47 protein-coding genes, 5 tRNA genes, 1 pseudogene and 1 riboswitch (1 of these 54 running past the window's edge) are annotated in these 56,583 nt (G+C 59.1%); of the genes and pseudogenes, 33 read left to right on the forward strand and 20 right to left on the reverse strand.

The window, feature by feature from the left end; genetic code table 11:
- A protein-coding gene (locus ACM6JM_RS14450) for a diguanylate cyclase (RefSeq protein WP_134334343.1) crosses the window boundary here: on the reverse strand, positions 1-186 show its 5' portion. The gene continues 867 nt to the left of window position 1, outside the view; only the first 186 of its 1,053 coding nucleotides appear in the window; it begins with the start codon at positions 184-186; the stop codon falls past the left edge of the window.
- A 146-nt stretch (positions 187-332) separates the two neighbouring features.
- On the reverse strand, positions 333-941 hold the full coding sequence (locus ACM6JM_RS14455) for a TetR/AcrR family transcriptional regulator (RefSeq protein WP_074688239.1): 609 nt from the start codon (positions 939-941) through the stop codon (positions 333-335).
- Between the two features lie 215 nt (positions 942-1,156).
- Between ACM6JM_RS14455 and ACM6JM_RS14460 the strand changes: the two genes are divergently transcribed.
- On the forward strand, positions 1,157-2,230 hold the full coding sequence (locus tag ACM6JM_RS14460) for an MBL fold metallo-hydrolase (protein ID WP_414882109.1): 1,074 nt from the start codon (positions 1,157-1,159) through the stop codon (positions 2,228-2,230).
- A 113-nt stretch (positions 2,231-2,343) separates the two neighbouring features.
- Positions 2,344-3,861, forward strand: coding sequence for an amidase family protein (locus ACM6JM_RS14465; protein WP_414882110.1), 1,518 nt, complete (start codon positions 2,344-2,346; stop codon positions 3,859-3,861).
- Positions 3,862-3,910: 49 nt separating this feature from the next.
- Here the strand turns inward: ACM6JM_RS14465 and ACM6JM_RS14470 are convergent, their stop codons facing one another.
- The 4 genes from ACM6JM_RS14470 to ACM6JM_RS14485 all read right to left on the reverse strand — a co-directional run bounded on the left by ACM6JM_RS14470 (position 3,911) and on the right by ACM6JM_RS14485 (position 5,808).
- Positions 3,911-4,231 (reverse strand): helix-turn-helix domain-containing protein, encoded by a 321-nt coding sequence (locus ACM6JM_RS14470; protein WP_039773303.1) that lies wholly within the window; start codon positions 4,229-4,231, stop codon positions 3,911-3,913.
- Positions 4,232-4,233: 2 nt separating this feature from the next.
- Positions 4,234-4,587, reverse strand: a complete 354-nt coding sequence (locus ACM6JM_RS14475) for a type II toxin-antitoxin system RelE/ParE family toxin (protein ID WP_103386049.1) — start codon at positions 4,585-4,587, stop codon at positions 4,234-4,236.
- A 42-nt stretch (positions 4,588-4,629) separates the two neighbouring features.
- Positions 4,630-4,947: a hypothetical protein gene (locus ACM6JM_RS14480; protein ID WP_103386050.1), complete on the reverse strand. Its 318-nt coding sequence runs from the start codon at positions 4,945-4,947 to the stop codon at positions 4,630-4,632.
- A 93-nt stretch (positions 4,948-5,040) separates the two neighbouring features.
- Positions 5,041-5,808, reverse strand: a complete 768-nt coding sequence (locus ACM6JM_RS14485; protein WP_103386051.1) for an AraC family transcriptional regulator — start codon at positions 5,806-5,808, stop codon at positions 5,041-5,043.
- Between the two features lie 112 nt (positions 5,809-5,920).
- Here ACM6JM_RS14485 and ACM6JM_RS14490 point away from each other — a divergent pair, with 112 nt between their 5' ends.
- The 3 genes from ACM6JM_RS14490 (at position 5,921) to ACM6JM_RS14500 (ending at position 8,794) form a co-directional block, all read left to right on the forward strand.
- Positions 5,921-6,736, forward strand: coding sequence for a sulfite exporter TauE/SafE family protein (locus ACM6JM_RS14490; protein WP_414882111.1), 816 nt, complete (start codon positions 5,921-5,923; stop codon positions 6,734-6,736).
- A gap of 55 nt (positions 6,737-6,791) precedes the next feature.
- Positions 6,792-7,511 carry a DUF6933 domain-containing protein gene (locus ACM6JM_RS14495; RefSeq protein ID WP_414882112.1) on the forward strand — a complete coding sequence of 240 codons (720 nt, stop codon included), beginning with the start codon at positions 6,792-6,794 and terminating at the stop codon, positions 7,509-7,511.
- A gap of 86 nt (positions 7,512-7,597) precedes the next feature.
- Positions 7,598-8,794 (forward strand): hypothetical protein, encoded by a 1,197-nt coding sequence (locus ACM6JM_RS14500; RefSeq protein ID WP_414882113.1) that lies wholly within the window; start codon positions 7,598-7,600, stop codon positions 8,792-8,794.
- Positions 8,795-8,797: 3 nt separating this feature from the next.
- Here ACM6JM_RS14500 and ACM6JM_RS14505 read toward each other — a convergent pair whose 3' ends face one another.
- The 5 genes from ACM6JM_RS14505 to ACM6JM_RS14525 form a co-directional block, all read right to left on the reverse strand.
- Positions 8,798-9,784, reverse strand: a complete 987-nt coding sequence (locus ACM6JM_RS14505) for a hypothetical protein (RefSeq protein WP_414882114.1) — start codon at positions 9,782-9,784, stop codon at positions 8,798-8,800.
- A gap of 183 nt (positions 9,785-9,967) precedes the next feature.
- Entirely contained in the window at positions 9,968-10,702 is a 735-nt protein-coding gene (locus ACM6JM_RS14510) for an HNH endonuclease (protein WP_039772057.1), read from the reverse strand.
- A 114-nt stretch (positions 10,703-10,816) separates the two neighbouring features.
- Positions 10,817-11,347 carry a Bro-N domain-containing protein gene (locus tag ACM6JM_RS14515; RefSeq protein ID WP_039772115.1) on the reverse strand — a complete coding sequence of 177 codons (531 nt, stop codon included), beginning with the start codon at positions 11,345-11,347 and terminating at the stop codon, positions 10,817-10,819.
- Between the two features lie 346 nt (positions 11,348-11,693).
- Positions 11,694-12,944 (reverse strand): ribonucleotide-diphosphate reductase subunit beta, encoded by a 1,251-nt coding sequence (locus ACM6JM_RS14520; RefSeq protein WP_039772059.1) that lies wholly within the window; start codon positions 12,942-12,944, stop codon positions 11,694-11,696.
- 555 nt (positions 12,945-13,499) lie between these two features.
- Positions 13,500-13,760, reverse strand: a complete 261-nt coding sequence (locus ACM6JM_RS14525; RefSeq protein ID WP_011335542.1) for a DUF2790 domain-containing protein — start codon at positions 13,758-13,760, stop codon at positions 13,500-13,502.
- Positions 13,761-14,212: 452 nt separating this feature from the next.
- Between ACM6JM_RS14525 and acs the strand changes: the two genes are divergently transcribed.
- The 7 genes from acs to argR all read left to right on the forward strand — a co-directional run bounded on the left by acs (position 14,213) and on the right by argR (position 21,970).
- Positions 14,213-16,168 (forward strand): acetate--CoA ligase, encoded by a 1,956-nt coding sequence (acs, locus tag ACM6JM_RS14530; RefSeq protein ID WP_007951065.1) that lies wholly within the window; start codon positions 14,213-14,215, stop codon positions 16,166-16,168.
- Between the two features lie 558 nt (positions 16,169-16,726).
- Positions 16,727-17,500 carry an ABC transporter substrate-binding protein gene (locus ACM6JM_RS14535; RefSeq protein WP_414882115.1) on the forward strand — a complete coding sequence of 258 codons (774 nt, stop codon included), beginning with the start codon at positions 16,727-16,729 and terminating at the stop codon, positions 17,498-17,500.
- 91 nt (positions 17,501-17,591) lie between these two features.
- On the forward strand, positions 17,592-18,281 hold the full coding sequence (locus ACM6JM_RS14540) for an ABC transporter permease (RefSeq protein ID WP_007951063.1): 690 nt from the start codon (positions 17,592-17,594) through the stop codon (positions 18,279-18,281).
- Positions 18,278-18,976: an ABC transporter permease gene (locus ACM6JM_RS14545; protein WP_039772064.1), complete on the forward strand. Its 699-nt coding sequence runs from the start codon at positions 18,278-18,280 to the stop codon at positions 18,974-18,976. The genes ACM6JM_RS14540 and ACM6JM_RS14545 overlap by 4 nt, the downstream gene beginning before the upstream one ends.
- 1 nt (position 18,977) lies before the next feature.
- Entirely contained in the window at positions 18,978-20,090 is a 1,113-nt protein-coding gene (locus ACM6JM_RS14550) for a succinylglutamate desuccinylase/aspartoacylase family protein (RefSeq protein ID WP_414882116.1), read from the forward strand.
- Positions 20,091-20,113: 23 nt separating this feature from the next.
- Entirely contained in the window at positions 20,114-20,878 is a 765-nt protein-coding gene (locus ACM6JM_RS14555) for an ABC transporter ATP-binding protein (protein WP_003227281.1), read from the forward strand.
- Between the two features lie 111 nt (positions 20,879-20,989).
- On the forward strand, positions 20,990-21,970 hold the full coding sequence (gene argR / locus ACM6JM_RS14560) for a transcriptional regulator ArgR (RefSeq protein ID WP_011335538.1): 981 nt from the start codon (positions 20,990-20,992) through the stop codon (positions 21,968-21,970).
- Positions 21,971-22,026: 56 nt separating this feature from the next.
- Here argR and ACM6JM_RS14565 read toward each other — a convergent pair whose 3' ends face one another.
- Positions 22,027-29,748 (reverse strand): dermonecrotic toxin domain-containing protein, encoded by a 7,722-nt coding sequence (locus ACM6JM_RS14565; protein WP_414882117.1) that lies wholly within the window; start codon positions 29,746-29,748, stop codon positions 22,027-22,029.
- A 305-nt stretch (positions 29,749-30,053) separates the two neighbouring features.
- On the opposite strand from ACM6JM_RS14565, the gene ACM6JM_RS14570 reads away from it, so the two are divergent.
- The 7 genes from ACM6JM_RS14570 to astE all read left to right on the forward strand — a co-directional run bounded on the left by ACM6JM_RS14570 (position 30,054) and on the right by astE (position 37,760).
- Entirely contained in the window at positions 30,054-31,274 is a 1,221-nt protein-coding gene (locus ACM6JM_RS14570) for an aspartate aminotransferase family protein (RefSeq protein WP_064598809.1), read from the forward strand.
- Between the two features lie 131 nt (positions 31,275-31,405).
- Positions 31,406-32,425 carry an arginine/ornithine succinyltransferase subunit alpha gene (gene aruF, locus ACM6JM_RS14575; protein ID WP_064598807.1) on the forward strand — a complete coding sequence of 340 codons (1,020 nt, stop codon included), beginning with the start codon at positions 31,406-31,408 and terminating at the stop codon, positions 32,423-32,425.
- 51 nt (positions 32,426-32,476) lie between these two features.
- The gene (gene astA, locus ACM6JM_RS14580) at positions 32,477-33,502 is read left to right on the forward strand and encodes an arginine N-succinyltransferase (RefSeq protein ID WP_064598805.1); all 1,026 of its coding nucleotides are present in this window, start codon (positions 32,477-32,479) and stop codon (positions 33,500-33,502) included.
- Positions 33,499-34,968, forward strand: a complete 1,470-nt coding sequence (gene astD, locus ACM6JM_RS14585) for a succinylglutamate-semialdehyde dehydrogenase (RefSeq protein ID WP_414882200.1) — start codon at positions 33,499-33,501, stop codon at positions 34,966-34,968. The genes astA and astD overlap by 4 nt, the downstream gene beginning before the upstream one ends.
- 73 nt (positions 34,969-35,041) lie before the next feature.
- Complete coding sequence (astB, locus tag ACM6JM_RS14590; RefSeq protein ID WP_103386065.1) at positions 35,042-36,388, forward strand: N-succinylarginine dihydrolase; 1,347 nt, start codon at positions 35,042-35,044, stop codon at positions 36,386-36,388.
- 59 nt (positions 36,389-36,447) lie between these two features.
- Entirely contained in the window at positions 36,448-36,738 is a 291-nt protein-coding gene (locus ACM6JM_RS14595; protein WP_011335531.1) for a hypothetical protein, read from the forward strand.
- An 11-nt stretch (positions 36,739-36,749) separates the two neighbouring features.
- Positions 36,750-37,760, forward strand: coding sequence for a succinylglutamate desuccinylase (gene astE, locus ACM6JM_RS14600; RefSeq protein ID WP_007951052.1), 1,011 nt, complete (start codon positions 36,750-36,752; stop codon positions 37,758-37,760).
- A 110-nt stretch (positions 37,761-37,870) separates the two neighbouring features.
- Here astE and ACM6JM_RS14605 read toward each other — a convergent pair whose 3' ends face one another.
- Positions 37,871-38,380, reverse strand: coding sequence for a 6,7-dimethyl-8-ribityllumazine synthase (locus tag ACM6JM_RS14605; protein ID WP_039772077.1), 510 nt, complete (start codon positions 38,378-38,380; stop codon positions 37,871-37,873).
- 102 nt (positions 38,381-38,482) lie between these two features.
- Positions 38,483-38,654: riboswitch (FMN riboswitch) on the reverse strand.
- A gap of 197 nt (positions 38,655-38,851) precedes the next feature.
- Here ACM6JM_RS14605 and ltaE point away from each other — a divergent pair.
- The 8 genes from ltaE (at position 38,852) to ACM6JM_RS14645 (ending at position 44,970) form a co-directional block, all read left to right on the forward strand.
- Entirely contained in the window at positions 38,852-39,856 is a 1,005-nt protein-coding gene (gene ltaE / locus ACM6JM_RS14610; RefSeq protein WP_039772078.1) for a low-specificity L-threonine aldolase, read from the forward strand.
- 146 nt (positions 39,857-40,002) lie between these two features.
- Positions 40,003-42,627 (forward strand): alanine--tRNA ligase, encoded by a 2,625-nt coding sequence (gene alaS, locus ACM6JM_RS14615; RefSeq protein WP_039772080.1) that lies wholly within the window; start codon positions 40,003-40,005, stop codon positions 42,625-42,627.
- 90 nt (positions 42,628-42,717) lie between these two features.
- Positions 42,718-43,959, forward strand: a complete 1,242-nt coding sequence (locus ACM6JM_RS14620; RefSeq protein WP_007951048.1) for an aspartate kinase — start codon at positions 42,718-42,720, stop codon at positions 43,957-43,959.
- Between the two features lie 187 nt (positions 43,960-44,146).
- The gene (gene csrA, locus ACM6JM_RS14625) at positions 44,147-44,335 is read left to right on the forward strand and encodes a carbon storage regulator CsrA (RefSeq protein ID WP_002554426.1); all 189 of its coding nucleotides are present in this window, start codon (positions 44,147-44,149) and stop codon (positions 44,333-44,335) included.
- Between the two features lie 62 nt (positions 44,336-44,397).
- A tRNA-Ser gene (locus tag ACM6JM_RS14630) sits at positions 44,398-44,488 on the forward strand.
- 107 nt (positions 44,489-44,595) lie between these two features.
- Positions 44,596-44,672: transfer RNA gene (locus ACM6JM_RS14635), tRNA-Arg, on the forward strand.
- Between the two features lie 72 nt (positions 44,673-44,744).
- A tRNA-Arg gene (locus ACM6JM_RS14640) sits at positions 44,745-44,821 on the forward strand.
- Between the two features lie 72 nt (positions 44,822-44,893).
- Positions 44,894-44,970 (forward strand) — tRNA-Arg (locus ACM6JM_RS14645).
- Between the two features lie 19 nt (positions 44,971-44,989).
- Here the strand turns inward: ACM6JM_RS14645 and ACM6JM_RS14650 are convergent.
- Positions 44,990-45,508, reverse strand: a complete 519-nt coding sequence (locus ACM6JM_RS14650; protein WP_039772082.1) for a SmpA/OmlA family hypothetical protein — start codon at positions 45,506-45,508, stop codon at positions 44,990-44,992.
- A 320-nt stretch (positions 45,509-45,828) separates the two neighbouring features.
- On the opposite strand from ACM6JM_RS14650, the gene mgtE reads away from it, so the two are divergent.
- Entirely contained in the window at positions 45,829-47,271 is a 1,443-nt protein-coding gene (mgtE, locus tag ACM6JM_RS14655) for a magnesium transporter (RefSeq protein WP_007960287.1), read from the forward strand.
- Positions 47,272-47,384: 113 nt separating this feature from the next.
- Here mgtE and ACM6JM_RS14660 read toward each other — a convergent pair whose 3' ends face one another.
- Positions 47,385-47,711, reverse strand: a complete 327-nt coding sequence (locus ACM6JM_RS14660) for an Arc family DNA-binding protein (RefSeq protein WP_003178899.1) — start codon at positions 47,709-47,711, stop codon at positions 47,385-47,387.
- A 389-nt stretch (positions 47,712-48,100) separates the two neighbouring features.
- Between ACM6JM_RS14660 and phnN the strand changes: the two genes are divergently transcribed.
- The gene (gene phnN, locus ACM6JM_RS14665) at positions 48,101-48,670 is read left to right on the forward strand and encodes a phosphonate metabolism protein/1,5-bisphosphokinase (PRPP-forming) PhnN (protein WP_039772084.1); all 570 of its coding nucleotides are present in this window, start codon (positions 48,101-48,103) and stop codon (positions 48,668-48,670) included.
- Here the strand turns inward: phnN and ACM6JM_RS14670 are convergent.
- Positions 48,645-48,824: a PA3371 family protein gene (locus ACM6JM_RS14670; protein ID WP_039772086.1), complete on the reverse strand. Its 180-nt coding sequence runs from the start codon at positions 48,822-48,824 to the stop codon at positions 48,645-48,647. The two genes, phnN and ACM6JM_RS14670, sit on opposite strands and share 26 nt — an antisense overlap.
- A gap of 20 nt (positions 48,825-48,844) precedes the next feature.
- Positions 48,845-49,072: a hypothetical protein gene (locus ACM6JM_RS14675; protein WP_039772088.1), complete on the reverse strand. Its 228-nt coding sequence runs from the start codon at positions 49,070-49,072 to the stop codon at positions 48,845-48,847.
- Positions 49,073-49,356: 284 nt separating this feature from the next.
- Between ACM6JM_RS14675 and ACM6JM_RS14680 the strand changes: the two genes are divergently transcribed.
- Positions 49,357-49,433, forward strand: a tRNA-Arg gene (locus ACM6JM_RS14680).
- A 55-nt stretch (positions 49,434-49,488) separates the two neighbouring features.
- Here the strand turns inward: ACM6JM_RS14680 and ACM6JM_RS14685 are convergent.
- Both ACM6JM_RS14685 and ACM6JM_RS14690 read right to left on the reverse strand, forming a co-directional pair.
- Positions 49,489-50,352 (reverse strand): methyl-accepting chemotaxis protein, encoded by an 864-nt coding sequence (locus ACM6JM_RS14685; RefSeq protein WP_404943279.1) that lies wholly within the window; start codon positions 50,350-50,352, stop codon positions 49,489-49,491.
- A pseudogene (locus ACM6JM_RS14690) lies at positions 50,347-51,138 on the reverse strand (MCP four helix bundle domain-containing protein); the annotation flags it as partial. The gene ACM6JM_RS14685 and the pseudogene ACM6JM_RS14690, both read right to left, overlap by 6 nt.
- Positions 51,139-51,495: 357 nt before the next feature.
- On the opposite strand from ACM6JM_RS14690, the gene ACM6JM_RS14695 reads away from it, so the two are divergent.
- The 3 genes from ACM6JM_RS14695 to ACM6JM_RS14705 are packed head-to-tail and all read left to right on the forward strand — an operon-like array spanning position 51,496 to position 55,085.
- Positions 51,496-52,896, forward strand: a complete 1,401-nt coding sequence (locus ACM6JM_RS14695; protein ID WP_414882118.1) for a cytochrome c — start codon at positions 51,496-51,498, stop codon at positions 52,894-52,896.
- Between the two features lie 3 nt (positions 52,897-52,899).
- On the forward strand, positions 52,900-53,454 hold the full coding sequence (locus tag ACM6JM_RS14700) for a sugar dehydrogenase complex small subunit (protein ID WP_414882119.1): 555 nt from the start codon (positions 52,900-52,902) through the stop codon (positions 53,452-53,454).
- Positions 53,451-55,085: a GMC family oxidoreductase gene (locus ACM6JM_RS14705; RefSeq protein ID WP_102688149.1), complete on the forward strand. Its 1,635-nt coding sequence runs from the start codon at positions 53,451-53,453 to the stop codon at positions 55,083-55,085. The genes ACM6JM_RS14700 and ACM6JM_RS14705 overlap by 4 nt, the downstream gene beginning before the upstream one ends.
- A gap of 75 nt (positions 55,086-55,160) precedes the next feature.
- Here ACM6JM_RS14705 and ACM6JM_RS14710 read toward each other — a convergent pair whose 3' ends face one another.
- Entirely contained in the window at positions 55,161-56,531 is a 1,371-nt protein-coding gene (locus tag ACM6JM_RS14710) for a lysozyme inhibitor LprI family protein (protein WP_103386068.1), read from the reverse strand.
- Positions 56,532-56,583 lie beyond the last annotated feature (52 nt).

Genomic DNA, 56,583 nt, shown 5'->3' on the forward strand with positions numbered 1-56,583 from the left:
CGACCATTGATAGGCCACATGCGGCCAGAGAAAGCCGTTAAACAGCAACAAGGTCCAGAGCCAGGACGGCATGTTCAATGGATACACCGCGGCGCCCACGCTGAAGAAGCCGATGCCCAGCCCGATGGCTCGCGGCAGGTAAATGCGTCTGGCGAATGACAAGCCTTTGCCGCGTTGGTTTTCCATGGTGTTCTGCGCCAGATTCATTCTGAAACACTTTGCAGTGTAATTCTTCAGCGTGACCGTTCATCGGCCAATGGCAGGCATTGTCATTTATTCCAGCGGGAAAATTCAGTGTCCTTGTGAGCCATTTACTGTGGCGCAGGCCTGATCTAGAGCTGATAGCAGGCCAGGAACATGTCGATTGCAGAATCGACCACGGCATTTTGCATCGTGCTCTCGAGCGAGGGCTGGCCCAGGGAGATCTGCGGCCAGAAGGCAAAGGTTTTCAGCAGCCCCTGCACTTGATGGGCGGCGAACTCTGGATCGACCGGTTTCAATCGACCATCCGCCTGGGCAGCACGAATCCACACGGTCACGCTTTCCTCACGTTCGCCCATGCGCGCCACCATGTTCTGCGCGCGTTCCGGCGAGTGGATCGCAGCCGCGATGGCGACACGGGCCAGATTCATGAAGTTGTCGTCCGCCATCATTTGCAACTTGGCCAACAGCATCGTTCGCAACTGATCCCGCAAGGGCTGATCGGCCTGATACGACACGGCCTGCTCGGTGCTGATCCGTGCCCACAACTGGTTGAGAATTTCGGCGAAAAGCTCTTCCTTGCTGGGGAAATGGTTGTACACCGTACGCTTTGATACCCCGGCCGTGGCCGCGATCTTGTCCATGCTGGTGACCTCAAACCCGTTGGTACGGAATTCGGCGATCGCGGCCTGGATGATGGCTTCTCGTTTACGGTCGGTGAGGCGCGTTGGAGCTGTCATAAATTGGATTCGGCAGGAAAAAGGAGAGAATTACACTCGGCAGTTTACTTGGCATCCGGTTTGATGCAACCTAGAAACTACACCGATCAGTGTAATGTTGCCTTAATCGGTGCACCCTAAAACCAGATGTCCGGCTGATGCGTGCGTGCCTTGGCCATTTATCGTCCCACCGTGGAAAGCCGTGAATTGCGCGGTGTTTCCGGAGTCATTCAGTCATGGCCAAATCCATTGCTTCTGCGGGCAGTCAATCACCTGAACCTTCGCGTCAGGCCGATGGTGTGTTCCGCAACCACGCGCCGGTGCAGCGTGAAGGCTTGCGCAAAATGCTGCGGATCATGTGGAACATGATCTTCCACAAACCACGTAACACTCGGCCGGCGGCAGCCATCCCGGTGCAGCCACTAACCCGCGCCGACCTGATCGCCGCTCCCAACCAGAGTGTCTACCGCCTCGGCCACTCGACCTTGCTGTTGAAGCTGCAAGACAAGTTCTGGATCACCGACCCGGTGTTTGCCGAGCGCGCTTCGCCTGTGCAATGGGCCGGGCCGAAACGTTTTCACCAGCCACCAATCAGCATCGATGAATTGCCGCCGATCGAAGCGGTGATCCTGTCGCACAACCACTACGACCACCTGGACTACGAAGCGGTGTTGAAACTGGCCGACAAGGTCAACGTGTTCCTGACCCCGCTAGGCGTCGGCGACACGCTGGTCAAATGGGGCATCGATGCCAGCAAGATCCGCCAGTTCGACTGGTGGCAGGGCACCGAAGTCGCCGGCATCCGCTTCATCGCCACCCCGTCGCAGCACTTCTCCGGTCGTGGCCTGTTCGATGGCAACCAGACCCTGTGGGCTTCGTGGGTGATCATCGATGGCGACACGCGGATTTTCTTCAGTGGTGACAGCGGTTATTTCGACGGCTTTAAACGCATTGGGGAACAGTACGGCCCGTTCGACCTGACCCTGATGGAAACCGGCGCCTACAACGTCGAATGGCCCCACGTGCACATGCAGCCGGAAGAGACCCTGCAGGCCCACATCGACCTCAAGGGCCGCTGGCTGTTCCCGATCCACAACGGCACGTTCGACCTGGCGATGCATGCCTGGCATGAGCCGTTCGACCGCATTCTTGCGCTGGCCTGGGAACGCAGTGTTTCCATTACCACGCCGCAAATGGGCGAGGCGTTTAACCTGATGCAACCGCAACGTGGGGACGCGTGGTGGTTGGAAATGGAACAAGAGGTGTCAGAAAAGGGGCGCGTTGCTTGTAGCGGCTACAAGGCTGGGTGAGTTTTCCTACCAGCACTGGTTCTTGTTGCTGACAGCCGTTTCCTGCGGCTTCGGTAGGCTTGGTCGCGAGTGAAATGACTCACTCGTGATTGGCTTAAACAAGGATTAGAAAAATGAAATTCCGCTTTAAACGCAGCATGAATACGCTGGCGCGAACCATCCTGCTTTCGCTGACCAGCAGCGTCGCCCTCGCAGCGCCTTCCAGTGCAGCACTTGAATACGCAAGCGCCAGCGAGCTGAGTGCAATGATGGTCAACAACGAATTGACCTCGGTCGCATTGGTTCAACACCTCATCACACGCATTGCGGATCTGGACAAGCAAGGCCCGTCCCTCAATGCCGTTATCGAAATGAATTCCCAGGCTCTCGACATCGCAGCCGCGATGGACGATGAGCGTGCGCAAGGCAAGAGTCGTGGCCCGTTGCACGGTATCCCGGTGCTGTTGAAGGACAACTTCGATACCGCTGACGGCATGCAAACCAGTGCCGGCTCGTTGGCCATGGTCGGACAACCGGCGGCTCAGGATGCTTTCACGGTTAAACAACTGCGCGATGCCGGCGCCATCCTGCTGGGCAAGGCCAATATGAGCGAGTGGTCGGGCATGCGTGATATGTCTTTGCCCCTGGGGTGGAGCGGGCGTGGCGGTCAGGGGAAAAATCCTCATGTGCTGAGTGAAAGCACCTGTGGTTCCAGTTCCGGACCGGCGGCTGCGGTAGCCGCCGGTTTCACACCACTGGCGTTGGGGACTGAAACCAATGGTTCGATCAGTTGCCCGGCGTCGGCCAACGGTGTGGTTGGCGTCAAACCGACGCTGGGTTTGTTCAGTCGCTCCGGCATCGTGCCGATCACCCGCCTGCAGGACACGCCGGGCACGCTGACCCGTACCGTGCGCGATGCCGCGCTGCTGTTCAACGTCATGCAAGGCATTGACGTTTCGGACAGCGCCACTGCCGACGCGCCCACTGGCGTCGACTACACCGCACTGCTTTCCAGGAACGCCTTGCGAGGTAAACGGATCGGTTATCCGATCGCGTACACAGGGTCCCACGATACGAAGCTGAGCCCGAGTCTGGAGATGCTGGTGGCTATGGCAACTCTGGAGGAGCAGGGCGCCACGCTGGTCCCGCTGACTGTGCGTCTTCCGGATATCGATGACTACATCGATGGCCTGATGGGCGGGATGAAGCATGAACTGCCCGAATATCTCGCCAGCCGCCAGGGGATGCCGATCAATTCATTGCAGGCATTGATCGATTTCAACCAGGCCAACCCCGGTGAGGAGCAACACGGCCAGCAGATGCTGGAGGCCATCAACGCGTCGGCGCTTTCCCACCAGGAGGCGAGCGTACTGATTACCACCATCAGCCAGAACTTCAAAGACGCTATCGATGAGCAGGTGCGTGAGCACAAACTGGATGCCCTGTTCGCCGAATCGGACGGCTTTTCCCAGTTCTCCGCTGCGACCGCAGGCTACCCGGCAATCACCTTGCCCTCGGGCATGAGCGATGACGACACGCCGACCTCCGTGTTCTTTTACGGCCAGCCGTGGAGCGAGCCACAGTTGTTTGCCATGGCATACAGCTACGAACAGGCTTCGATGGAACTGCGGTATCCGCGGTTCAAGGAGTAAACACCTTGTTGGCAGTGCGTTGTCTTCGACTATTTGGAGCACTGCCGTATCAAGCGAACACCACCTCAATTCGGCCCTCTTTGCGAGAGCGGGGGGCCGGTTTGACCACAATCTGCACATCTCGGCCGAGGTGGGAAAGGCATTCCATCATCTTGGCCTCACTGATGCCGCGGAATTTTCCTCTCAGCATTTCGGATAGCTTGGGTTGTGATAACCCCAAGATTTCAGAAGCTTGAGATTGAGTGAGATGACGCGCTTTGATGATTTCACCGATCTTTGCGGCGAGTTGAGACTTGACCTGCATTTCACTGGCGTCGGGCAAGCCGAGGTCTTGATAGACGTTGCCGCTGCCTTCTTCGATTTCAATCATTTCTAAGTTCCTTTCGCGTGGTCCTGAGCGGCTTGAAGTCTCTTTCGGATCAGATCGACATCGCACTGCGCGGTTTTTATACCGGTGGTCGACTTTTTCTGAAAACAATGCAGGACGTAAATTGCATTGCCAAAACGGACCGTGTAAACGGCGCGGTAGGTATTCGTATCAAAGTCCTCAATCAACTCGAGGACACCCGCGCCTCCAAACCCCTTCAGAGGTTTTGCATCTGGATGTCTGAGACCGCTTTGGGCCAAATCCAGTGCGTAACCAAAAACATCCTGTACATCAGTGGGCATCTGCTTGAGATCTTTCTTGCTACTGCTAACCCACAGGAGTGGCTTCCTTGTACTCATGCGAAAAATATACCTATATTGGGATAATCTCAATCAATTGGTTCAGTCAGCCATCGCATAATCTCCATGACTCGCTGATTCCGGCATCGCACTTCTGACATTTCCCCCACGCCCCGGCGCAAACCCCGGAAAGAACACCAACCCCTGCGCCTCAAACCGATAGGTCAACGCCAGCCGCACCTCATCCGCCACGTCCTGCTGCGCTTCGAACCGCTGAATGTCGTCTGTTGAAACCTTGGCCTCCCGCGACAACTGTTCAATGCTCCAGCCCAACATCCCTCGGGCCTGGGCGCAATGGGTCGGGGTGAACTGGAAAAGGGCGATACGTTCGAGGATGAGGTTCATCGCTGAAGAGGCCATGGTGTGCTCCGGGCTCGAGAGTGCTGATGGAAAATGTACTGTGTTTTTGTACAGTTGTTTTCGGCCGGGATCAAATGCATTTTTTGATTTGCCCTAGTTCGCCGTCTCCAACCAGACGGACGGTGCCTGACCGAGGATCCGGCGGAACATCGTCGAGAACGCCGCCGGGCTGTCATAGCCGAAATCCAGGGCAATCCGCGTCACTGCTTCACCCGCCGCCAGGCGTGCCAGCGCCAATACCACGCAGGCGCGCTGGCGCCATTGACTGAAACTCAGGCCGGTCTGCTGACGAAACAGTCTGTTGAAGGTGCGTAAGCTTACGTGCAGCTGATCGGCCCAATGCTGGGGTGATTGGTGAGTATTCGGCTGATGCAGAAAGGTCTGACACAATTCGAGCAGTCTTCCGTCAGACGGCAGCGGGATATGCAACGGAAGCGGTGCACTGCGCACCAATTCATGCAGCAACAAGTCGATCAGCACGCCGTCACGCCCGGTCAGGTCATAGGCCAACGGCAGCTCCACTGCTTCCATCAGCAAGTGCCGCATCAGCGACGACACGCTGATCACCTGACAACGCTCACCCAGATCCACCGCCCCCGGCTCTATATACAAACTGCGCGTGCTGACCCCCAGCATCAACACCTCATGCGCCACACCCGGCGGAATCCACACCGCTCGCTGCGGCGGCACCACCCAGTTGCCATCATGCGTGCTGACCTGCATCACCCCCGTCGCGCCGTACAACAATTGCGCCCGTCGATGCGTATGACGTGGCAACAGATAGCCGTGGGAATAATCCGTACCGATCGCCACCACCGGGCGTGGCGTGTCATCCAGCAGATTGATCGAAACATTGCGCATCGAGCGGCACCCGGCAGTTGGCGTAAACGCGAACATTATTGGCTGACTTGCTGAAGCAGGCCAAGCACCGACGCTCTATCGTCGACCGCTCCCCAACCACGGACGACGCGCCATGTTCTACCTCTTGCTGACACTTTTCGGCTGCCTGACCGGCGTCACCGCCGTGCTCTTCGGCTTCGGCGGCGGCTTCGTCGTCGTGCCGCTGCTGTACCGCATGCTCACCGCGAGCCACGGCGCCGACGACCCGATCAACCAATCCGCCATGCACATCGCCGTCGCCACCTCGACCTGCGTGATGATCGTCAACGCCCTGGTCGCCACCGGCAAACATCGCCGTGCCGGCAACCTCATCCGTGATTACCTGTGGCCCTTGGGCGGGTTCATCGGATTGGGCGCGGTCGTCGGCGCAATCGCAGCGGTGTGGGTCAGCGGCGAAGTCATTCGCTATGCCTTCATCGCCTACCTCGGCGTGACGATTGTCGATTGCCTGCTGCGACGCGGATTTCTTACGCAGTCCGAAGGCGCCATCCCACGGCGATTGGGAACACTGGAAACGTCTGGCGGCGGTGTAGGCATTGGCACCATCGCAACCTTTCTCGGCGTAGGAGGAAGCGTCATGACCGTGCCGTTGTTGCGGCGTTGCGGGTTGAGCATGTCGCAGGCGACGTCGATGGCCAACCCACTGAGTGTGCCGGTGGCATTGGCGGGAACCCTGACGTACATGGCGATGGCGGGACTCAGCGAGACAAAACTTGGACCATGGTTTATCGGGTATGTGGATCTGCTGGCGTTCGCGGTGCTGACGTTGGGCTCGATGCTGGGGATTCGACTGGCCACGCCGTGGATCGGGCGGATACCGGATCGGGTGCATGCTTGGGTTTATATTGGATTGTTGGTTATTGTGATGTTGGGAATGTCGATGAAGTAATCGTCTACCGACAGACCCATAATCCATCGTCCCCAGTATTTATCAGAGATCAAGGATGCTGATCTTCAACTGCACCGAAGCTGCCAGCAAGTTCTTCAGTCGCGTCCATCAGGGTAAAAAAATCACCCCGGTGGATTTCGCCCCGCCATCATCAACCATCGAAGATGATGAGATGGACAGTGGTGTCGAACAGTGGCTGGTGCATGCGATCACCGTGCAACGAAAGCATGTGCTGTTCGCCATGCATATCAAGACTCGCTATTGCATGGTTTTCGCCGACATGAAAAAGGCTGATCTGGATGCATTTGTGGGGCAATTCGCTGATCGCTGGTTCAACGGTGTAATGCTTCATGCAACCCATCACGGGCTCTCCGAGTGGATTGATATCGAACCGTTGATTGAGCGATTCCGATGGATGTGTCGACCGCAGCAGTTCTATCGCCGCAGCCATCGCAGCGCACAAAAACACATCGATGAAATTGCCTGGGTCTTCCAGGACAGGGCCGCAGGGGCCGGTTGTTTACCGCCTCATGAAGTCGCAGCCATGGTGTTCGACGCGCAGATGAACGACACCCCAAGAAACAGCAAGGGCGCCAAGGGTTACTACTACCCGGATGAGGAGATGACCGTTCATTGGCTTCGTCGTTATTGCGCTCTGGATGAGGGCGAAGTTCAAGCGGCCAAGGACCGGCGCAAGCAAGTGTATCGGGAGATCGCAGCAGTCGAGCGCGCAGCCTGGCTGGAAGAATACAACCGACGAAACTCGATTACTTAAGCAACCCTCGCCATAATCCGCCCCGCATTCACTAGCGCCGGCATCAATGTCCCGGCGCGACCTCCGACTCACTCAGGGATCGATCCATGCTCAAGGGACTGTTGCGCCTGGCGCCATACACCGCCGTGCTGTTTTCACTGCTTTCCACCGCTCAGGCTGACGACGGCAGACGTGTGTTCACCGGCACGCTGGGCAAGACGCCGATTGTGGTTGAGCTCAATACCCAGCAGCAAGATGAAGTGACCGGCCGCTACTTCTATGAGAAATACCATCGCGATCTGCCTCTGAGCGGTGCGTTGCAGGACAGTACGCTGACGTTGGTCGAGGGCAACAATCGCTATGGCGATGACAAGCCTTTGCCGACCCTCAAGCTGGAAGAAACTGCCGACGGCTGGCACGGCGAATGGCAAAGTCCTCAGGGCAAAAAGCTTACGGTGCAACTCTCCGAGGCCAAACTTGCGGCGCCGGTCTCCACAACTTTGCCCTTCATCGCCACGCTGCCCGCCAGCGAACCGTACGAATATCTGCGGCTGCAGGGGCTCAAGCTCAAAGCCACGAAGAAAGAAGACTTCATGGGCTACACCTTGCAATGGTGGACGGAGCCCGAGTCGAAGATCGCGTTGTTTACCGTGGAATCCGGCCTGCCGAAAGATGACCTGCAGCGGGTCAACCAGCAGTTGCTCGGGCGCTTGTGGAGCGAAGTCATCAGCTATCACGGCTGCCAGTTGCAGGGCGGGGAAAACGTCGAGTTCATGCAGCAAGCCCAACCGCAACTGATCTCGCCAGCCGTGGTCAGCCTGAACATCTCGACCAGCTATTACTGCGGCGGCGCGCATCCGGACTTTGGCGATTCGCCGCTCAACATCGACGTGAACACCGGCCATCCGTTGTCGCTGGAAGATGTGTTGTGGGTAGGTGAGGGCAAACCTTTGCTGCACGCCGAGCGCGACAGCTTGGGCGATCAGCCGCTGAACGAAAAAGAAAGTGCAGCGCGCTCGACTTACCAGCGCGAAGTGCTGGTGCCGTGGCTGATCAAACAACTCACCGCGCTCTACCCAGATGAAATGAAGAAACCGGCGGAGGGCGATGAGGACAGTTGCGACTACACCGATGAAAGCATCTGGGGTTATCCGTCCTGGCACTTCACTCCGAAAGGCCTGTACCTGGGCGCCTACTTCGCCCGCGTCGCCCGCGCCTGCGATGCGCCGGACTGGTCAGTCCTGCCGTACTCCCTGATCAAACAACACCCCGGCGCCGTCCAACTGCAACTGCCCCAAAACTAACCATCACGCCAGACCCGGCGCTTCACGAATGATGAAGTGATCCAGGTTCTCGATATTGGCATTGAAGACCTCGAAAGGCTTTTCGGGGTTCTTCTTGCCCGGCACCTGCTTCAACTCCGGCGTCACACCATAGAAGAAGCAGAACAACTCCTTGTCACTGTCGATCGCGTGCTTGATCTCTTCCAGAAACGCCTTGCGCTTGCGGTAGTTGTCGATCAGCTTTTTATTGAGATAGACACTGACCGGATAAGGCTTCTTCTTGCTGTCATCCGGTTTCTTGAACCAGACCTTGTCCTCGAAATCGATCCGGAAACTGGCGCTGTGAAAGTCCTCGATCTTCTTGATCCGGCCCCAGTAAATCAGCCCCTTGTTGTCCATCAAATACTCGATCTTCTTGAAGAACGAACTGTACGGCGCCGTATGCTCGCCAATCTTCAACGGCATGCGCTTGAGCAAATCCTTGTCCGCGAAGTTCGACACAAAACACTCCACGGGGTGAGCGAAAACACTGGTCTTGTCCGGCGCCGTCTCACGACTCGGCGATTCTTTTGAGGCGGTAGTCGCCACCCGCACCGGATCATCCCGCAACACATCCGCCGCCCCCGCAGGCGCGGCAGGCTTGCGCACATACTCACGGCGTGTCAGCAACAACTCCGACGGGAAATGCTCCTCCCGCCCGTCATCCGATTCCCCATCCGCCGCCTCAACCCCCGACGCCGACGTCTTCAAACTCACATACGGACAACCCGCCACATGCTGCGTACCGGGCAGATTCTTGAAGTGCGGTGTGCGCACGTAATTCACGTTCTTGGCGTTGAACGTACCCAACTCGTTGGAAGCTTCGAACGCCGAACGACAGGCGTCGTTGGGGCACTGGAAATGCTCCTTCGCGGAGTCGAACGCCACCGTCTCATCGAAATTGAGATCGCGAACGTCATAGATCGACAGTTTGTCGTCGAGGCTGAGGCAGTAGGCGAGGTCGAATTTCATGGTGGGGCTCGGGTCCTTGAGTGGGGGAGGGGGTATTAATAGCGGGTGGTGGGGTGGGTTGCACTGATTGTTTTCGGGATGATGCGGAATCAGTGGGCGCCGGCTTGTTGGCGATCCCAGGCTCAATCCTCGCACCGCCACTGCCGGCCACTCATCACCTTTGCGAGGGAGCAAGCTCACTCATTACATAGTTTTGCGGTTCGGGTACTCACGCTTCAACCGTTTAACCCTGTCATAAAGGGACTCGGTGAACTCTTTGCTGTCATTCGAGTGATGGCAGCGTCGATGGCAGTTCGGACAAAGTGCTACAGCGTTGCTGATTCGATCAGAACCCTTATTCGCCAAATGCCTCACGTGATGAACCTCAAGGTAGGGCGAGTCATTTTTTGTGAACGGAGCCGGTTCACCGCACCCTTCACATATCCCTTTGGCTTTTTGACGGACCCAGGCTCTAACTTTCGGATCACGTATAAATGCAGTGCTTTGGGCGGGAGCGCGCTTCGGTTTCACAATCCCCTCAGGTTCGTCTTCAAGAGGCAGTTTTTCTAGAGCCAGAGCTCTCTGTTCTAGTGCTTCTTCATCCGCAGTCGCAATCGTTGGATCCCCAAGCGTGACCCCTTTTGCAATCAATACTGCTCGTATGGCTGGTTCAACGTTGGACCCAACGTTTCTAGCTGGCTTGTAACCTTTGATGTATTCCCTGTGCATTCTCAATAAAACGGCAGAGATGTTCTGCATGCGGAATTCAACTGAGCCTTCAGTGCGGTTGTGCAACGCAGATGCACGCAGCACGCGATTCTCATGTGCTTTGTTAAATTTTTGGCCGATTCGCTCAAGCTCAAACATCTTCAGATAGGCGTCAACCGCTGCCTCAATCTCAGAAACAGTCCAGTCAGTGTCTTTTTTCTTGTCGCTCATAAAATCGCCGAGGGTTGAAAACCCTCGGACGATACTGAGTGGCCATTACAGATGTCTACGAAAATTCCTACAGAAAATAACGACGGATCTCGCGAAGTCCTATAACCACCATCACTAGCCCATGGAATGCCTCGAAGACTGAAACACCTGCGCAACCTTTCGCCACCAAGGCTTCCCCGTTGTCCGCCGTTGCGTCTGATCATTCAGCAGGTAAGGCATATCCCGCAGCCGAATCCAGCCTTCATCCTGCCAATGCAGCAGACTCAATGACATCTCCGGCCAATCCAACAAACTCAACATCGGCCGTTCTGAATGTCCTGAGTACTCAGCATCGCGCAAGGCCGGCACCACCTGAAGAGTTAACCACTCACGCAACAAACGATTGCCTGGAACGTAGTGATACACCAGCAACGCATAAACCCCGGACTCGCTGAGCATCAGTTGCTTTTCGGGTTTTCGAAAATACTCAATCCACAAAACGCGACGTTGATCCTTATCTAGCTTGTTGACCATGCGTTCGCACAGATGGACACCCATCAAGCGGCCGACATCGCGAGCGCAGAACCACGTTTGGTTTTCGAGCAGAAGGGCGTGTAGTGCGAGGTTGTGACGAGAGAAGACTGTTACAGAAAAAGGATCGGGCATATCCATTACCTCTACGTTAGATTTTTGGAGGGCCTGACCCCAACGTAGAGTGGACTTAAGAAATCCCAACGAGCGGGGCAGCTCCACCGACGACATGTACGTCTGTGTAACTGGCCAAGCTTTCTACGTTGGGTGTTTCTTAGGCACCTGCAATTGAGCTTAGAGGTGCTTGCAGTTGGCTTCAATGCGAAGCGGCTGTAAGTGCTGTAGGAGATTGAACTCTGCAACGTAGGGACGGAAAAGGGCAACCAGTCGCCCATAAAAAAGCCCCGATCAAATCGGGGCTTTTTGCTTTCTCAATTCGACGACTCAAGCAGCAATCGTCAAATCGTGACGCGCGAGACGATTAGTCCCAGCTCAGAGCACCACCAGTTTGGTATTCGATCACACGAGTCTCAAAGAAATTCTTCTCTTTCTTCAAGTCCATAATCTCGCTCATCCAAGGGAACGGGTTAGTCGTCCCTGGATACTCTTCCTTCAAACCGATCTGCGACAGGCGACGGTTGGCGATGAACTTCAGGTAGTCCTCCATCATCGCTGCGTTCATGCCCAGTACGCCGCGAGGCATGGTGTCACGCGCGTATTCGATTTCCAGCTGGGTGCCTTGCAGGATCATCTGCGAAGCTTCTTCCTTCATTTCGGCGTCCCACAGGTGTGGGTTTTCGATTTTGATCTGGTTGATCACGTCGATGCCGAAGTTCAGGTGCATGGATTCGTCGCGCAGGATGTACTGGAACTGCTCGGCGACGCCGGTCATTTTGTTGCGGCGGCCCATGGAGAGGATCTGGGTGAAGCCGCAGTAGAAGAAGATGCCTTCCAGAACGCAGTAGTAGGCGATCAGGTTGCGCAGCAACTCTTTGTCGGTTTCGACGGTGCCGGTGTTGAATTCCGGGTCGGAGATGGCGCGGGTGTATTTCAGGCCCCAGGCGGCTTTTTTCGCGACCGACGGGATCTCGTGGTACATGTTGAAGATCTCGCCTTCATCCATGCCCAGCGATTCGATGCAGTACTGGTAGGCGTGGGTGTGGATCGCCTCTTCGAAGGCCTGGCGCAGGATGTATTGGCGGCATTCCGGGTTGGTGATCAGGCGGTACACGGCCAGGGCCAGGTTGTTGGCCACCAGGGAGTCGGCGGTGGAGAAGAAGCCGAGGTTGCGCATCACGATGCGGCGCTCGTCGTCGGTCAGGCCTTCCGGGTTTTTCCAGAGGGCGATGTCGGCGGTCATGTTGACTTCTTGCGGCATCCAGTGGTTTGCGCAGCCGTCGAGATACTTCTGCCAGGCCCAGTCGTACTTGAATGGCACGAGCTGGTTGAGGTCGGCGCGGCAGTTGATCATGCGCTTTTCGTCAACGGCGACACGGGCGGCGGAGCCTTCGAGTTCGGCGAGGCCTTCGGCAACGTCGAGGGAATCCAGTGCAGCCTTGGCGCGGGCCACGGCGGCCGAGTCTTCGGCGGTCACGGCGCGGGCTTCGAGGGCGGCGGCACCGCCGGCGGTGTCGAGGCGGTCCATGTTGGCTTCGCTAGCGTGGCCGGCGTTGGCGCCTTTCACTGCTGCTACTTCACTGTCTTCTTTGTCGAATTCGTCCCAGCTCAGCATGACGTGTCGTCTCCTGCGTGAGGGCCTGTGCCCGTGTGAAAACTGATTGGTTGGTTTTTCACACGGCCGTACAGGCCGCGTTGGATGTCGTTTTTTGCAGCGGTGCTACGCAGGCAATAAACAGAAAATTTTTACGGGTTTCCGAGAGCCTCTGACGGGCGCAGGTCAGCGTTGTCGCTGCTGCGGGGCTTCAGAATGGCTTTGATCCCTGTAAGGGAATATTGCTGACCCGATTAGGGCGGCATTATAGGGAAAAAAACACGGGCGTGGGGGAGGGCGAAACAGCGCAGGGCGGTCGAGCGCGTGGGTGATTTCGATCGGAGCGAGGGTTTACAGGGCTTTCGCCGGGATTGGCCCCGGAGAAAATTTTTTCATTAATTTTTTGGCGTGTGATTGATTGCTCAAAAAACGAGCAAAAAACCGCGTTTTTCACTATATCTTGTGTTTTGCAACCCTTTTGCGCCGCTTCAAACACAACTGAGCCCGACCGAAGCCGGGCTGGAATCGACCCTCGATGTTGCGCTGAGTGATCCGATTCGGTGCAGTCTCAACGCATCAATTGGTGCAGCCGTTGCCCATGATGCTGTAACGCAGGATGTGACGCTGACCCTTAGAGTCGTCGTACTCCATTTTTGCCGGAACAACTTCGCAGACATTCGGAACTTCGCTCATGGAAACAACTTTGGCGATGTCCAGGTGAGTGGAGTAAGTGTATTCCTCGATGGCTGGTTGTTGCTGTGCGACATCAGTCGGAACCTCGTCTGCCATGGCGGTTGCGCACAGACTGCTGAGGGCCAGAACCAATAAAGCTTTCATTTGAAATTTACCTTCTTGAGGTCGAGTGGGGTCACGCAACCTTTTTGGGGTTGCGTGTGGAACTTCATCGTTTTGCTTTGTTACTTCAGAACTGGATTAACGGCCTTCGTGGGGGCTGTAACCTTGTTAATCGCTTTGCCTTGTCGGCGAGGTGAATTTTAGGGAGGCGGGGCAGGGGTAAACAGACCCGGTTTTGATAAACACCTTTGGCAGATTTGGTAACAATCCTTGGAGATGGTGTTACCAGCGCTGCGGTTTTCTCGGGAAACCGGGTCGTCCGAATCGCTGGCAGGCCAGCTCCCACAAGGGTTGCGTGCGTTGCTTCAGAGGTGGTTCGGGCATTTCTGGATGTTTTGTAGGGGCTTGTTACTACCATCGTCGAATGGTTCTATACGGGCGCCCCGGCTACAACAGGGTCATACAAAAACAACTATTACACCGAGGTAGGAAAGATGAGTGCGGCTTCCCTGTATCCCGTTCGTCCCGAGGTTCTGGCCAATACGCTGACCGACGAGGCGACCTACAAAGCCATGTACCAACAGTCGGTCGTCAACCCTGACGGCTTCTGGCGCGAACAAGCCAAGCGCCTCGACTGGATCAAGCCTTTCACCACGGTGAAACAGACTTCCTTCGACGATCACCATGTCGACATCAAGTGGTTTGCCGACGGCACCCTGAACGTTTCCTACAACTGCCTCGACCGTCATCTGGCCGAGCGCGGCGATCAGGTCGCCATCATCTGGGAAGGCGACGATCCTTCCGAAAGCCGCAACATCACCTACCGCGAACTGCACGAACAAGTGTGCAAACTCGCCAACGCCCTGCGTGGCCAGGACGTGCACCGCGGCGACGTGGTGACCATTTATATGCCAATGATCCCCGAAGCCGTGGTCGCCATGCTGGCCTGCACCCGGATCGGCGCGATTCACTCGGTGGTGTTCGGCGGTTTCTCGCCGGAAGCCCTGGCCGGTCGCATCATCGACTGCCGCTCGAAAGTGGTGATCACCGCTGACGAGGGCATCCGTGCCGGCAAGAAGATTTCCCTCAAGGCCAATGTCGACGACGCCCTGACCAACCCGGAAACCAGCAGCATCCAGAAAGTCATCGTGTGCAAGCGCACCGGCGGCGACATCAAGTGGAACCAGCATCGCGACATCTGGTACGAAGACCTGATGAAAGTGGCGGGCACTGTCTGCGCGCCGAAAGAGATGGGCGCCGAAGAAGCGCTGTTCATTCTTTATACCTCCGGCTCCACCGGCAAGCCGAAGGGCGTGCAGCACACCACCGGCGGTTATCTGCTGTACGCGGCCATGACTCACGAGCGCGTGTTCGACTACCGTCCGGGCGAAATCTACTGGTGCACCGCCGACGTCGGCTGGGTCACCGGTCACAGCTACATCGTTTACGGCCCGCTGGCCAACGGCGCGACCACGCTGCTGTTCGAAGGCGTGCCGAACTACCCGGACATCACCCGGGTGGCGAAGATCGTCGACAAGCACAAGGTCAACATCCTCTACACCGCGCCGACCGCGATCCGCGCGATGATGGCCTCCGGCACCGCCGCCGTTGAAGGCGCGGACGGCAGCAGCCTGCGTCTGCTGGGTTCGGTGGGCGAGCCGATCAACCCGGAAGCCTGGGACTGGTATTACAAGAACGTCGGCAAGTCCCGCTGCCCGATCGTCGATACCTGGTGGCAGACCGAAACCGGCGGCAACATGATGAGCCCGCTGCCGGGCGCTCACGCGCTGAAGCCGGGTTCGGCGGCACGTCCGTTCTTCGGCGTGGTGCCGGCGCTGGTGGACAACCTCGGCAACATCATCGAGGGCGAGGCCGAAGGCAATCTGGTGATTCTCGATTCGTGGCCGGGTCAGGCGCGCACTCTGTACGGCGACCACGACCGTTTCGTTGACACCTACTTCAAGACCTTCCGTGGCATGTACTTCACCGGTGACGGCGCCCGTCGCGATGCCGACGGTTACTACTGGATCACCGGTCGCGTGGACGACGTGCTCAACGTGTCCGGCCACCGCATGGGCACTGCCGAGATCGAAAGCGCGATGGTTGCTCATCCGAAAGTCGCCGAAGCGGCGGTGGTCGGTGTGCCGCACGACATCAAGGGGCAGGGCATTTATGTCTACGTCACTCTGAAGAATGGCGAAGAACCGAGCGAGCAACTGCGCCTGGAGCTGAAGAACTGGGTGCGCAAAGAGATCGGGCCGATTGCTTCGCCGGACGTGATCCAGTGGGCGCCGGGGCTGCCGAAGACCCGTTCGGGCAAGATCATGCGCCGCATCCTGCGCAAGATCGCTACCGCCGAATACGAAGGGTTGGGCGACATCTCCACCCTGGCGGATCCGGGTGTGGTGCAGCATCTGATCGATACGCACAAGACCATGAACGTCGCGTAGCGGCGGGTCTGAAGGCTGAAAAAGCCCCGTCCGGCATCGCGCCGGGCGGGGCTTTTTGTTTTCCAATAATTATCGGTTTCATCCGTCAGACACTTCCCACTGTTACCCGTCCGCCTTCAAGTAACTGAATGTGTAACCGCCCGCTCCGCAACGGGGCATCCGGAAACGCATCGCCCCGTTTTAGAGCCTCAAAACACCCGGTGAAAAATAAGACATAACCCCGCGCTTGCCGGATTAGAAGGGTTTGCGAATAATAGGCCCGCAATTTGCAGCATAGATCGGTTCACTGTCTTTCGCTCTTGCATGAAATTGCAGGGCTGTCAATGTGCTCAAGCGGGTTTCTCGGTGCATCTGTAATTAGTTGTCGCATTGAAGAAATATCGGCTTCGGGCCTGTCGTTAGAATGCCGATCACTCGCTCGTCGTGGCTTGCGTTGAAGCCGTCGCGGTTTTGACTGGAACTGTCCCACGCACGCAGCAACCGATTTCGTTACACCCATTCGCATATTGGGCTGTCGCTCACTCTGCCGTTTTTGCCCTTTACCGATGGAGTCCCAAGATGAAGAAACTTGTGCTGCTTGGCGCCCTGGCACTGTCCGTGCTGTCCCTGCCGACATTCGCCGATGAAAAGCCTCTGAAAATCGGTATCGAAGCGGCTTACCCTCCATTCGCATCCAAAGCGCCGGACGGCAGCATCGTCGGTTTCGACTACGACATCGGCAACGCGCTGTGCGAAGAAATGAAGGTCAAGTGCCAGTGGGTCGAGCAAGAGTTCGACGGTCTGATCCCGGCACTGAAAGTGCGCAAGATCGACGCGATCCTGTCGTCCATGTCGATCACTGACGATCGCAAGAAGTCCGTGGACTTCACCAACAAGTACTACAACACCCCGGCCCGCCTCGTGATGAAGGAAGGCACTCAGGTCAGCGAAGGTCTGGCAGAGTTGAAAGGCAAGAACATTGGCGTGCAGCGTGGTTCGATCCACGAGCGTTTCGCCCGCGAAGTCCTGGCCCCGCTGGGTGCCGAGATCAAGCCGTACGGCTCGCAGAACGAAATCTACCTCGACGTGGCCGCCGGCCGCCTCGACGGCACCGTGGCGGACGCTACGCTGTTGAATGACGGCTTCCTGAAAACCGACGCCGGCAAAGGCTTCGCGTTCGTCGGCCCGGCGTTCACCGACGTCAAATACTTCGGCGACGGCGTTGGTATCGCGGTACGCAAGGGCGACGCCCTGAAAGACAGGATCAACACCGCCATCGCGGCCATCCGCGAGAACGGCAAGTACAAGGCAATCCAGGACAAGTACTTCGACTTCGACATTTACGGCAAGTAAAGACGTCGCTCGACCCGTCCGAAATGGCGCAAGCAACAGGATCTCTGCGGTTTGCGCCATTTTTTCATCCCAACTTTCGAGGACCTGAATCATGTTGAAAGGCTACGGGGCTGTCATCCTCGATGGCGCTTGGCTGACGCTTCAGCTCGCCTTGTCGTCCATGGCCCTGGCCATCGTTCTCGGGCTGATCGGCGTCGCGTTGCGCCTGTCGCCGGTGCGCTGGCTGGCGTGGCTGGGCGATCTGTATTCCACGGTGATTCGCGGGATTCCCGACCTGGTGCTGATCCTGCTGATCTTCTACGGCGGTCAGGACCTGCTCAACCGCGTCGCACCGATGCTCGGCTATGACGACTACATCGACCTGAACCCGCTGGCCGCCGGTATCGGCACCCTTGGTTTCATCTTCGGTGCGTACCTGTCGGAAACTTTCCGCGGCGCATTCATGGCGATCCCCAAAGGTCAGGCCGAAGCCGGCATGGCGTACGGCATGAGCAGCTTCCAGGTGTTCTTCCGGGTGCTGGTGCCGCAGATGATTCGTCTGGCGATTCCGGGCTTCACCAACAACTGGCTGGTATTGACCAAGGCCACCGCGCTGATTTCCGTGGTCGGTCTGCAGGACATGATGTTCAAGGCCAAGCAGGCGGCCGACGCCACCCGCGAGCCTTTCACCTTCTTCCTCGCAGTGGCGGCGATGTACCTGGTGATCACCAGCGTCTCGTTGCTGGCGCTGCGTCACCTTGAGAAGCGCTACTCGGTAGGCGTAAGGGCGGCTGATCTATGATCTTCGACTACAACGTCATTTGGGAGGCTCTGCCGCTGTACTTCGGCGGTCTGGTCACCACCCTCAAGTTGCTCGCGCTGTCGCTGTTCTTCGGTCTGCTCGCGGCCCTGCCGCTGGGCCTGATGCGCGTATCCAAGAACGCTGTGGTCAATGGCGCAGCCTGGCTCTACACCTACGTGATTCGCGGCACGCCGATGCTGGTTCAACTGTTCCTGATCTACTACGGTCTGGCTCAGTTCGAAGCGGTGCGTGAAAGCTTTCTCTGGCCGTGGCTGTCCAGCGCAACGTTCTGTGCGTGCCTGGCGTTCGCGATCAACACCAGCGCCTACACCGCCGAAATCATCGCCGGCAGCCTGAAGGCCACGCCGAATGGCGAGATCGAAGCGGCCAAGGCCATGGGCATGTCGCGCTTCAAGATGTACAAGCGCATCCTGCTGCCATCGGCCCTGCGCCGGGCGCTGCCGCAGTACAGCAACGAAGTGATCATGATGCTGCAGACCACCAGTCTGGCGTCCATCGTGACCCTGATCGACATCACCGGCGCGGCCCGTACCGTCAACGCGCAGTTCTACCTGCCGTTCGAGGCGTACATCACCGCCGGCGTGTTCTACCTGTGCCTGACCTTCATTCTGGTGCGCCTGTTCAAGCTGGCCGAGCGTCGCTGGCTGAGCTACCTGGCCCCGAGGAAGCACTGATATGGAACGCATCGACCACGTTCTGCCGTGGAGCCACCTGGGCAGCGAGCGCCGGATTTCGGTTTTTCGCTTCGGCAGCGGCGAGCGCAAGGCCTACATCCAGGCCAGCCTCCACGCTGACGAACTGCCCGGCATGCGCACCGCCTGGGAACTGAAAAAACGCCTCGGCGAACTCGAAGCCAAGGGCCTGCTCAACGGCATCATCGAACTGGTGCCGGTGGCCAACCCGCTGGGTCTCGGCCAGTTGCTGCAAGGCAATCATCAGGGCCGTTTCGAGGCCGGCAGCGGCAAGAATTTCAACCGTGATTTCGTCGAGCTCAGCGCACCAGTGGCCGCCAGGCTGGAAGGACAGCTCGGTGATGATCCGCACGCCAACATCCGTCTGATCCGTCAGGCAATGGCCGATCATCTGGCCGCATTGCCCGAGGCCAGCAGCCAGTTGCAAGGCATGCAGCGCATCCTGCTGCAACACGCCGCCACCGCCGATGTGGTGCTGGATCTGCATTGCGACTGCGAAGCCGCGCTGCACATGTACGCCTTGCCGCAGCACTGGCCGCAGTGGCGTTCGCTCGCCGCACACCTGGATGTGAAAGTCGGCCTGCTGGCGGAAGACTCCGGCGGCAGCTCGTTCGACGAGGCTTGCTCGCTGCCGTGGCTGCGCCTGTCGCGGCTGTTTCCGGACGCGCAGATTCCACTGGCGTGCCTGGCGACCACCGTTGAACTCGGCGGTCAGGCTGACACCACGCCGACGCAGGCCGAGGCTTGGGCAGAAGGCATTCTGGCGTTCCTCGCCGAGCAGGGCCTGATCCGTGGCGAGTGGCCGAGCGCGGCGCACGAGCCGTGCGAAGGCATGCCGTTCGAGGGCACTGAATTGCTCCTGCCGCCGCATCCCGGCGTGGTGAGTTTTCTGCGCAAGCCCGGCGAGTGGGTTGAAGCCGGTGACAAGATTTTCGAAGTGATCGATCCGCTGTCGGATCGGGTCAGCACGGTGTGTGCTGGTACGTCCGGGGTGCTGTTTGCCATTGAGCGGCTGCGTTACGCCCAACCCGGTTTCTGGCTGGCCAAAGTGGCGGGGCGCGATGCGCTGCGCGACGGCCCTTTGCTCAACGACTGACTGTTTTTGTGAGAACCGACCGCATGTACAAACTTGAAGTCCAAGACCTGCATAAACGCTATGGCAGTCACGAAGTGCTCAAGGGCGTTTCCCTGAAAGCGGCCGCCGGCGATGTGATCAGCATCATCGGCTCCAGTGGCTCCGGCAAAAGTACTTTCCTGCGTTGCATCAACCTGCTCGAGCAGCCGCACGCGGGCAAGATCCTGCTCAACAACGAAGAGCTGAAGCTGGTGGCGAACAAGGACGGCGCGCTGAAAGCCGCTGATCCGAAACAGCTGCAACGCATGCGTTCGCGCCTGTCGATGGTGTTCCAGCACTTCAACCTGTGGTCGCACATGACCGCGCTGGAAAACATCATGGAAGCGCCGGTTCACGTGCTGGGCGTGTCCAAGGCCGAAGCCCGCGAGAAAGCCGAACACTACCTGAACAAGGTCGGCGTGGCTCATCGTAAGGATGCGTTCCCGGGGCACATGTCCGGTGGCGAACAGCAGCGTGTGGCAATCGCCCGTGCGCTGGCGATGGAACCGGAAGTGATGCTGTTCGACGAACCGACTTCGGCCCTCGACCCGGAACTGGTCGGCGACGTGCTGAAAGTCATGCAGGCCCTCGCTCAGGAAGGCCGGACCATGGTGGTGGTGACCCACGAAATGGGCTTCGCCCGTGAAGTGTCGAACCAGCTGGTGTTCCTGCACAAAGGCGTCGTGGAAGAAAGCGGCAACCCGCGTGAAGTGCTGGTCAATCCGCAATCGGAACGTTTGCAACAATTCCTCTCGGGCAGCCTCAAGTAATCGCTCCCGTTATGCACCAGATTAGGTCATGCTGCGCAGCGCGCCAGATGGTCTAATTTGGTTGCAGCCGATTTCGGTTTTTCCCTCTGTTTACGTTTCGGATCGCCCGCCATGACTGCCCATCGAATTGGTTTCCTGATTTGGCCCAGCACTAAAGCTCTGACTTTGGCGCTGGCAGAGGAGGCCTTGCGTGTTGCCCAGCGTGTGCATCCGGACGTGGTTTACGAGTTGTCGTTCCTGCAGGCCGAAGCACCGGCCGAAGGTGAATGGCAACTGCCCGGCGAACCTTGGGCGGGCAAGCTCGAAAACTTCCAGAAACTGTTCCTGCTCGCTGATGAGCCACCGACCACTTTGGCGCCGGCGCTCAGCAGCGCGCTCAAGCAGCTGGTGCGTGCCGGTTGTGTAATCGGCGGTCTGTCGGCCGGTGTGTATCCGCTGGCGCAACTCGGTCTGCTCGACGGTTACCGCGCGGCGGTGCACTGGCGCTGGCAGGACGATTTCGCCGAGCGATTCCCGAAAGTCATCGCCACCAGCCATCTGTTCGACTGGGATCGCGATCGTCTGACGGCGTGCGGCGGCATGTCGGTGCTCGATTTGCTGCTCGCTGTTTTGGCCCGTGATCACGGCGCGGAACTGGCCGGTGCGGTCTCCGAAGAACTGGTGGTCGAGCGCATCCGCGAAGGCGGCGAGCGTCAGCGCATTCCATTGCAGAACCGTCTCGGCTCCAGCCATCCGAAGCTCACCCAGGCGGTGCTGCTGATGGAAGCCAACATCGAAGAGCCACTGACCACCGACGAAATCGCCCAGCATGTGTGCGTGTCCCGTCGCCAGCTGGAGCGGATCTTCAAGCAATACCTCAACCGCGTGCCGAGCCAGTACTACCTGGAACTGCGCCTGAACAAGGCCCGGCAGATGTTGATGCAGACCAGCAAGTCGATCATCCAGATCGGCCTGTCGTGCGGGTTCTCCTCGGGGCCGCATTTCTCCAGCGCCTACCGCAACTTCTTCGGCGCCACCCCGCGGGAGGATCGCAACCAGAGGCGCAGCAGCAGCCCTTTCGAATTGTCCTCGGTGCCACCCGAGCGCGGATGACCCGCAAGACCAACGCCATGGATTCCGATTCCATGGCGTTGTCGTTTTCAGGGCTTTCAATCTTCCATGGCGACACCGGGACGAGTTACAGGAGCCTGCTGTCCGACCACGTTGTCGACATTCAGCGTATGACCCGTTTCCTGGTAATACATACGAATGCGGTTCATGGCCTCGGCGGAGAAGGGGTTGCCGCGCAGGTCGTAACGATCACCGATGTAGGCCGGTACTTCCAGAAGTTCGTCCGGAACTTCGGTGATTTCATTGCCTGACAGGTCGATTTCCATCCAGTTGTGATTTTCGAGCACGCCCCTGGGGATTTCGCGGATGCCGGTGGTGCTCAGGTCGAGATCGCTCAGGCGCTGCAGATTGCTCAGGTCGGGCGTCAGTGTCAGGGGGTTGTCCTGCAGATGCAGGAGCTCAAGCGAATGCAGCCCGGCCAGCCCGTTGACTTCATGCGAGGTCAGGGTGATACGGCAGGCGGGCAGACTCAGGGTGGTGAGCCGGTTCATCCTGAAGATGGCCTCGGGCACCGTGCCGAGGTCGTAGCCACGGATATCGACATGTTCAAGGTTGGGAAACGCGTCCAGGAACCGGCCGAGGCGTGGCCAGTGGTCGGCGGTATTGACCAGGTAAAAGTCCGACACATGGCTGAGCTCGACCTGCAATGTCGGCAGTTCACCCCGAACCGAAACGGTCGAGGTGAATCGATGCTCGGCAACGCTCCCACCCTCCACCGGAATCTTGCGCCAGCACATCAACAACCCTTCCGCGAGGAGCGCCCTGTTGTATTCCTCTTGCAGGCGCTCCTGCGTGCTCAGCGGCAGTCCGGTCAGCGGATGGTCGGGAATGTCGGCTTCCCATGCAGCGAGATTTCCCCGCAGCGTTTCGAGCTCTGCTTCCAGGCGCGTCAACTCGTTTCGGCCGTCCGCCAGCGTGCCGTCCAGACGATAGACGAAAGTGCTGGCGTGCTCATCGTCCAGCGCCGGATACAGTGTGCGGGCGCGGGCGATATCCGCCGGCTCGGCCAGCACGCCCAGATCCTCGCCGTTGCGACGAAAGTAATCCTTGATGCGCTCACGAGTGCCGGCGCTCAGCGGGTTGTCCCCAAAGTCGTAGCCGGCGCCTGCAGTGGCTGGCAGTTCGAAGACGCCCACGGGAATGTCAGTGATTTGATTGTTGTTGAGTACCACGGTCTCGATGTTCGGCAGATCCAGCAGCCCCTCGGGCAGTTCGCGGATGCCGGTGCTGGCCAGATCCAGATACTCGAGGGCTGTCATGCGTCGCAAATCGGGCGCCCGGCCCAGCGGATTGCGGTAGAGATCCAGGCTGGTGAGTCGGGTCAGCGCCGAAAGAGCCGTCTGGCCCTCGTTGTCCAGTACCAGGTCGCAATTGCTTAACACCAGCTCTTCAAGTGCAGGCATCCCGGTGATCGCTCGCGGAAACTGTCCCAGTCCCAGGTCGCGTAACTCCAAAGCCTTGAGCCCGCTGAAACACTGAAGAAAACGGTCGTTGACCCGCAGTTGCGTGTTGCCGATGAGCGACAGGCTCAACACATGGCTGAAGTCTGTGCGCAATGGAGGCAGGTCGCCGACAAACGCAATATTGAGGTTCAGCGTCTGTGACCTGATCTCGGGCTGTTCTTGCGACCGTTCACGCCAGAACGCTTCGAGTTCCCGGCGGAATGTTTCGCGATCCGTCTGTTCTGCCAGTCGCAGATCGTTACTCAGCAACTCACCGGTGGCCGGGAAGCGCTCGGGTACATCGACAACCCAGGCGGTGAGATCTTCGTCAAGTTGTTGCCACTGCGTTTCCAAGTTCGCAATCTGCATCCGGCCGTCCTCAAGCGTTCCCGGCAACAGATACAGCACGCGATTGGCATCCTCGCGATCCAGGTCTGGAAAGAGCGACAGGGTCCGGTCCAGATCCTCTTGAGGCATGAAGACTCCAAAATTCTGCCGTTTCTCCTGGAAGTAGACCTTGATGCGTTCGAGGCTGGCCGCACTCAGCGGATTACCGGTCAAGCTCAGTTGCGCGGGGTGTGGTGACGGGATATTGAACACGCCATCGGGCAGCTCGCTGATCAGGTTGTTGTCCAGGATGGCGGCACTCAGTCGTGGGTGATCGAACATGCCGTCCGGCAGGCGGGTGATTGCCGTGTCTGTCAGTCGCAAATGCACCAGTGCCGTCATGCCCGACAGCGAGGGCGGGGCGCCCAATGGGTTGCGGCTCAGGTTCAGGTATTGCAGCCGGCTCAGGGAGGAAAGGCTGGCCTGTGTCTGCGGGGTCAATGTCAACGCACAGTTTTCGATGATCAGGCGCTGCAACGACGGCATGCGTTCACAGGCCGGGGGAAGTTGATTGAAGGAGAAGTCATGCAGTTCCAGATGTCGCAGTCCGCTGAACGAGTCGAGGAAGGTGTCCATTGCGTTCAGTGCATTGTTGCCTCTGAACGAGAGGTCGGAAACGTGACTGAAGTCCGCCGACAGGGCAGGCAGGTCACCGATGAGCGCAACGTTCAGGATCAGTGTGTCGTTCCTTTGCCTGGGGGTGTCCGGTGTTCTCGCACGCCAGAACTGTTCCAGTTGCCGGGCGAATGTCGTTCTTTGCGTATGCTCCGCGAACATTTGCGTCGGACTCATCGTCTCCCCGGTAATCGGGTGTCTGGTCGGCGTCGCATTGATCCAGTGCGCGAGGTCCGACGAGAGCTGTTCAATCTCCGCCTGCCAGTGCCTGAGCCGGGAGCGGCCATGCTCGATATCGCCAGGCAAGCCATAGAACACTTCACTGGCTTCTTCATCGTCCAGACCGGGGAACAACGATTTGGTGATGCCAATATCCGTCGGGTCGGCGAGGACGCCGAAGTCCGGGCCGTGCTCGCGGGAATAGGTCTTGATTCTTTCCCGCGTCTCGGCGGTCAACGGGTTGCCGGAAAAATCGAGCCCTTCGCTGGCGCGGGCCGGGAGCGAGAAAAAGGCGTCGGGAATTTCTGTTATGCGGTTTTCGCTGATGATGGCGGTTTTCAGTTTTGGATGGCCCGCCAGGCCGGGGGGCACTTCCACGATGCCGGTGTTGGACAGATCAAGGTAAGTCAGTTCGCCCAGTTCACTCAGATCGGGTGCGCTGCCAAGCGGGTTGTCAGGCAGTTCCAGCAGTTCCAGTTCGGGCATCGCTGCCAGTGCCGCCTGGATTTCGGCGGTGAATTTCAAGTCGCAGTTGTTCAACGTCAGCGTTGTCAGAGCGCTTTGCTGCGCCAGGGACTGGGACGCACCTTCGAGTGTGAAGTCCTGAAGAATCAGACTGGTCAGGCGTGGGAAGGTGCGCAGAAAGGCGCCGATGCTGCTGATGCCCTTGTTGCCGGTCATGGACAGCGTGGTGATGTGGCTGAAATCGGCCGTGAGCTCGGGCATCTCCCCCTTGAACGTCGCTTGAGCGGTGAACACTTCCGCCCTCATCAGTGAATGCGCTGTCGAGCGATGACGCCAGAGCCGTTCCAGCCGCCCGGCGAACACGTCTCGCGCCGAGTGCTCGGCGAGTCGCTCATCGAAGCTGAACAGTTCGCCCGTGAGCGGGTTGCGGTCGGGTATGTCCCTGACCCAGGCGGCCAGGTCGGCGGTCATCTGTGCAATCTCGGTTTCCCAGCGAGTCAGCTGGATCTGCCCTTGAATGAGCGACCCCGGCAATCGATAGACCAGCTCACTGGCCTGACGATCATTGAGATCGGTGAACAGGGCCTTGGTCCGGTCGATCTCCGATTGTGCGGCCCGCACGCCCATGTGGTTGCCTGTCCGGTTGAAGTAGACCTTTATCCGTTCCCGCGTGACGCTGGAAAACGGGTTGCCGGAAAAATCGTATCCAGCGGTGGTGCCGGGGGAGAACTCGAACATGACCTCGGGAAGAGCGGTGAGCCGGTTGTTGGCAAGCCAGACACTTTTGATCCGTGGGTGAGCCAGCAAGCCGTGGGGCAATTCGGAAATTCCGGTATCGGTCAGGTTGAGGTGATGCAGTGCCGACAGGGCATTGACGTCCATCGTGATGCCCAGGGGATTGCCTTGCAGGTCAAGGGCGGTCAGCTCATTGAGCGATGACAGCAGCAACTGGTTTTGCGGAGTGAGAGTAATGCCGCAATGGCGCAGCCTCAGTTGTCGCAGCGAGGTCATGGTGGTGATCGGGTGCGGCAGGTCATCCAGGTCGAAGTGATTCAATGCCAGTCGTCGCAGGCGTGTGAAACCTTGCAGGAATCGGACGATCTGGCCATTGCTGTCGGAGCCTGTCAGCTCAAGGCTGGTGACATGATCGAAATTCGCGCTCAGGACCGGCAGTTCGCCCGTCAGAGGCTCTGCAAACTGCAATCGGAAACCGCCCGGCTCCGACGTTTCCCTGCGCCAGCAGCGACGCACTGCATGGGCGAATTGTTGGCGGTCGCGCTGGGCGGCTGCGTGTCGGATCGGTGAAAGGGCCTGTCTTGTGTCCGGATCGACCCGCGGAGTATTGATCGTCCAGTGGGTCAGGTCGCTGTCCAGTTGTGCGTACTCGAGCTGAAGGCGCGACAGTTCCGCGAGCGGGCCGTCAGGGTGATTTCGAAGGTGCTGCACCATGGCAGGCATATCGTCGTCCGCCATGCCTGGATAAACCTGCCTGATGCGGTTTTCCAGGGTGCGCGGACTTTGCGGGTTTTCCCGGGCATAGCCTTGTGTACCGACCAGTCGCAATGTGTCGACGACCTCTGGCTGCTGGGGGATATCGGAAATCGTCAGGCGCAGGTCGTTCCGATCCACTGGATTGTCACGAATGGCTTGCCTGAGTTTTGTGCCTTCGCCGATCTGCAGGTTCAGGGCCTGTCGTTGCGCATCCGGCAATGCCTGCAACACGCAGGTGTAGAAATCGGTGGGCGCGTGCAATTCCAGCCCTTGATCATCAAACGGTTGCCAGTGGCCATCGGTTCTGCGCACCAGCACTTTCCGGACAGCGGCCGATTGCGGACCGGTGCTGTCCAGCAATGCTCCCTCGGGGGATCCGGCCCGGACTTCGAGTCGGACATCCTTCGACCATCCCGACAGCCTTTTGAGACTGTGCAACGCCAGCGTATCGGTATCCGGGTTGTGCACCGAGTCCAGCTCCAGGCCTTCATAGGCACGGGCGATGCGCAGTTCGTGGGTCGCGGCGGTGGCAAGATGTTGTTGGCGCTCCGGCCATTCTCCGGCGTCGATGGCCAGCAGTTCGGTACCCGTGGCCGTGTGCAGCAATTCTTCGGTGAGCCTGGCGGGCAGGTGCGGCTCCTTCACTGCAACCTTTTTCACCAGCGCATCTTCGCGATGTTGAAGCGCCTGATAGCGTGCCTCGAACAATGCCGTACGGCGCGATGTCGCGATCTGCGCGATCCGGCTTCTCAGTTGGCGAGTGCGGGCATCCAGGGCGATCATCTGGCCGAACTCTTCCGCCAGCAGGGCGTTGATGTCCTGTTCGCCGAGCGACTGCAGCAAGGTCTTGAGCAGGTCGCCGTCGACCAGTCGATCCTGGGGAAGGTCAATGATCGGCAGATGTTCATCGGCGGAGGATTGCCAGAGAACTTCTCCTTGCCCATCGATCAGGCGCAGGCGTCGGGTGCCAGGCAGCAGCTTTTGATCATTGAGCAGCTGGAGCTGCAGCAGCGGATCGGCACGAAGGTAGTCCTCGGCCTGGTCGCTGGCCATCCTGCTGATGAAATCCTGCAGATCCTGATCGATCCGAAAGCGCTGGATCGTGTCGGCCAGCAGCGGGGGGACGCGCTCGTGATCGACGTGCATCCTGCGCAAGGCATCTTCGTGGCAACCGCTGACCTTGAGGATCTGTTCGCGACGGGTGGGGGAGAACGGCTCGATGTTCGGACCCAGACGCTGCAATGCAACCGCCTTATCCCATTCCAGCGGTCGATCGAGTTCGGTATGAAAGGCGCCTTCGCCATTATGAAAGACGACCGGGCGGTAAGCATCCGGTCGGGTCGGGTGTTCGATCTGCAACTTGTCGGGATGGGCGTGATCGCTGACCGCGTAATGCTTCTGATCGACCGGCATCAGTTTTTTGCCCTGATGCCAGTGCAACCCTTGCTGGTCGGGTGCGGCACCTTCTGGGGGCACGATCGGGCTTTCGTAGGGTTTGAGGTCCGGTTTCCAGTACAGGGTCTTGCCGTTGCGCAATTTGACGGGCTGGAACCGGTCAGCGAATGAGACGACGCTCGGTGGCAGTACCTTGGGCAGCTCCGTCATGGCGATGCCGCCGCCGATGGCGAAGGCTCCCAGTTGAACCAGCGATTCGAGGGCGCTGAACAATTGTTCACCGGCCTCGGTGACGGCCCCCTCGGCCCAGTCGACAATGCCTTCGAAGACCTCGTCGAGAAATTGCCAGGCCATGTAAGCCATCATCATTTCGCCCAGGAACGGCACGAAGGGCAGCACGACAAACGAGGCGATCTGCAGGATCGAGGAGGCTATGTCGACGAGGGAATCCCAAAGCGCCCAGCGCGCTTTTCGGTCGGCGTAGGCAGTCGGGACGGCAAGGGTGGCCGCGTCGTTGAGTATTTTATTCAGTTTGCGTTGGTAGAGGTGTTCCCAGAGGTCGCCGGTGATGGGCGATACAGCCAGTTGCAGCTTGGGCTTTTCGATCGGTGTGTCTCGCCAGGGGGGCAGTTGGCTGCCTGACTCCGGTTTATGCCATTTCACCTGGCTCAGGCGCCGGTTCAGATCGGCAAGGAAATGCCCTCGTTGTTCGTGGCCGACGAACTGGACAAAAAAGCGTTGGTACTCCGGCGAACGCAACTGGCGGGCCAGTTCCTTTTCCATGTCCGCACTCGAGGCGTACTCCTTGATCGGGTGTTCCGGGTCGCCCGGTATGTAGGCCACTACTCCGAGTGCGACCCTCGCCTGTTCCAGATCCGCCGCGAAAACCACGATGCCGGTGAGGGGGGCCGACATCATCGTCAAATCCTGGCAGCGCAAGGTGTGACCGTTGATGCGCATGCCCTGTATGCCGTCGAGCATCCCGTTGATCAGCCGCAACCAGTTCTCGCCGATGTCTCCGTTGATGCGTGCCAGTTGCAGGGCCGCTTTCAGGGCGGTTTTCTGACTCTCCCTCAGCCTGTCGGGCAGGATGGCGGCAACGACCGGGTTGGAGATGCCCAGACAGTCTTCAAGATAGGCCTTATAGCTGGCGCCGATATCCAGCTCCCGGCAGAGGCTGATGAAGGCGGGAATGCTGATCTTCGCGCGGATCTGCGGCAAGGTTTCGAACTGGCCGGTCTGGGACGGGCGAGTGATGAAACCGGAGTCCGGGTCGTAGGCCTCGTCCCGGGTCTCGTCCTTCTGGAAGTTGTGCAGTGCGGCATCGATCAGGGAAACCGTCCAGCTGCGCACACCTGTCCTGATGCCGAAAATGGGCGTGGTGGCAGGCAGATAGAGGCGCAGGAAGGTCTCCTTCACATCCAGCTCCAGGCCGAATCGTGACTTGAGTGCCGCCTTGAGCAGGGGCTCGGCATAAGCGCTGGCGTCCTGCACTTGCTCAAGTCTCTGGTCGATGCCGTTTTGCACCTGCATATGCCCGGCAATCGCGGCGCGCAATTGATCGTGCTGTGCCTGGGGGGCTTTCCTGATGCTGTCGGTGACGGCGCGCCGGTTGTTCTTCAATGCCGCGCGCCGGCTGGAAGAGGCCTGGCTCAGCCATTCGGGGATCGCATCCACCAGAAGTTGATAGTGTGAGGGGGGATTGCCGGGTATGACGCCCGGTTGTGGTTCGGTCGGTGATTGCATGGGATTGCGCCTTGGCGTCTGGAAATGAGCCAAGCAAATCAAAAAGTCCCGAGTGGGGTGCGGTATATAGATATGACCTCGCTGTGGCCTGCAATTGATATCTTCTCGGGCCTGCTGCAATTGTCGTCGACGGTTTAAACTGCGCCTTTGCGACGGTATATGTCGCATTGCCGTAAACCCGGGAAAATCCGGGGTTTGCGCTATAAGAAGTTGTCGCTTGGCGACAAGGCCGGGCACAAAACTGTCCTTACAATCCCCCCATCGCTCGCCAGTTTCAGGCGGGTGGCCCTCATCAGGAGACTCCGATGTCCGTTGAGCACGCTGCGGTACAACGCGCCGATTTCGACCAGGTTATGGTTCCCAACTACGCGCCTGCCGCTTTCATTCCGGTGCGTGGCGCCGGTTCCCGCGTCTGGGATCAGGCCGGCCGCGAGCTGATCGACTTCGCCGGCGGTATCGCCGTCAACGTATTGGGTCACGCGCATCCGGCGCTGGTCGGTGCCTTGACCGAGCAAGCGAACAAGCTGTGGCACGTGTCCAACGTGTTCACCAACGAGCCGGCCCTGCGCCTGGCGCACAAGCTGATCGACGCCACCTTTGCCGAGCGCGTGTTCTTCTGCAACTCCGGCGCCGAAGCCAACGAGGCGGCCTTCAAGCTGGCCCGTCGCGTCGCGTTCGACCGTTTCGGCACCGAAAAATACGAAATCATCGCCGCGCTCAACAGCTTCCACGGCCGCACCCTGTTCACCGTGAACGTCGGTGGCCAGTCGAAGTACTCCGACGGTTTCGGCCCGAAAATCACCGGCATCACCCACGTGCCGTACAACGATCTGGCGGCGCTGAAAGCCGCTGTTTCGGACAAGACCTGCGCGGTCGTTCTGGAGCCGATCCAGGGCGAGGGCGGCGTGCTGCCGGCCGAGCTGGCTTACCTGCAAGGCGCCCGTGAACTGTGCGACGCGAACAACGCGCTGCTGGTGTTCGACGAAGTGCAGACCGGCATGGGCCGCACCGGCAACCTGTTCGCCTACCAACATTTCGGTGTGGTTCCGGACATCCTGACCAGCGCCAAGAGCCTGGGCGGCGGTTTCCCGATCGCCGCGATGCTGACCACCGAAGCGCTGGCCAAGCATCTGGTCGTCGGCACTCACGGCACCACTTACGGCGGCAACCCACTGGCGTGCGCCGTGGCTGAAGCGGTGATCGACGTGATCAACACCCCTGAGGTGCTGAACGGCGTCAACGCCAAGCACGACAAGTTCAAGACCCGCCTGCAACAGATCGGCGAGAAGTACGGTCTGTTCACCCAGGTGCGCGGTCTCGGTCTGCTGATCGGTTGCGTACTGAGCGATGCCTGGAAAGGTAAGGCCAAGGACATCTTCAACGCCGCTGAACAAGAAGGCCTGATGATTCTGCAGGCCGGCCCTGACGTGATCCGTTTCGCCCCGAGCCTGGTGGTTGAAGACGCGGACATCGACGCCGGTCTGGATCGCTTCGAACGTGCTGCGGCGAAACTGACCCAAGCCTGATTCATGCAAGACCGCCCGGCGCCCGTCGTGATCGACAGGCGCCGGGAACATTTTCCTGTGCCGGGCCTGCCCGGCATTTTTTTCCCGAGTCGGCGCTTTCGCCGACCTGAAGTAGAGAAAGGAGTGACACCATGCTGGTGATGCGCCCCGCGCAAATGGCTGATCTGGGCGAGGTACAGCGTCTGGCTGCGGACAGCCCGATTGGTGTCACTTCCTTGCCGGATGACGTTGAACGCCTGAGCGACAAGATCGCTGCGAGCGAAGCCTCGTTTGCCGCCGAAGTGAGCTTCAACGGCGAAGAGAGTTACTTCTTCGTCCTCGAAGACACTGCCACCGGCAAACTGGTGGGCTGCTCGGCAATCGTTGCTTCGGCCGGTTATTCCGAGCCGTTCTACAGCTTTCGCAACGAGACCTTCGTGCATGCTTCCCGCGAGCTGAAGATCCACAACAAGATCCACGTGCTTTCGCAGTGCCACGACCTGACCGGTAACAGCTTGCTGACCAGTTTCTACGTGCAGCGCGAGCTGGTGGGTTCGCCTTGGGCCGAGCTCAACTCCCGTGGCCGTCTGCTGTTCGTCGCCAGCCACCCTGAGCGGTTCGCCGATTCGGTGGTGACCGAGATCGTCGGTTACAGCGACGAGAACGGCGACTCGCCATTCTGGGATGCCATCGGTCGCAACTTCTTCGACCTGAACTACGCCGAGGCCGAGCGCCTGTGTGGCCTGAAAAGCCGCACGTTCCTCGCCGAGCTGATGCCGCATTACCCGATCTACGTGCCGCTGCTGCCGGACTCCGCTCAGGAGGCGATGGGCCAGGTGCACCCGCGTGCGCAGATCACCTTCGACATCCTGATGCGCGAAGGCTTCGAGACCGATCACTACATTGACATCTTCGACGGTGGCCCGACTCTGCATGCGCGTGTCTCGGGGATCCGTTCGATCGCCCAGAGCCGCGTGGTGCCGGTGAAACTCGGCGAGCCGGTCAAAGGTGCCGGGCGCCAGTATCTGGTGGCCAACGCCCAGTTGCAGGATTACCGCGCGGTATTGCTTGAGCTGGATTACGCGCCGGGCAAACCGGTGACTCTGGATCTGGAAGCGGCCGAAGCCCTGGGCGTCGGTGAAGGTGCCAGCGTGCGCCTGGTGGCGGTTTAACGCCTTAGCGAGTTTCACGGGTGGCCACGGCGGCCCGTTTGAGGAGATAGCATGATTGTTCGTCCCGTACGCAGCAGCGATTTGTCCGCTCTGATCGACCTGGCCCGCAGCACCGGCACCGGCCTGACCACCTTGCCGGCCAACGAAGAGCGCCTGACCCACCGGGTCGGCTGGGCCGAGAAGACCTTTCGCGGTGAAGCCGGCCGTGGCGACGCGGACTACCTGTTCGTGCTCGAAGACGACAACGGTCGCGTGGTGGGGATTTCCGCCATCGCCGGCGCCGTCGGTCTGCGCGAGCCTTGGTACAACTTCCGTGTCGGCCTGACCGTCAGCGCCTCGCAGGAACTGAACATCTATCGCGAGATCCCGACGCTGTTCCTGGCCAACGACCTGACCGGCAACTCCGAGCTGTGCTCGCTGTTCCTGCACGCTGACTACCGCACCGGCCTCAACGGTCGCATGCTGTCCAAGGCGCGGATGCTGTTCATCGCCGAATTCCCGCAACTGTTCGGCAACAAGATCATCGCCGAGATGCGCGGCGTGTCGGATGACGCCGGCCGCTCGCCGTTCTGGGAAAGCCTGGGTCGTCACTTCTTCAAGATGGAATTCAGTCAGGCCGATTACCTGACCGGCGTCGGCAACAAGGCGTTCATCGCCGAACTGATGCCGAAATTCCCGCTGTACACCTGCTTCTTGTCGCCGGACGCGCGCAACGTCATCGGCCAGGTGCACCCGGATACTGAGCCTGCGCTGGCAATGCTCAAGAGCGAAGGCTTCAGCTATCAGGGTTACGTCGACATCTTCGACGCCGGCCCGGCCATCGAGTGCGAGACCAGCAAGATCCGCGCGGTGCGTGACAGCGAGGCGCTGGTGCTGGCCATCGGCACGCCGGGCGACGACGCCACGCCGTTCATCATCCATAACCGCAAACGCGAAGATTGCCGCATCACGGCTGCGCCGGCCCGTCTGGCCGCCGGCACCCTGGTGGTCGATCCGCTGACCGCCAAACGTCTTCAACTCAACGCTGGCGATCAGGTACGCGCCGTGGCGTTGTCCGCTGCCCGGGAGTCGAAATAATGAATTCGCTATACATCGCAGGTGAGTGGCTGGCCGGTCAGGGCGAGGCCTTTCAATCGCTGAACCCGGTAACCCAGCAAGTGCTGTGGTCGGGGGAGGGCGCCACCGCCGCTCAGGTCGAGTCGGCCGTGCAGGCTGCGCGTCAGGCATTCCCAAGCTGGGCCCGTCGTACCCTGGAAGATCGCATCAGCGTGCTCGAAGCGTTCGCCGCTGCACTGAAAAATCACGCTGACGAACTGGCCCGCACCATCGGTGAGGAAACCGGCAAGCCGCTGTGGGAAGCCGCGACCGAAGTCACCAGCATGGTCAACAAGATCGCGATCTCGGTGCAGAGCTACCGCGAACGTACCGGCGAGAAGAGCGGCCCGTTGGGCGACGCCACCGCCGTATTGCGCCACAAGCCCCACGGCGTGGTCGCGGTGTTCGGCCCTTACAACTTCCCTGGCCATTTGCCGAACGGCCACATCGTGCCGGCGCTGCTGGCCGGTAACAGCGTGCTGTTCAAGCCAAGCGAACTGACCCCGAAAGTCGCCGAGCTGACGGTCAAGTGCTGGATCGAAGCCGGTCTGCCGGCCGGTGTCCTGAACCTGCTGCAAGGCGCCCGCGAAACCGGGATCGCTCTGGCAGCGAACCCGGGCATCGACGGTCTGTTCTTTACCGGTTCGAGCCGTACCGGCAATCACCTGCACCAGCAGTTCGCAGGTCGTCCGGACAAGATCCTCGCGCTGGAAATGGGCGGCAACAATCCGCTGGTGGTCGATCAGGTCGCCGACCTCGACGCAGCGGTGTACACGATCATTCAGTCGGCATTCATTTCCGCCGGCCAGCGTTGCACTTGCGCCCGGCGTCTGCTGGTGCCGGAAGGCGCGTGGGGCGACAGCCTGCTCAAGCGTCTGGTGGAAGTCAGCTCGACCATCGAGGTCGGCGCGTTCGACCAGCAGCCGGCGCCGTTCATGGGCTCGGTGGTTTCCCTTGGCGCGGCAAAAGCCTTGATGGATGCCCAGGCGCATCTGCTGGCCAATGGTGCGGTGTCGTTGCTGGCGATGACTCAGCCGCAGGCGCAGTCGGCGCTGCTGACCCCGGGCATCGTGGATGTGACGGCGGTTGCCGATCGTTCCGACGAAGAACTGTTCGGTCCGCTGCTGCAAGTGATTCGCTACACCGATTTCGAAGCCGCGATTGCCGAAGCCAACAACACCGCGTTTGGCCTGGCCGCTGGCTTGCTGTCGGATTCCGAACAGCGCTACCAGCAGTTCTGGCTGGAAAGCCGTGCCGGGATCGTCAACTGGAACAAGCAACTGACGGGTGCCGCGAGCAGCGCACCGTTCGGCGGTGTCGGCGCTTCGGGCAACCATCGCGCCAGCGCCTACTACGCGGCGGATTACTGCGCGTACCCGGTGGCCTCGCTGGAAACCCCGAGCCTGGTGATGCCGGCGGCCCTGACGCTTGGCGTGAAGATGGTGTGAGGCGCGTCGCGCCTCGATTGCACTCGATTGTTATTTGATGCCTATAAAAACAGATTCTCGTGGAGCCTCGCTGATGAAATCCTATGAAGTCAATTTTGACGGTCTAGTGGGGCCGACCCATAACTACGGTGGTCTGTCCTACGGCAACGTTGCGTCCCAGAGCAACAGCCAGCAATCCTCGAACCCGAAGGAAGCGGCGCTGCAAGGTCTGGCGAAAATGAAAGCGCTGATGGAAATGGGCTTTCAGCAGGGCGTGCTCGCACCGCAGGAGCGCCCGGATGTGGCTGCTCTGCGCCGCCTGGGTTTCAGCGGCACCGACGCTCAGGTGATCGAGCGCGCCGCCAAAGAAGCGATGCCGCTGCTGGTCGCCAGTTGCTCGGCGTCGAGCATGTGGGTGGCCAACGCCGCCACGGTCAGCCCGAGTGCCGATACCGCTGACGGTCGCGTGCATTTCACCGCCGCCAACCTGAACTGCAAATACCACCGCAGCATCGAGCACCCGACCACCAGTCGTGTGCTGGGCGCGATGTTCGCCAACCAGCAGCACTTCGCACACCACGCCGCATTGCCGGCGGTGGCGCAGTTCGGCGACGAAGGCGCAGCGAACCACACGCGGTTCTGCCGTGAGTACGGCGAGGCTGGCGTTGAGTTCTTCGTGTTCGGTCGCAGTGCGTTCGACACCCGCTATCCGGCACCGCAAAAGTATCCGGCGCGCCAGACCCTCGAAGCGTCGCAAGCAGTCGCTCGTTTGCACGGCCTGCGTGACGACGGCGTGGTCTACGCGCAGCAGAACCCGGCGGTGATCGATCAGGGCGTGTTCCACAACGACGTGATCGCGGTGGGCAACGGCGAGGTGCTGTTCTATCACGAGGACGCGTTCCTCGACACCGATCAGATGCTGGCCGAACTGCAAGCCAAACTGGCCAAGGTCGGCGGCAAGTTCCAGTCGGTCTGCGTGCCGCGTTCGGCGGTCACCGTGGATGACGCGGTGCGTTCCTACCTGTTCAACAGTCAGTTGCTGTCGCGCCCTGACGGTTCGATGCTGCTGATCGTGCCGGAAGAGTGCCGTGGCAACGAGCGCGTATGGAATTACCTGCAAGGCCTGACCAGCTCCGGCGGCCTGATCCGTGAAGTGAAAGTCTTCGACCTCAAGCAAAGCATGCAGAACGGCGGTGGCCCGGCGTGCCTGCGTCTGCGCGTCGCGCTCAACGAAACCGAGCTGGCGGCCGTCAACCCGGGGGTTATCATGACCGCCCCGTTGTACGGTTCGTTGACCGCATGGGTTGAAAAGCACTACCGCGATCGCCTGACCGAAACTGATCTGGCGGATCCGCAATTGCTGCTTGAATGCCGGACGGCACTGGATGAACTGACGCAAATCCTTAAACTGGGCGCGGTTTATCCATTCCAGATCAATTGATGACCGATACGCCGCCTCGTCGCGGCGAACGGTTCCATCTCCCCAAGAGAGCGTAAAACATGAGCGATTCCCTGCAGCTGATCCTTGAAGACACTGACGGCACGCAACTGCAAACTTCCTGCACCCGCGTCGCGGTCATGTGGCAAGGCAAAGAGCTGTGGATCCAGCAGGACGGCCGCGGCCAACTGTTGATCGGCGTGGACGTCGAAGAGGGCGACGAAGAGTACGCCAACCTGCTGTTGCGCCCATTGGCGACTAATCTGGTAAGTCTGCAACTGGAGATGGAACCGGCTGACCTCGGTGACGATGACGGCCACGTGCACGGCCCGGATTGCAATCACGACCACTAAGGAAACGCTCTATGCTCGCCCTCGGCAAACTGCTTGAACTGACCCTCGCCGGCCGCGAACCGGCGGAGAAGACTCAACTGACTGTCGAAGGCGTGCGCATGCGCTGGTTGAGCGAGGGGGCGCTGGAAGTCCGGCCACCCGAAGCGCGCGACAATGGCCTGGACCTGCTGCTGTCGGCAGGCATCCACGGCAATGAAACGGCACCGATCGAACTGCTCGACCGGCTGCTGCATGACATCGCTCGCGGCGATCTGAAGCCGCGCGCACGTATTCTGTTCCTGTTCGGCAACCCGGAAGCGATTCGCAAGGGCGAGCGTTTCGTCGAGCAGGACGTCAATCGGCTGTTCAATGGCCGTCACGAACAAAGCAGCGGTTCCGAAGCCCTGCGTGCCTGCGAGCTGGAACGGCTGGCGGCAAGTTTCTTCAGCCTTCCTGATCGTCAGCGCCTGCACTACGACCTGCACACCGCGATTCGAGGTTCGAAGATCGAGCAGTTCGCTTTGTATCCGTGGAAGGAAGGTCGCCAGCATTCCCGCCTCGAACTGGCACGCCTGCGCGCCGCCGGCATGGAAGCGGTGCTGCTGCAGAACAAACCGTCGATCGTGTTCAGTTCCTACACCTACGACAAGCTCGGGGCCGAGTCCTTCACCCTGGAACTGGGCAAGGCGCGGCCATTCGGGCAGAACGCCGGGGTCAATGTGTCGCTGCTGGAAACCCGCCTGAAGCAGATCATCGAAGGCACCGAACCGGAGATGGCCGAGCAGGGCCTGGACGGTCTGCAACTGTTCAGCGTGGCCCGGGAAATCATCAAGCACAGCGATGCGTTCCGGCTGAACCTGCCGGCGGACATCGAAAACTTTTCGGAACTGGATGTGGGTTATGTGCTGGCCGAAGATCTGGCCAATACCCGCTGGATCATCGAAGAGCAGGGCGCACGGATCATCTTCCCCAATCCCAAGGTCAAGAACGGCCTGCGAGCGGGCATTCTGATCGTGCCGACCACTGACGAAAATCTTGCCTGATGATCGTTCCCACGCTGCGCGTGGGAATGCAGCCCGGGACGCAGAGCGTCCATTGAGGCGTTCCCACGCAGACGGTTCGACGCTTCGACGTGGGAACGATCATTGTGGGGTCAGACCGCTACAGCACGCGGCTCGGTGCGGCGCAACGCTCGCACCTTCTGCAGCGTATCGGCGCAGGTCTTCGCCGCTTCCTGACCCTTGTGCACGAAATGCTCGAAGAAGAACTTCTGGTGCTCTTCGCCGGCATGGAAGTGGTGCGGGGTCAGCGACACCGAGAACACCGGCACTTCGGTTTCCAGCTGCACCTGCATCAGGCCGCTGACCACCGACTGGGCGACGAACTCGTGACGGTAGATCCCGCCGTCCACCACCAGGGCCGCCGCGACGATACCGGCATAACGACCGGTCTTGGCCAGCAGCTTGGCGTGCAGGGGCATTTCAAAGGCGCCGCCGACTTCAAAGAAATCGATGTCCGATTCCTGATAGCCCTGAGCGATCATTTCGGCGAGGAAGCCTTTACGGCTCTGGTCGACAATTTCCTTGTGCCAGCAGGCCTGGATGAACGCGACGCGCTCGCCGTGAGGGTGTTTGCTTTTGCTGTCGATAGCGGTGGGTTGCATGTTCTGACTCCTGTTTGTGTGAAAAACAGGGCGTTATGAATCGAAAGGGATTCAAGGGTACGCACGCTCGCGCATACACGGCGGACGGCCCTTTGGCGTCAATCCCGTTCTCTCTTCATCCGGACTGTGACCGTCGGCCCCGGAATCACACCGGGTCTGCTGACCTTGCCGCCGCTCACGGCTTTTGCCGTGCCCGTCACCAAGCGCTCGCGGGCTATGCGCATTGCGCGCAATTACCGCCGGTGGGGAATTGCACCCCGCCCTGAGAACGTTTCGCCGCCCTTTATCGGGCGGCGCAGCGTTTTTAACACAGATTGCCAGGCCGTGCATTGCGCCTTTGTGATGATTGCCATCTGATTATTCGAAGCGTGAAAACGACTTTTCCTTGCGCAAGGGTTGATTAATCCGCGCCATGCCCGCAGTAATTCGTCTTCGAAAAGGGATTTTCCCTGCTGACTTGAGGCCAGGTTCATGAGCGTTATCGATCTTCGCAGCGACACCGTCACTCAACCGACCCCCGCCATGCTCGACGCGATGACCCGCGCCGACACCGGCGATGACGTGTATGGCGAAGATCCGACGGTCAATCGTCTGGAAGCGGAACTGGCAAAACGACTGGGTTTCGCCGCCGCGCTGTTCGTCCCGACCGGCACCATGAGCAATCTGCTGGGCTTGATGGCGCACTGCGAGCGCGGTGACGAATACATCGTCGGTCAACAGGCGCACACCTATAAGTACGAAGGCGGCGGCGCAGCGGTGCTCGGTTCGATCCAGCCGCAGCCGCTGGAAGTGCAGGCCGATGGCTCGCTGGACCTGGATCAGGCGGCAGCGGCGATCAAGCCTGATGACTTCCACTTCGCCCGCACCCGCCTGCTGGCGCTGGAAAACACCATGCAGGGCAAAGTGCTGCCGCTGGAATATCTGGCCAGGGCCCGTCAGTTCACTCAGGACAATGGCCTGCAACTGCATCTGGACGGCGCGCGGCTGTATAACGCGGCGGTCAAGCTCGGAGTCGATGCCCGGGAAATCACCCAGTATTTCGATTCGGTCTCGGTGTGCCTGTCCAAAGGCCTCGGCGCGCCGGTCGGTTCAGTGCTGTGCGGTTCGTCGGCGTTGATTGCAAAGGCCCGGCGCCTGCGCAAAATGGTCGGTGGCGGCATGCGTCAGGCCGGACTGCTGGCGGCGGCGGGGCTGTATGCGCTGGATCACAATGTGGAGCGTCTGGCCGACGACCATGCCAACGCGCAGTTGCTGGCCGAAGGCCTGCGCGAGGCCGGTTTCAGTGTCGAGCCGGTGCAGACCAACATGGTTTACGTGCAGATGGGCGACCGCGCCGAGGCGATCAAGGCCTTTGCCGCCGAGCGCGGGATCAAATTGAGCGCTGCCGCCCGTCTGCGGATGGTCACGCACATGGACGTCAATCGCTCGCAAATCGAGCAAGTGATCGCGACATTCGTCGAGTTTTCGCGCAAGTGACAGCGTTAGCGGCCCAATTGACCGTTTCTATCGTATAAACACGCTGTACCCCGCGCGCAGGGCCGATATAATGCGGCCCTTTGCCGTCGTTTCGTCTGTTGACGTTTCGTACAGGCCTTTGGCCGCAGCCTCCGTGGAAGAACCTAATGAAAAGCGCAGAAATCCGTGAAGCCTTCCTTCGCTTCTTCGAAGAGCAAGGCCACACCCGTGTAGCCTCCAGCTCTTTGATTCCGGGCAACGACCCCACCCTGCTGTTCACCAACGCGGGGATGAACCAGTTCAAGGACTGCTTCCTGGGCCAGGAAAAGCGCGCGTACACCCGCGCCGTCTCCAGCCAGAAATGCGTGCGCGCCGGCGGCAAGCACAATGACCTGGAAAACGTCGGTTACACCGCCCGTCACCACACCTTCTTCGAAATGCTGGGTAACTTCAGCTTCGGCGACTACTTCAAGCGTGATGCCATCACCTACGCCTGGAACTTCCTGACCTCCGAGAAGTGGCTGAACCTGCCGAAGGAAAAACTGTGGGTCACCGTCTACGCCAGCGATGACGAGGCCTACGACATCTGGACCAAGGAAGTCGGTGTGCCGGCCGAGCGCATGGTGCGCATCGGCGACAACAAGGGCGCGCCTTACGCCTCCGACAACTTCTGGACCATGGGCGATACCGGCCCGTGCGGTCCTTGCACCGAGATTTTCTACGATCACGGCGCCGACATCTGGGGTGGCCCGCCGGGCTCGCCGGAAGAAGACGGCGACCGTTACATCGAAATCTGGAACAACGTGTTCATGCAGTTCAACCGCACCGCCGACGGCGTGTTGCACCCGCTGCCAGCCCCGTCGGTGGACACCGGCATGGGTCTTGAGCGGATCAGTGCCGTGTTGCAGCACGTTCACTCGAACTATGAAATCGACCTGTTCCAGAGCCTGCTGGCCGCATCGGCCAAGGCCATCGGCTGCAGCAACGACAACCAGGCGTCCCTGAAAGTCGTGGCGGACCACATCCGTTCCTGCGGCTTCCTGATTGCCGACGGCGTACTGCCGTCCAACGAAGGTCGCGGTTATGTGCTGCGCCGGATCATCCGTCGCGCCTGCCGTCACGGTAACAAGCTGGGCGCCAAGGGCAGCTTCTTCTACCAGATCGTTGCCGCTCTCGTGGCCGAGATGGGCGAAGCGTTCCCGGAACTGAAATCCCAGCAGGCGCACATCGAACGCGTACTGAAAGCCGAAGAAGAGCAATTCGCCAAGACCCTGGAGCAGGGCCTGAAAATCCTCGAGCAGGATCTGGCCGAGCTCAAAGGCGACGTGGTGCCGGGCGACGTGGTGTTCAAACTCTACGACACCTACGGTTTCCCGATGGACCTGACCGCAGACATCGCCCGCGAGCGCAGCCTGACCATCGACGAAGCCGGCTTCGAGCGTGAAATGGAAGCCCAGCGCGTCCGTGCACGTTCCGCCAGCTCGTTCGGTCTGGACTACAACAGCCTGGTCAAGGTTGACGTCGACACCGAGTTCACCGGTTATCACGCCACCAGCGGTTCGGCGAAAGTCGTTGCTCTCTATAAAGATGGCCAGTCCGTGGACGTCTTGAGTGAAGGGCAGGAAGGCGTTGTGGTGCTGAACCAAACGCCGTTCTACGCCGAATCCGGCGGCCAGGTCGGCGATTGCGGTTACCTGCAGGCCGGCAACAGCCGTTTCGACGTGCGCGACACCACCAAGACCGGCGGCGCGTTCCTGCACCACGGTGTACTGGCGTCGGGCAGCCTGATCGTTGGCGCACCGGTGGAAACCCACGTCGAGGCCGACGTGCGTCACGCCACTTCGTTGAACCACTCGGCCACTCACTTGCTGCACGCTGCGCTGCGCAAAGTGCTGGGCGACCACGTTCAACAGAAGGGCTCGCTGGTCGACAGTCAGCGCCTGCGTTTCGACTTCAGTCACTTCGAAGCGATCAAGCCTGAGCAGATCAAGGCGCTGGAAGACATCGTCAACGCCGAGATCCGCAAGAACTCCGCCGTTGAAACCGAAGAAACCGACATCGAAACCGCCAAGCAGAAAGGCGCGATGGCACTGTTCGGCGAGAAGTACGGCGACAACGTGCGCGTGCTGAGCATGGGCGGTGATTTCTCCGTCGAGCTGTGCGGCGGTATCCACGCCAACCGTACCGGCGACATCGGCCTGCTGAAAATCATCAGCGAAGGCGGTGTGGCATCGGGCGTGCGTCGTATCGAAGCGGTCACTGGCGCTGCGGCGCTGGCTTACTTGAACGCTGCTGAAGAACAACTCAAGGAAGCGGCCAGCCTGGTCAAGGGCAGCCGCGACAACCTGATCGACAAGCTGTCGGCGGTGCTGGAGCGCAACCGTGCGCTTGAAAAGCAGCTCGAGCAGTTGCAGGCCAAAGCGGCCGCCGCTGCCGGCGACGATCTGTCGGCTTCGGCTGTGGACGTCAAGGGCGTGAAAGTGCTGGCCGTGCGTCTGGATGGTCAGGACGGCAAGGCGCTGCTGGCGCTGGTCGATCAGCTGAAAAACAAACTCGGCCGCGCAGTGATCCTGCTCGGCAGTGTCCATGAGGAAAAGGTCGTACTGGTTGCAGGTGTAACCAAGGACCTGACTGGCCAACTCAAAGCCGGTGATTTGATGAAACAGGCTGCTGCGGCAGTGGGCGGGAAGGGCGGTGGTCGTCCGGACATGGCGCAGGGCGGCGGTGTCGACGCCGGCGCACTGGATGGCGCACTGGCGCTGACCGTTCCATTCGTCGAGCAGGGTTTATAAGACGGCCCGTCGGGCCCGCAGTCTAGTGGCGGGCCCGGCGGCTGTTCGAGTGATTATTGGGCGCCCTTCATGGGCAGAGGCGGCTTTGAAATGGCTTTGATCGTACAGAAATTTGGAGGCACCTCGGTCGGCACTGTCGAGAGAATCGAGCAGGTCGCCGACAAGGTTAAGAAATTCCGCGATGCCGGCGATGACCTGGTGGTTGTGCTGTCTGCAATGAGCGGCGAGACCAACCGTCTGATCGATCTGGCCAAGCAAATCAGTGGCGAAGATCAACCGGTTCCGCGTGAACTGGACGTGATCGTTTCCACCGGTGAGCAGGTGACGATCGCCCTGTTGGCCATGGCGCTGATCAAGCGCGGTGTGCCGGCGGTGTCGTACACCGGCAACCAGGTGCGGATCCTGACGGACAGCGCGCACAATAAAGCGCGTATCTTGCAGATCGATGACCAGAAGATTCGCGGTGACCTGAAAGCAGGTCGCGTGGTGGTGGTCGCCGGTTTCCAGGGCGTCGACGAGCACGGCAACATCACGACCCTGGGTCGTGGCGGTTCCGACACCACCGGCGTGGCGCTGGCCGCTGCGCTGAAGGCTGATGAGTGCCAGATCTACACCGACGTCGATGGTGTCTACACCACTGACCCGCGCGTGGTATCGGTTGCTCAGCGTCTGGACAAGATCACCTTCGAAGAGATGCTGGAAATGGCCAGCCTCGGTTCCAAGGTGTTGCAGATCCGCGCGGTGGAATTCGCCGGCAAGTACAACGTTCCGCTGCGCGTACTGCACAGCTTCAAGGAGGGTCCGGGCACCCTCATTACTATTGATGAAGAGGAAACCATGGAACAGCCGATCATTTCCGGCATCGCTTTCAACCGCGATGAAGCCAAGCTGACCATCCGTGGCGTGCCAGACACCCCGGGCGTGGCGTTCAAGATTCTCGGCCCGATCAGTGCCGCGAACATCGAAGTCGACATGATCGTGCAGAACGTCGCGCACGATAACACCACCGACTTCACCTTCACCGTGCACCGCAACGACTACCAGTCCGCGCAAACCGTGCTGGAAAACACCGCTCGCGAGATCGGTGCCCGTGAAGTGGTGGGTGACACCAAGATTGCCAAAGTCTCGATCGTCGGCGTCGGCATGCGTTCCCACGCAGGCGTGGCCAGCCGCATGTTTGAATCCCTGGCAAAGGAAAGTATCAACATCCAGATGATCTCGACCTCGGAAATCAAGGTTTCCGTGGTGATCGAAGAGAAGTACTTGGAACTGGCCGTGCGCGCCCTGCACACGGCTTTCGAGCTCGACGCTCCGGCCCGTCAGGGCGAGTGATGCGTTGTCTGAAGGGCGCGGTCTGACCGCGCCCTTTATTTTTTGAATGGCGCGAGCCCCCGAACTGTTCTTTTGCTCGCGCTGGTCAATACTCAGGCATGTAGGGCTACGATCGCTCCGGTTGTAGGTCGGGTGCCTTTTTTTTGCAGACTGTTGTCCCTGAAATGATTCGCGTGAGGAGAAAGGTATGCTGATTCTGACTCGTCGGTGCGCAGAAAGCCTGATTATCGGTGATGGCGAAATCACCGTGACCGTGCTCGGCGTCAAAGGAAATCAAGTGCGTATCGGCGTCAATGCCCCGAAAGAGGTGGCCGTGCACCGTGAAGAAATCTATCTGCGTATAAAGAAAGAGAAGGACGAAGAACCAAGCCATTAATTTTTATCGATTTTTATGTTTGCAAACGGGGAAGAAGGTGGTTAATATACGCCCCGTGTTGCGGAGAGCTGGCCGAGTGGCCGAAGGCGCTCCCCTGCTAAGGGAGTACACCTCAAAAGGGTGTCGGGGGTTCGAATCCCCCGTTCTCCGCCATTATTTGCTTAGTACGTTGTAATCTGGCTTTTTCTGTAAGTTGTTGAATTTATTAGAAAAAGTGGTTGGAATAGAGATTAGACGGGCTATAATGCGGCGCAACAAATGCACTCGTAGCTCAGCTGGATAGAGTACTCGGCTACGAACCGAGCGGTCACAGGTTCGAATCCTGTCGAGTGCACCATTTAAGAGTCAATTACAGCGATGTAAATGACTCGGCTTCAACCAGTTGTGATCTGGTCTAAAAACACAAAATGCACTCGTAGCTCAGCTGGATAGAGTACTCGGCTACGAACCGAGCGGTCACAGGTTCGAATCCTGTCGAGTGCACCATTTAAGAGTTAATTGCAGCAATGCAGATAACTTGGTTACAGCCAGTTGTGGTCTGGTCTAAAAACACAAATTGCACTCGTAGCTCAGCTGGATAGAGTACTCGGCTACGAACCGAGCGGTCACAGGTTCGAATCCTGTCGAGTGCACCATATACCGAAAAGCCCGCGTTTAACGCGGGCTTTTTGCTGTCCTGGATTTGGCTTTTCCTGTCACGCATCCTTTTTCATCAAAATCGATTTGAGCACTGCGTCCTCGCTTGAGGTCGTAACGATAACTCGTTGCCGAATTGCGGATGCTCACCTTGTCGGGTTTGCCCAAAGCGCTTTCAACATCCTGTTGGCTCATGCCGGCGATGATTCTTTGATTAATGATCGCCTCGCGCTTCTGTCGTGCGTCGATCAGATCTCCGCATTTGTCCTGGGTGCGCCCGACGACGGCCATTTCTCGTTTTCTGATATTCATACCGGATATTTCTTCATGCCGGGCTTCGGGTATCAGGGTGACTGTCGAGCCAGGGGAGTAGGGGTGAACTTCCTGCAATGAAAGGTGCTCATCGTTCGCGCAGCTCAATGTGGTGAACGTGACGCTGCCATCGGAAGCTTCGCAGCGATGAAGTGTCGTTGCGCTCCCGATGGTGGGCAGGCAGAGCAGGGCGGTCAGCATGAATCGGGATGTTTTCGATGGCATTCGGCGTCCTCCATGACGATCCTTCTCAAGCGTAGCTGGCAGTTTTTTCAGCGCCGGTGTGTTTTCTTTTCAGAATGAGTCGTCGCAGTGTGAAGGATCAGGACAGTGCTTAGCTTTGTCTCGCAAGCGCTTGTTTCAGCCACGATTTTTTAACGTTTAAAACCGTCAGGCGGTGTATCATTGCGCCCGTCAGCCCCGCCGGGGCTTATGGAAAACCTCCATGGACTTACCCAGTAGTTATTCAGTAACCCGTTTTACCAATCATGAATTGACTGATTGATCCTTCCGGCGTGCCCCGCTGCTGGGAGTGGAGTTCGCCTATGTCCGAAATCGAAGTAAAGAAAACACAGGAAAGCCTGCAGGATCGCCTGGCTCAGGTCGTCGAGCTGCTGCAGCGCCAGCGGGTCGTCGAAGACCTGACTCATCGCCAGGAAGGCCCGCATCATGATCGGGTCGAGAACCTGGTCCACCGGCAAAACCTCGTCGAGCTGCAACGCAAGCTCGATGATCTGCACTCCGCCGACGTCGCCTACATTCTTGAAGCCCTGCCGCTGGACGATCGTCTGACGCTCTGGCAACTGGTCAAGGCCGATCGCGACGGCGACATTCTTCTCGAAGTATCCGATTCCGTCCGTGAAACGCTGATCGCCGACATGGACGATCACGAGCTCCTGGCTGCCGCCAAGGACATGGATGCCGACGAACTTGCTGACCTGGCCTCCGAGCTGCCGCGAGACGTCGTCCATGAGCTGATGGAGACTCTGGACCAGCAGCAACGCGAACGTGTGCGTTCGGCTCTCTCCTATGACGAGGAGCAGGTCGGTGCGCTGATGGACTTCGAGATGGTGACCATCCGTGAGGATGTCAGTCTTGAAGTGGTTCTGCGTTACCTGCGTCGTCTGAAAGAGCTGCCGGGCCATACCGACAAACTGTTCGTGGTCGATTACGACGGTGTGCTCAAGGGCGTGCTGCCGATCAAGCGTTTGCTGGTCAATGATCCGGAGAAACAGGTTTCCGAAGTCATGGCGAGTGACCCGGTGAGTTTCCACCCGGACGAAGACGCCTACGACGCCGCTCAGGCGTTCGAACGTTACGACTTGATCTCGGCCCCGGTGGTCGACAAGAACGGCAAGCTGATCGGCCGTCTGACCATCGACGAAATGGTCGACCTGATTCGTGAAGAGAGCGAAAGCGAAGTCCTCAACATGGCGGGTCTGCGTGAAGAGGAAGATATCTTCGCCTCCGTCTGGAAGTCCCTGCGCAACCGTTGGGCGTGGCTGGCGATCAACCTGATCACGGCGTTCGTCGCCTCGCGGGTGATCGGCCTGTTCGAAGGTTCGATCGAGAAGCTGGTAGCCCTGGCGGCGCTGATGCCGATCGTGGCGGGCATTGGCGGGAACTCCGGCAACCAGACGATTACCATGATCGTTCGCGCTATGGCCCTCGATCAGGTCAGCACTGGCAATACCTCGCGCCTGATGCGCAAAGAGCTGGCCGTTGCGTTGATCAACGGTTTGGTCTGGGGCGGGGTGATCGGTGTGGTCGCTTACTTGCTCTATGGCAGTTGGTCGCTGGGTGTGGTCATGACGGCCGCCATGACATTGAACCTGCTGCTGGCAGCGTTGATGGGGGTGTTGATCCCGATGACCCTGGCCAAGATGGGGCGCGATCCGGCGATGGGCGCCAGCGTGATGATCACGGCCATGACCGACAGTGGTGGCTTCTTCATCTTCCTGGGGTTGGCGACGATCTTCCTGCTCTGACCGACAGTATTGAAACAGCCCGCCGATTGGCGGGCTTTTTTTCGTCCATGAAAAGCCGAATTGCGGGCAAAAAAAAGCCAGCATTCATGCTGGCTTGAGGTGTTCGGTGTGGCTCAGGATGCGTCTGCGGCCATTTCGGCGTCGTGGGCGATCAGAGAAACCAGTGCGTTCTGCTGGCGATGGGAGAGTTGGCGGAAGCGTTGCAGCAACTCGCGTTCGTGCAGCGACAGCTCCGGGCTGTCCAGGCGCATGCTCAGCTCTTCGCCCAGTGCACCTTCCTGAATAAGACTCTGCTCAAGGCGCGCAATGATCTCGGAGTTCATGCTGCGATGATGATTGCGAGCCACCTCGGCAATGCGTTCACGCATTCCGTCTGGCAGACGTACGACGAACTTGTCAGCCGTACGGCTGGAATAAATTGCCTGTTTCAATGGGCGCATATATTTAACCGGTTAGTTCAGGGGAGCGGTTCTCGGGATTGGCCGCAGGATGTGTTCTAGGACAAGCATCCGCGCCAAATGGTTCAACCTGAATTGTTAAGAGGCGCGCATCATGCCTCAAAATTGCCAGATCATTGGCGTCAATTCTGTGACAAATATTGATCCGGGTAAAGGCGTAATGCCAGCACCAATTATCAGAAATGCGGACTGGTTTGAAAAGAAAGCATCTGCCCGTATTGCTGACCGCGTCCTGAAACACGTCGTCTGATGCCCGAAGACGTCAGAACGTGCATGCTATGCAGGTTGAATCGTTGTTCCTTACCTTGTACAGGATAGTGGCAAATGGCCGATTTACTAGGGGCAAATGTCCGCCGGAGGGCGTTTTCAGGATGGATGGCAGGCTGATTTACCTCATGGGACCTTCCGGCTCCGGCAAGGACAGTCTGATCGAGGCAGCGCGTGAGCCTTTAAGGGCGTTGAACTGCGAAATCATCAGGCGAGTGATCACCCGTTCGGCCGAATCCGTGGGTGAGGATGCAATCGGTGTGGCGCCGCAGGAGTTCGAGCGACGTCAGCGTGCCGGCGAGTTTTCACTGGCGTGGCAGGCTAACGGTCTCGCCTACGGCATTCCGGTGGAAATGGATCAATGGCTGAAAACCGGCAAACACGTCCTGGTAAACGGCTCTCGGGCAAACCTTCGACAAGCGCTGGAAAGTTACCCGACTTTGGTGCCGGTGTTGCTGACAGTTCGGGAGGATGTTCTGCGTGAGCGCCTGCTCCGGCGTGGCCGGGAGACGCTTGACCAGATCGATGCGAGGCTGGCGCGCAATACGCTGTTCAAGGACAGGCGTTCAACTGATAGTCCTGTGCACCTGATCGACAACTCGGGCGCTCTGGCCGATGCAGTCAATCATCTGCTGGAGCTGGTCAGGTTCAGCGCAATACCGGGTCAAACTTGATCTTGCGCCCGGCCACCAGTGCCAATACGAACAGCGCCGAAAAGACGCCGCAACCGATCAGGGCCAGGGATATTTCGGTTTCCTCGAACAGCGAAAAATGCCCGAGGCCACTCAATAAGGCGAGGATCAGAAATCCTGCAGCTGACTTGGACATGCTGTACTCCTGAAGATATTTCAAAAAACCAGACGTTCAGTCGAATGCGTCGGCAACGCCTGTTCAGACTCGCTGACTGCTTGCGGGGCAAAGCTCTTATCGCTCAACACCGCCCATTGCGGCGCCTTCTGCACTTGCAGGTAGTGCGGCATGCGTCCGGCCACTTTTTCGTTATCCGTGGGGGCGAAGTGAAAGCCGACCAGGACGGCCAATGCGATTGCATTTGCGAACACGAGGGCGCTGTTCATGAGACGAGTCTCCGATTGTTCTTGTATAAGAACCGGTAAAGCAGCCGTCGTGCCAATAGTCTAACCGCTGTTAAGTCCTTTAAAAACAAGCATTTAGCAGGGTTTTTCGGATGTGCCGCATTGCATTTTGCAATGGTGGCTTTTTGCGGCGATGCAAATTGCACGGTAAAACGTCCGGCACCCTTGCAAGGCGCCTGCCTACACTTAAAAAGCCCTGCGGACGACATGACAAAACAGGGCCCGGCCGTTAACATGCACGCCGTCTGTCGCACCGACAGATTTGTGTCCCAGTAGCTCAATTGGATAGAGCATCCCCCTCCTAAGGGGAAGGTTGGCAGTTCGAACCTGCCCTGGGACACCATCTATTGAAAAAGCCCCGCGCAGAGTGATCTGGCGGGGCTTTTTTTGTCGCGAGTTTACAAGCGGAAGCGACTGACCAGGGTGTTGAACGACGCCGCCAGGTTGGACAGTTCCTGGGTCGAGGCGCTGGTCTGATGCGCGCCTGCCGCCGTCTGGGTGGAGAGATCCTGGATGTTGACCAGATTTCGGTCCACTTCCCGAGCTACGTGTGCCTGTTCTTCCGAGGCTGTGGCGATGACGAGGTTGCGATCATTGATCTGCGAGATGCCGTCGGCAATCAGCTCCAATGCCTGGCCGGTCGCTTGCGCCAGTGACTGGGTTTCGCTGACCAGCGCCTGGCTTTTCCCCATGGCGCCGACGGCTTCGTCTGCACTGTTGCGAACGTCGTTGATCATGCCTTCGATTTCCCCCGTCGAAGCCTGGGTTCTTGCCGCCAGGGCTCGTACCTCGTCGGCGACCACGGCAAAACCTCGACCTTGCTCACCCGCGCGTGCCGCCTCGATGGCGGCGTTAAGCGCCAGCAGATTGGTTTGCTCGGCAATCCCCCGGATGACATCCAGAACCTTGCCGATGTCCCGTACTTTCTCTGCCAGATCCTTGACCATGGTGGTGGAGGTGGCGATTTCCGTGGTTGCATGGTTGATCGCGGCAACGGCGTTTCGCGCTTGATCGCGTCCGTTACTGGCTTCCCGGCTGGTGGTCTGGGAGGCCTCGGAGGTGGATACCGCATTGCGCGCAACTTCCTCCACGGCGGAGGTCATTTCCGTGACAGCCGTCGCTGCCTGCTGGATCTCGTCGTTCTGACGAATCAGTCCGCGGCTTCCATTGTCAGTGACGGCGGTGAGTTCTTCGGCAGCGGAAGCCAGTTGATCCGCCGCGCTGGCAATCTGCTGAATGGTGCTTTTCAGACTGCCCTGCATCTCGGCCAGGGCCGTGAGCAACTGGCCGGCCTCGTCGCGGCCGGTGCTGACGATGTTTTGAGTCAAGTCGCCCCCAGCGATGCTTCGGGCGCTTTCAACGGCTTTGGAGATGGGGCGGCTGATCAGTCGGCTGATGAACAGGCCGAGCAAAATCGCGGCAACAAAGGCCAGCACGATGCCGATGTACAGCGAGGTCTTGGCGGAGGACTCCGTCAGAACCGATCGTTTTGCGGCTTCGCTGACCTGCATGTCGTTGGAGTTGGTCATGATGGTCAATTCATCCATGACGACGCGATAGTTTTTCTGCAGGTCGCCGAGCAGCAGTTCGCGACCATTTTCCAGGTCGCCGGCCTTCATCAGGGTCAGATACCTTTGCACGATCGCCTGGTAAACGGGCCAGGCTTTCTCCATCCGGTCGCCCGCCGCACGTTCGTCGTCGGCAAGCTCGGTTTTCCGGTATTCGGCAAAGGCTTTTTCGCTCGCCAACTGGTTGGCGCTCATCGAGGCGAGAAATTCGTCTTTGGTGCTCTGGGGCAGGTTGGCGGCAGTGGCGACGTAAAGCCGATACATGTCACGGGTCTGTCCGACAGCCTTGATTTTGGTCTGCGCAATGTTGGCGACGGCGACGAGGTTGTTACCGAACACCGATCTGAGGCTTGTCGAGAGTTCGGTCACTCCCCGGCTTCCCAGCAGGCCCACCCCCAGGGTGATGAAGGCGCACGCCGCGAAGGCCGTGATCAATTTCGTGGAAAGTCTTGCGTCATTCAACCAACTCATAAGGGGCATCCTGCTGACATGTGGGGGCGGAGCAATATCGAGCGCAGCTCGTACGAAAATGGCTTGTCGTCGTACATCTTTCGGCTGCGGAGTCCACAACTGTAGGGTTACCAGTTGTTTCTTATCTAAATATATTCCGCATTAAACCCCCTTGTAACCAGCGTTCTAGAGCATTCAGCACATACATACAAAAGATGGCACTTGGCCTTTTCTATTTGTTGCCAAGTGTTACATTATGTGGAATATTCCAATAAATACGTACGACATCGTACCTCTTCGTCCTTGTCGCTCAAGATGACGAGGACGCTGTGTTCGTGATTTCCAGAACCGTGAAAAAAAAGAACGAAGCAGCCTAGGGTAGGACTCATGTCGCGTCGCATTGATAAAGGGAAACGCAGGGGGTACGCCTCTGCCGGATTGGTTACGCTGCTGATCGCCATAGCTGGCACCGCGTACGGCGAGACGCTCGACAGCACGGCCTCGGCGGGCAAGCGTCTGGCGGTAGCGGCTGACTGTGTGGCTTGCCATACGGCGCCAGGCGGCAAGGCTTTTGCGGGTGGCTATCCGCTCAGCTCACCGATGGGCACGATCTACTCGACCAACATCACGCCTTCGAAAACGGCGGGTATCGGCAATTACACGTCTGAGCAATTCGCCCGTGCGGTCCGTGACGGGGTGGCGGCCGATGGCACTCGGCTGTACCCGGCGATGCCCTATACCTCTTATTCGAAGATGACCGACAGCGACATTGCTGCGCTCTACGACTACTTCATGCATGAAGTGGCGCCGGTCGATACGCTGAACCAGAAAACCGCTCTGGATTTCCCGTTCAATATCCGCGCATCGATGATTGGCTGGAACGCGCTGTTCCACAGCAAAACACGCTTCACGCCGGATCCGGCCAAGTCTGCCGAGGTCAACCGTGGCGACTATCTGGTCAACGGCCTGGCTCACTGCGATACCTGCCATACACCGCGCAATGTCCTGATGGCTGCCGACAGCGCAAAACCGTTGGCCGGCGGATCACTGGGCAGTTGGTATGCCCCCAATATCACTTCCGACAAAGTCAGCGGCATCGGTGCCTGGTCGAGCGACGAGATCGTGGCCTATCTGCGTACCGGTCACGTCGAGGGCAAGGCCCAGGCGGCAGGCCCAATGGCCGAAGCGGTGGAGAACAGTCTGCAGCATCTGAGCGATGTGGATCTCAAGGCCATCGCGGCCTATCTGCTGCAGACGGCGCCGATCAACAACGGGGAAACCAAAGCCCGCCACGAGTACGGTCAGGCCTCGGTCGATGAATTGACGCTGCGCGGAGGCAAACCGGGGGATAACCCGGGTTGGCACATATTCAGTGGCACTTGCGCCAACTGCCATCAGCCGAACGGTCAAGGCACGCGGGAATACCCATCGCTGTTTCACAACACCGCCACCAGTCGCAGCGACAACCTGATCGCGACCATCGTGTATGGCGTGCATCGTGAAGTCGACGGTGTGGCCATCGACATGCCGGGCTTCGGCCCGGACGCGTTGTTCACCGATCGCCTGAACGACCAGCAGATTGCCGACGTCAGCAACTACGTGCTGTCGCGCTACGGCAATGCCGACACGGTTGTCACCGCCGCCGATGTGGCACAGCTACGCAACGGTGGGCCCCAGGCGCCACTGGCAGTAATGGCGAAGTTTACGACCCCGGTCATCATTCTCGTGTGCTTGTTGATCGGCCTGGGCGCATGGGCCTTGATTGCACGTCGGCGCAAGGAGGCCTGAGCAATGGACACTTCAATGACGCACAAACACGAAAAAACTCAAACCGAAAGCTCGGCCGGGCTCACTCGCCGCAATCTGTTGCGCGGTTCCGTGACATTGGGGCTGGCCGCGATGATCGGCAGTGCGCTGCCTTGGCAATCGTTGCTGGCAGCGCAGGTTTCGAGTGACGATTTCATTGCGCTGTCGCAGTTTCTGGTCAGCCGTGCGGTCAATCCGGTTCTGGCCGGTCGTTATTACGCTGCGCTGGACAAGCGCGCGCCGAATTTCTCGACCAACGTGATTGCCTTGAAGCAATTGATCGGCGCACAGGGTTACAAGCATGTCGATGAATACCTGGCGCAGCCGAATCCGGATCCGTCGCTGCGGGCCACGGCCACCAGCATCATTTCCGCCTGGTATCTGGGCATCGTCGGTGAGCCGGCGGATGCCGAGTTGATCAGCTATTCCCTCGCCATGATGTATCAGCCCACTCACGGCATTCTCATCATTCCAACCTACGGTGGCGGCCCGGATTCATGGGGTCCCAAACCAGCAGTCATTCAGGACTCGACAGTATGAGCAGCGATCAATTCGACGCCGATGTGGTGATCATCGGTTCCGGTGTCATGGGCGGTCTGATCGCCACGGGCCTGGCCAAAGCGAACAAGTCGGTGATCGTGCTCGAGGCCGGTCCCCGGGTGAATCGCCGTGATGTGGTGGAAACATTCCGCAATGCCCCGGTGAAACTCTCGCTGGCCAATGCCAAGCTGCAGGGCGCGGGGTCGCCCTATCCGAGCCTGCCTCACGCGCCGTCGACCTACGGCGACTATTTGCAGCAGGTAGGGCCAGTGAAATACAACACTTCTTACTTGCGTGTGGTGGGCGGCACCACCTGGCACTTCGGTTCCTCGCTGTGGCGCATGCTGCCCAACGATTTTCGTCTCAAGTCGCTGTATGGCCGTGGTCGTGACTGGCCTATCAGTTATGACGAACTGGAACCGTATTACGCTCGGGCTGAAATCGAACTGGGCGTTTCCGGTGTCGACGGCCAGGACGAAAGCGGGCAGGGCGGGGACGCCTATCCGCCGCGCTCGATTCCCTATCCGATGGAGGGCCTTAAACCGAGCTACATGTTCAAGCGCCTTTCCGAATTGCTCAGCAAGGGTGGGTATAACCCGATCCTCGAGCCGAATGGCCGGGCGACCCGCCCCTATGGCAAGCGGCCTCCCTGTGCCGGCAACAACAACTGCAACCCGGTGTGCCCGATCGCGGCCAAGTACGACGGTTCGATGCATATCGATGAAGCCGAGCGCCATGGCGCCAAGGTGCTGGACAACTCTGTCGTCTACAAGATCGAGGCGGGCGACGACGGCAAGATCACCGCGATCTGGTACATGCGCCCCGACAAGACCAAACACAAACTGACCGCCCGTGCCTTTGTACTGGCGGCGTACGGTATCGAGTCGCCGAAGCTGCTGTTGATGTCGACCTCGGAAAAGTACCCGAACGGGATTGCCAACTCCTCGGATCAGGTCGGGCGCAACCTGATGGACCACACCGGCATCAGCATGAACGTCATGACCAAGGAAGACATGTGGCCGGGCGAAGGGCCGACGCAATTGCTGGTCTATCTGAACAGCCGCGATGGCGCGTTCCGCAACGATTACCCGAGCTACAAGATCAAGGTGCGCAACACCGTGCCGACGTCGCAGATCACCTCGAACCTGATCGCCAAAGGCGTGCTGGGCTCGAAGCTCGATGAGCAGATCCGCCTGCAATCGGCGCGCTCCCTGAACTGGGCCGTCGATTTCGAAACCCTGCCACTGCCGGAAAACCGGGTCACCCCGAGCAAGACCAAGTTCGACGCCATCGGTCTGCCGGTTCCCGAGATCTACTACAGCGTTCCCGACTACTGGCACGCCGGTAAAGAGAAGGCTCTGGAGGACTTCAAACAGTTTGCGAAACTGCTCGACGCCGACATCCTCAGCACCGACACGGGCTTCCAGAACCGTCAGCACATCATGGGCACCACCATCATGGGCGATGATCCGAAAGACTCGGTGGTAGACCGCGATTGCCGCAGTCACGACCATTCCAACCTGTTCATCGCAGGCACGAGCGTCATGCCATCGTCCTCCTGCGTGAACCCGACGCTGACAGGTGCGGCATTGAGTATCCGGATTGCCGATGTGTTGGTGGCGGAGGTCTGAGAAGCGCCCTGAAGTGAAAAGCCCCACGCAGAGAAATCTGGTGGGGCTTTTTTGTATTTCGAAAGGCGCGAAGCTTTAGAAATTATCAGCTCCGCCTTCGGTTTTGCCGACTGACGTGCTGACCTGGGTGATATGTCGGCGCCCGTTCACTGAATAACTGCGCTGCGGATCTTCGGACTCCGGCTTGCGCATCAACAGTACCGCAGGAAGACCGTTTTTTTCGTCGTAGGTACCGAACCAGTTGATCAGTCGTGCGACATAACAATCATCACCAATGATCACGGGGAAGTCGGCGACAGGTTCGATCGCGTAGTAGCTCGCACCGTAGCCGTAGTACTCCTCACTGTCCTTGGCGGTTTTGGGGATGGGACAGAGCGGTTTTTTCTGCTGTCCCGTCATCCCCGCATTTGCGTCCAGACCGGTCACAGCTTTGGTGAGCACCTTCTGCAGGGACGGTTCCAGTTCGTAGGCTTTATCGCTGTCCTCGATGTACTGAGTGTGTGGAACCTTCAGTTGGTAGTCATAGCGCACGCTGACTGTCGGCACTTGCCTGTTGACCTTCAGAGGATTGAGCAGATAGACCTGATCTTCGCCGTAGCTGCCGTTCTGGTAGGCGAAATAGATTTTTCCGCGAGCACCGATCAGGTACACGGCCTGATTGGCACCGCGGTCATTGGTATAGAAAAGGACGCTGTCGTTACTGTTCTGAGGGACGAACTCAGCAGTTCTCCTGATAAATCTGCCGTCACTCCGACGCCAGGTTTCCGTGTAATGAAACATCCCGGTGCCGCCGGAGTAGGTTTCCACGATGAGATCGCGCTGACCGTCCCCATCCAGATCCATCAGGGTGTAAGAGGTTTGGCCGGACTCTGCGGCTCCCTTGATGTCGGATGCTTGCAGTGCTTTCCACTCGTCTTGCGTGACATCTTTGGGGATGGTCGTGGGGAAGAGCGGTTGCTCATCCTCATCCAGCTCGGCTGAAAACGAGCTGCCGATGGAGCCAAGGGTCAGAGAATTCAGCGCCCGCTCCAGCGCAAACTCCGGACTCTCCTTGCTCATCTCCCGAACCCTCTGCTGCAGATCCTCCATGACCTGTTTATCGATCTCGTCCGGCTTGTAGGCCACCGCGTCGATCCACTGCGCGTGCAAGACCTGCAAACGATCCTGATAACGCTGGCTCAGGCAACTGACCTCCTCGCCACATCCATCACGCTCCCTCAGCCACTGGCGCTGAGCCTTTTTCACTTCGGCCTGCTCCGGGGCAGCTTTCATCAACTTCCGATAAGCCGCCCCCATCTGCGCATCCAGCTCATACAACGGCTTGTCCGCGCAAATCGCTTTCTCCACAACACTCGCCGCCTTTGTGCAGTCCATTCCGCTCGCCAGTGCCTGCTGAAAAAACAGCAGCGCACAGGCCGATACGATGTAGCGTCCCTTGATGTACACGATGAATCCTTTGCCATTGGAAGGTGAGAACCGCCGCGCAGGGTAATCCTTG

It is taken from the genome of Pseudomonas sp. IT-P2 (assembly GCF_949767575.1).
Lineage (GTDB): Bacteria > Pseudomonadota > Gammaproteobacteria > Pseudomonadales > Pseudomonadaceae > Aquipseudomonas > Aquipseudomonas pharyngis.

What these genes read in the sequence shown, in the direction of transcription:
- ACM6JM_RS14475 (WP_103386049.1), bottom strand. Translation starts at nt 4,587, where the DNA reads ATGAGTACAAGGAAGCCACTCCTGTGGGTTAGCAGTAGCAAGAAAGAT.
- ACM6JM_RS14695 (WP_414882118.1), top strand. Translation starts at nt 51,496, where the DNA reads ATGTCGCGTCGCATTGATAAAGGGAAACGCAGGGGGTACGCCTCTGCC.
- ACM6JM_RS14605 (WP_039772077.1), bottom strand. Translation starts at nt 38,380, where the DNA reads ATGCAACCCACCGCTATCGACAGCAAAAGCAAACACCCTCACGGCGAG.
- ACM6JM_RS14700 (WP_414882119.1), top strand. Translation starts at nt 52,900, where the DNA reads ATGGACACTTCAATGACGCACAAACACGAAAAAACTCAAACCGAAAGC.
- ACM6JM_RS14485 (WP_103386051.1), bottom strand. Translation starts at nt 5,808, where the DNA reads ATGCGCAATGTTTCGATCAATCTGCTGGATGACACGCCACGCCCGGTG.
- ACM6JM_RS14545 (WP_039772064.1), top strand. Translation starts at nt 18,278, where the DNA reads ATGATCTTCGACTACAACGTCATTTGGGAGGCTCTGCCGCTGTACTTC.
- ACM6JM_RS14670 (WP_039772086.1), bottom strand. Translation starts at nt 48,824, where the DNA reads ATGTCCAAGTCAGCTGCAGGATTTCTGATCCTCGCCTTATTGAGTGGC.
- ACM6JM_RS14620 (WP_007951048.1), top strand. Translation starts at nt 42,718, where the DNA reads ATGGCTTTGATCGTACAGAAATTTGGAGGCACCTCGGTCGGCACTGTC.
- ACM6JM_RS14510 (WP_039772057.1), bottom strand. Translation starts at nt 10,702, where the DNA reads ATGAGCGACAAGAAAAAAGACACTGACTGGACTGTTTCTGAGATTGAG.
- ACM6JM_RS14535 (WP_414882115.1), top strand. Translation starts at nt 16,727, where the DNA reads ATGAAGAAACTTGTGCTGCTTGGCGCCCTGGCACTGTCCGTGCTGTCC.
- alaS (WP_039772080.1), top strand. Translation starts at nt 40,003, where the DNA reads ATGAAAAGCGCAGAAATCCGTGAAGCCTTCCTTCGCTTCTTCGAAGAG.
- ACM6JM_RS14460 (WP_414882109.1), top strand. Translation starts at nt 1,157, where the DNA reads ATGGCCAAATCCATTGCTTCTGCGGGCAGTCAATCACCTGAACCTTCG.
- ACM6JM_RS14675 (WP_039772088.1), bottom strand. Translation starts at nt 49,072, where the DNA reads ATGAACAGCGCCCTCGTGTTCGCAAATGCAATCGCATTGGCCGTCCTG.
- ACM6JM_RS14525 (WP_011335542.1), bottom strand. Translation starts at nt 13,760, where the DNA reads ATGAAAGCTTTATTGGTTCTGGCCCTCAGCAGTCTGTGCGCAACCGCC.
- ACM6JM_RS14465 (WP_414882110.1), top strand. Translation starts at nt 2,344, where the DNA reads ATGAAATTCCGCTTTAAACGCAGCATGAATACGCTGGCGCGAACCATC.
- ACM6JM_RS14570 (WP_064598809.1), top strand. Translation starts at nt 30,054, where the DNA reads ATGTCCGTTGAGCACGCTGCGGTACAACGCGCCGATTTCGACCAGGTT.
- ACM6JM_RS14540 (WP_007951063.1), top strand. Translation starts at nt 17,592, where the DNA reads ATGTTGAAAGGCTACGGGGCTGTCATCCTCGATGGCGCTTGGCTGACG.
- astB (WP_103386065.1), top strand. Translation starts at nt 35,042, where the DNA reads ATGAAATCCTATGAAGTCAATTTTGACGGTCTAGTGGGGCCGACCCAT.
- astE (WP_007951052.1), top strand. Translation starts at nt 36,750, where the DNA reads ATGCTCGCCCTCGGCAAACTGCTTGAACTGACCCTCGCCGGCCGCGAA.
- ACM6JM_RS14520 (WP_039772059.1), bottom strand. Translation starts at nt 12,944, where the DNA reads ATGCTGAGCTGGGACGAATTCGACAAAGAAGACAGTGAAGTAGCAGCA.
- mgtE (WP_007960287.1), top strand. Translation starts at nt 45,829, where the DNA reads ATGTCCGAAATCGAAGTAAAGAAAACACAGGAAAGCCTGCAGGATCGC.
- ACM6JM_RS14500 (WP_414882113.1), top strand. Translation starts at nt 7,598, where the DNA reads ATGCTCAAGGGACTGTTGCGCCTGGCGCCATACACCGCCGTGCTGTTT.
- ACM6JM_RS14685 (WP_404943279.1), bottom strand. Translation starts at nt 50,352, where the DNA reads ATGCAGGGCAGTCTGAAAAGCACCATTCAGCAGATTGCCAGCGCGGCG.
- ACM6JM_RS14650 (WP_039772082.1), bottom strand. Translation starts at nt 45,508, where the DNA reads ATGCCATCGAAAACATCCCGATTCATGCTGACCGCCCTGCTCTGCCTG.
- ACM6JM_RS14490 (WP_414882111.1), top strand. Translation starts at nt 5,921, where the DNA reads ATGTTCTACCTCTTGCTGACACTTTTCGGCTGCCTGACCGGCGTCACC.
- ACM6JM_RS14555 (WP_003227281.1), top strand. Translation starts at nt 20,114, where the DNA reads ATGTACAAACTTGAAGTCCAAGACCTGCATAAACGCTATGGCAGTCAC.
- ACM6JM_RS14595 (WP_011335531.1), top strand. Translation starts at nt 36,448, where the DNA reads ATGAGCGATTCCCTGCAGCTGATCCTTGAAGACACTGACGGCACGCAA.
- ACM6JM_RS14515 (WP_039772115.1), bottom strand. Translation starts at nt 11,347, where the DNA reads ATGCCCGATCCTTTTTCTGTAACAGTCTTCTCTCGTCACAACCTCGCA.
- ACM6JM_RS14480 (WP_103386050.1), bottom strand. Translation starts at nt 4,947, where the DNA reads ATGGCCTCTTCAGCGATGAACCTCATCCTCGAACGTATCGCCCTTTTC.
- ACM6JM_RS14495 (WP_414882112.1), top strand. Translation starts at nt 6,792, where the DNA reads ATGCTGATCTTCAACTGCACCGAAGCTGCCAGCAAGTTCTTCAGTCGC.
- phnN (WP_039772084.1), top strand. Translation starts at nt 48,101, where the DNA reads ATGGATGGCAGGCTGATTTACCTCATGGGACCTTCCGGCTCCGGCAAG.
- astA (WP_064598805.1), top strand. Translation starts at nt 32,477, where the DNA reads ATGATTGTTCGTCCCGTACGCAGCAGCGATTTGTCCGCTCTGATCGAC.
- acs (WP_007951065.1), top strand. Translation starts at nt 14,213, where the DNA reads ATGAGTGCGGCTTCCCTGTATCCCGTTCGTCCCGAGGTTCTGGCCAAT.
- ACM6JM_RS14660 (WP_003178899.1), bottom strand. Translation starts at nt 47,711, where the DNA reads ATGCGCCCATTGAAACAGGCAATTTATTCCAGCCGTACGGCTGACAAG.
- ltaE (WP_039772078.1), top strand. Translation starts at nt 38,852, where the DNA reads ATGAGCGTTATCGATCTTCGCAGCGACACCGTCACTCAACCGACCCCC.
- ACM6JM_RS14455 (WP_074688239.1), bottom strand. Translation starts at nt 941, where the DNA reads ATGACAGCTCCAACGCGCCTCACCGACCGTAAACGAGAAGCCATCATC.
- argR (WP_011335538.1), top strand. Translation starts at nt 20,990, where the DNA reads ATGACTGCCCATCGAATTGGTTTCCTGATTTGGCCCAGCACTAAAGCT.
- ACM6JM_RS14470 (WP_039773303.1), bottom strand. Translation starts at nt 4,231, where the DNA reads ATGATTGAAATCGAAGAAGGCAGCGGCAACGTCTATCAAGACCTCGGC.
- ACM6JM_RS14565 (WP_414882117.1), bottom strand. Translation starts at nt 29,748, where the DNA reads ATGCAATCACCGACCGAACCACAACCGGGCGTCATACCCGGCAATCCC.
- ACM6JM_RS14705 (WP_102688149.1), top strand. Translation starts at nt 53,451, where the DNA reads ATGAGCAGCGATCAATTCGACGCCGATGTGGTGATCATCGGTTCCGGT.
- csrA (WP_002554426.1), top strand. Translation starts at nt 44,147, where the DNA reads ATGCTGATTCTGACTCGTCGGTGCGCAGAAAGCCTGATTATCGGTGAT.
- ACM6JM_RS14550 (WP_414882116.1), top strand. Translation starts at nt 18,978, where the DNA reads ATGGAACGCATCGACCACGTTCTGCCGTGGAGCCACCTGGGCAGCGAG.
- aruF (WP_064598807.1), top strand. Translation starts at nt 31,406, where the DNA reads ATGCTGGTGATGCGCCCCGCGCAAATGGCTGATCTGGGCGAGGTACAG.
- ACM6JM_RS14505 (WP_414882114.1), bottom strand. Translation starts at nt 9,784, where the DNA reads ATGAAATTCGACCTCGCCTACTGCCTCAGCCTCGACGACAAACTGTCG.